Raw genomic sequence first — 57,671 nt, forward strand, 5'->3', positions numbered from 1 at the left:
GTTAAGGATCATACAAAGGTAACTTTTTATGAAGGAAAACGGCTGGAGACCGGTAAAGAAATTACCATCCGGCAGGGCTCAGGGGATTTTACCGGCAGCAGTGTGCCCGGAGCACTTGGCACCGTATCTTCCGGAGAAGGGGAATATCCCTACCAGATATATGATATACAGGCCGATGGCAATCCAAGCGACATCCTTCAGGTAAAACTAAATGCCTCTGCCGATTATAACAAACCCTTACAGCTATATGTATATAATATTAAGACGGACAGCTGGGAAATACTGAATACCAATGAAGAGGACGGTATGTTAAAGACTGAATTTATTTTGGAAAACCATACTCAGAACGGCCTTGCAAAAGTAATGGTTCAGGCAAGGGGAAAGGAAACAGCTCCTTCGGTAAAAGCAGCCGGGCCGGGAACCATTAAAAATACTTATCAATGGGATGGTCAGGGAATTCCGGAGCAGTATGATTTTTCCTTTGCCTGGATTACGGATACCCAGTATTATACGGAAACCTGGCCGGAAACCTTCACTACCATGAACCAATGGATCGTAAGCCAAATAAACAACCAGAAAATTAAATATGCCATTCATACCGGTGATCTGGTAGATGAATTTGAACAAACCTACCAGTGGGAATGTGTCGATAAAAATATGAAATATTTTGAAGAGGCCAATCTCCCTTACGGCGTTCTGGCCGGCAATCATGATGTGGCTGCCGGAAATGAGCTGTACGAAAATTATCTGAAATATTTTGGAGAAAAACGGTTCAAGGATAGCCCGGTTTATGGCGGCTCCTATAAAAATAATCTGGGACATTACGATTTGCTTACTATTAACGGGGAAGAATTTATCGTATTATACATGGGCTGGGATGTTTATAAAAATGAAGTTGAATGGATGAATAAGGTATTGCAGCAGTATAGTGACCGAAAAGCCATCATATGCCTCCACCGCTATATTACGGAAAAGGGTGCTCTGGATTATACCGGTGAGCTGGTACAAAAAGAGGTGGTAGCCAAAAATGCAAATGTTTTTGCCGTATTAAACGGCCATTATCACGGAGCAGCCATTAATATTACTGCCTTTGACGATAATCATGATGGAGTGAAGGAACGCAGGGTATATCAGATTTGCACCGATTACCAGTCGGCTGAAAGAGGAGGCACAGGTTATGTAAAAATGCTCTATTTTGACCTGGCTAACAATAAGATATATATGAATTCCTATTCCAGTGAACTTAAGGATTTTAATTATTTTAACGCTCCCAAATTAAGTTCCTACCAGGCCGGGGTAATTGCAGCGAATCAGGATATCTATGAACTGGATGTGGATTTCAGCAGAAACCCCCGCTCCCTGACTGTTACCTCCCTGGAGGCGTCCTTATTCACCGGTAAAGCAATCGGTGTGGTTGAGAGCGTGAACGGCGGGGCTGAAATGGAATGGAAGGGACTTGTCAAGGATAAGGAATATGGCTGGTATACGGCTGTTAAGAATAATTCCGGTTTACTTACCCGCAGTGAAGTCAATGAATTTGTCTACCTGCCGTCAGCAGAACCGGAACCGCCCAAGAAGCCGGAGCCTTCAAATCCGGAGCCTGTAACCCCCTCACCTTCAAATAACACTCCCCTGATCACTGGGGAAGCAGCAAAAGAAAATCCGGAATACCGGATACCGGAAGGCTTAACTGCCGTTTATGGAGATAATCTGGCACAAATAACACTGCCGGAAGGCTTTGCTTTTGAGGAGCCAGGAGATACCTTAGTCGGAAATGCCGGGCTTCAGACCTTTAAAGTAACCTATACACCGAAAGATACGAAAAAGTATAAAATTGTTACCGGGATTGAAGTTCAGATAACGGTAAAAAAGGCAAAAGCAAAATTTATAGCTTCTGAGGCATCCGGCTACATGAAGGTTAATGGCGGGTCTTCCTTTTCCATAAAAGCCAGGACGACCGGTAATGGCAGAATTACTTACCTCTCCGATAATCCTAAGGTAGCAGCAGTTGACGGAAATGGCACCGTAGCGATTAAGGGCCCCGGAAAGGCGGTAATAACCTTAATAGCTGCAGAAACCGGGAATTACAAGGCAATAACAAAAGCCATAACCCTTGTGGTAAAGCCGAAAAAAGTAATCATCCAAAAGCTTGAGCAGAAAGCTTCCAATACCCTTACATTATCCTGGAAAAGGGATACCGGTGCAACAGGTTATGAAATAACCTATGGTTTAAATAAAGGATTTACTAAAGGAAAAAAGGTTATTTCTGTTAAGAGCAATAAAGTTACGGTAATGGATTTGCATACTCTAAAAATAGGAACTGCCCATTATGTCAAAATACGAGCTTATAAAACAGTCGACGGTAATAAGCTTTACGGCTCTTACAGCACTGTGAGGAAAATTTCAAAAGCAAAATAAACAGGAATGATAAAAGACCTGCCCATAAGGTAAAATCTTATGGGCAGGTCTTTGTAACATGGGATATTTTGTTTATCCTGCATATGGGTAACACAGGTATACTTGCGAAACAAACAATGTACTCCAATTTAGCACCGGGCATAGGCATTAAAAAACTAACAACTAATATTACAGTTGGTAGCCCGACTTAAATTAGCGTTATTAAAAGAATAATAACCACCAAAATGGAAATCTTGAATCAAAATCATGTCTTCTGTCGAATTCTCCTCTTCTGTCAAATTCATGTCTTCTGTCAAAATCCATTCTTCTATCGAATTCTTCGCGCATTTCTCTTCTGTCGAAACCTCTTCCGTCGAAGCCCCTTCCTTCAAAACCTCTACCATCAAAGCCCATTCTAGGGTCAGTTTGAGAATAATCCATATAAATATTCCTATTTTCATGATTTTATAAGATTAATATATGCAAAGCAACAATTCATTGACACTCTCTGCCAGCTATAAATATTCCGTTTTCAATGTACATTTAATTCTCTTCTATTGCGTAAAGAGAGCGGTAGCAAGTCCGCTCTCTTTGTTATCCTATCTTCTTTTCCAGTGCATCTGTACGTCTAATTAATAATTCATGTACACTTTGACCTCATCAATAATCATTCAACCCATTGCTTTAAGTTTTGCAGTGTCTTTCATCTGTTGTCGTTTTAAATATTTTAATGACTTCATAAGGCCAGTTACTTTTTCAAGTATCAAATCAAGTTTTTCCGCATTAGTCATATCATTACCCCTACAATTCTTACTTGTTAAAAACTTACCTTTCTTAACTATCATTACTATAAACCACAATTGGTTTATTATCAATATAAATAATTTAATAAAGGTTTAAAAAGTAGACTGGATAGGGTAATGCAGTATGAATTAAAGTGCAAGATATTATACTAAATTTATTGTTTTATTATATGATACTATAGGCTTAAAACCCAGAACCTTCCAGAATCAGCTGCTTTTTGGATTGAAACAATGGAACGCCCAGTTTAGGGGATTTACAAGCCATTTGTGGATTGTAATGGTCTTGAGTAAAACATTCCCAACCGTACTACGACTCAGGAAATCCCCCAAGATAAAGCATTTTAATAGAATTTACCAACGTCAGCTGCTTCCTGGATCGAAACAGTATGTTTTATATTTATGCTATTTTGATACATTTTGTTCCTTACGTGTTCCTTGCGCATGCTGGTTTATTTGTAATTGTGTTATTTTCTATTCCCCTGGTGCAATCTCCAGGGGTTTTTATTGTTGCTCTCTTGCTATTTTCTCTCCTATTGCATCCAGTATAAATTTATTCCTGAAATCATATTCGGCCTTTCCTGCTGCCGTGCTGTACTCTTCTTTCCTTTTTCCTCGCTTATTCTTATAATTTCTATAGTGTATTTTATCATTTCGCTATTTTTGTTAAAATGCTTCAATGATTCTAACAATTCTTCTTTTGTACTTGCTGTGGTTGACGCGCTATTATAACCATCTTCTATGGCATTGTATTTCTTTATATAAAAGGATTCTCTTTCAAACATATAAAAGATTGACTCCATACGGGATTCTCTCTAAAATCTCAATATCAAATTTATGTTCCTGTTCAACTGCTACAAGTAATTTGTTTGAGCATTTCTTGTTCTCAAAAGATTTTATATGCTGGTATATCCTCTTTTTAACGTTCTTGTATGAGCCAATATATCTTTTTCCGTTTTCTTTATCAATAAGTGCATATACTCCGATTCCATCGTATTCAGGGATATTCATTATGGCTTCTCCTTTATATCTCCTATTATATCTCCAGGCTGGCAATCTAAATATTCGCAAACATTTTGTATCGTCCTAGTGTCTATATGTCCTTTTCCATAACGCATCTTTTCCACAATTCCTGGGCTTATTCCGGCTGATTGTGCTATCAGAAATATCAATTCAGTAAAACTCTTGCATATGGCTTTCAATATCACCAGTAGTCATCCCTTTGGCATACATGGAAAGAATTTTTTCCTCCATACCTTGGTTCAAAGTGTTTTAATATTTCTTTACCATCTTAGGTTCAAAATCTCCGTTACGATCATGTGGAACATCCTGTTCCATGTCCCCATAGCTGATATGCATCGTCTTGGTATTATAACCGTTTCTGCTGTTATCAGTATCTTTATTTCGGTAATCATACTTGGAGTAACCTAATTCTTCATCCATTTCTCCATCCAGGCTGCCTTCCAGGATAACCGACATCATTTCTCTCATGAGAGCATTGACATCTGTTCCATTCTTAACCGGATTTTCCTTCAGGTATCCACTAACCATCTCACGTAGAGCTCGTCTTTCGGAAGACTCGTCCCTTCTTCTTTTCGCTATAAAATAAACCTCCAAACTGAGCAATTTTATTTTACATCAGTTTGAAGGTTTACACAAACTTTAGGATACGCCCAAATTAAGCCCTAGTAGCTTCATTAATTATGTAGTTTAGCTAAAGCAAGCTTTATATTATTAATTATATTTTCTTTACTTTTCTGAGATAATACCCTGTTTTGATTTACTAATATAGTTATTGATGCTAAACTTGATCCTTGATATGCTTTAAGAATGGCTTCTTTCCCAATTAATACTGCTTCTAACCTTGAATCGCCTACATCAAGTTTAGCGATTTCATTTTTTAACCTAATGTATGTCTCATTCATACCTTTAACATCGTCAAATATATTATAAATATCAAACAAATCCTTCAATAAATAGCTAATTAAATCACTTTTATTATTAATTATACCTTCATTAATACATTTAATAGCAGCTTTTTTATTCTTATTTATTGCAGCTTCATAATTGCCCATAATCTGATAATACATCCCATTATTATCCATCTTTCTATACAATTTTTTAACCAATTCAACAATTTGATCTATTTCGTTTTTAATATCATCAGTTCTATTTTTTTTATGTAATAAACATTCAAAATAAGCTTGCATAGAATAAATATTATTTTTATCTTTATAAAAATTTAATTTTGCCAAATCAAATGCCATATCATATTGTTGAGAAGAAACGTATATTGATACTAATTCCCTTCTTGTTTTCATGTCGTTTGAATTTTTTGCTAAAACTCTGTTATAACTATTCTCTGCAAACTCAAAATTACCCGCTAATCTATAATTAAAACCTTTCAAAAAATTATATGTATTATATCTATTATCTGTTTTAAAGTATTCTACACGTGCATCGAATTCATATAATCTTTTTCTGGCTAAAGCCAAACAAAAATAATACATTATTTTATCACTAATTTCATCATCATATGTCTCAATTTTATTATTTTCAATTAATGTATTAACAATGGAAATTACTTTGGAATATTGTCTTTTATTATATAATTCAATAACCGACTGCAAAAAAACAGTTGAGTATAGAAATTTTTCCGGAATTTTCTTACCTTTCTTAATATTTGCTTTAATATAATAACTCAATTCTGAAAAATCAAATGCATCTGTATATACTTCACTATTACATTTTTTCTCAAATTCTTCAGCATTATTAATTAGCATTTGTTTTATATCATCAAGAATTAAGTAATTATTTCTTTGAATAAAATTTTGTAAAAAAGAATTTATTTTTATATACTCATTTGATGATCCAATAGCATAGCAAATAGAAAAAGATTTAAATTTATAAAATGCTTCTCTATATATTTCATCATTTTTTATTATATTATTTATTATTGTAATTGGTGTTGTTTCAAAGTCTGCAAGTAGAGCCAATAATGACTTGTACTTATCTTCATTGCTTTCATCAATTGCTAAAAGCAAAATTTCAGATGATATTTGTTCAGGCATTTGATCTATAATGTATGAATGTTCCTTGACGTAATCAATGTTTTCTTTTTTCGCTAAATCTACACAATATTTTACTTGAGGGGGATAACCAGATAAACAATTTTGCATAAATTCAATATCTTCTCGTGAAAATTCAATATCTTCAATTTTTGAATATGTACGTAATAGTCCAGCTGTATCTGTTTTAGATAATTCAGATAATGGAATATAATAAATATCAGTTCTTTTTTTTATTCTAAATTCATCTAATCTTATTGTACTAATAATGTATACAGATAACTGTGGTTTAATTTTTTGCAAAGACTTTTCAAACCAGAATTTTACGTTCCCGTCCAAATTAACAAGACACATATTGTCTTCAATAATAATATGTTCTTTGTATTCTTGTGCTTTAATTAATAATTCACTCAATATATCTATCTTGTCTTCAATATTATTAAATTGTATTATATCTTCTAATTTCAATTCTCCTAACCCTAAATCAGATAACTTTAAAATTAAATCATTAATAGATTCATTTCTATTTAGTGTTATTATCATTGGGTAATAATATGACTCTATTATTTTAGCATCTTGCAAAGCAGCTCTTACAAAACTTTTTCTTCCTACTCCACTTATTCCTGAAATAACTACACATTTTAATGGACCTTCTAATAAATCATCTATTCTACTTTTAAAAGCCAACTTATCTTTATCTCTACCATAAAAAAAATTATATTTATTTTCATATTTTGTATCAGACTCCATTAAAATATTTATTAATCTAGATTTTATCTTTCTAAATGCAATTTTGGGATTATCTATATGTCTTAAATTATAACTTAAAAAACCTTTTCTCAAGAAATATGCAATACGTTCATCATCATACCTAATATTGGTATCAATTATCAAAGGATATATTTGGAATATCCTATTGGAATATATTCCTAGTTTTTCTATAGCATTATTCAACTCTATTTTTACCCATTCAGAATTTAATGAATCATTGGAAATAAAATATACAAAAATATCTGTTTTATCTAAACTTTTAAATACTTCATTAATAGTTTTTGTACCAATTTCAAATTCATACTCATCACATATACAATTGTCATATCCTAATAATTCAGCGACTTTTCTCACATAAGTCTTATCAGTGCTACTGTGTGATAAAAAAACTCTCGCCATATATACCTCCCCTAGTACTTTTTTACCATTATATACCTTTATCCAATAAATAACAACATAAAAAGACACCCCAAACACTCCGATTAACAAAAGATGGAATGTCTATTAAACCAGGTGCTCCATGCAGCATAAAGGTATAAAAATAGTGATAGTTCAATTGAAACTATGCCAAAAAAAGTTAATATCCAAGAATATACAGACATTTTAAAACTTGGTACCCCTGCTTCCCTTCAAAGTCCTAAATCCGGTAGATTTTTCACTAACGTTAACGCAAAAGAATGGATATTAATATACGAATTTGGAAGAGTGCATCATGTAATGAATTTACTTGAATGGGCCATAAACAATTGTGAAAAGTTCAAAAAAAATCAAGCGACAAATCATCTCAACAAATTACACATGGTTTTAGCACTGTAAAGCGCACTCTTTTAGGAAAATGCAACCAATCCGTAACATACAAGGGATGGACCTTAAAATTACAATAAATTGATTCTCCGCATTGTACCAAGCATACATTTATAACCAAGGCAAAGGAGGTTCGTATTAACAAATATGATATGATGTCGGGGTCAAAAGGTCATTTCAGAAATGACACGTTGTGAAACTGCACAATAAAAGTATTTCAGAAACTGTTTTTAGAGCATTTGAATGCTATTATTTTGTGCATATTCAACATAGAATTTTTGATTTTTACCTTTTGACCCCGGCATCATGATATTAAGTTAATGGCTGGTAACGAACTATCAGATGTTACCGTAAAGGTTTATACTCACCGTAATACTGTGAAATTTCTGAAAAAGGAAATAATTAAAATAAAATAAGCAGGCACATCATTACTCGTTGATATGCCTGCTTATTAATTAATTATTTTTGTTCCTTACCTATACTATTTAATATCGTTTCACATTATCTCATGTGTAGTATTTAAGCCACTTTTTAGAACTTTCCAGCGTCTGCTGCTTCCTGAATAGCTACTGCTACAGCTACTGTAGCGCCGACCATAGGATTATTTCCCATTCCAATCAAGCCCATCATCTCTACGTGAGCGGGAACGGAAGAAGAACCTGCGAACTGAGCGTCGGAGTGCATTCTTCCCATAGTATCTGTCATACCGTAGGAAGCAGGACCTGCTGCCATGTTATCGGGATGAAGAGTTCTTCCTGTACCGCCGCCGGAAGCTACGGAGAAGTACTTCTTGCCCTGCTCAACACATTCCTTCTTGTAGGTACCTGCAACGGGATGCTGGAATCTGGTAGGATTGGTGGAGTTACCGGTAATGGAAACGTCTACGCCTTCCTTATGCATGATAGCAACACCTTCTGTTACATCGTTGGCACCATAGCAGTTAACCTTTGCTCTGTCTCCTGTGGAGTAGGATTTACGGAATACTTCCTTTACTTCACCTGTGTAGTAATCCATCTGGGTTTCTACGAAGGTAAAGCCGTTGATTCTGGAAATAACCTGAGCGGCATCTTTTCCAAGACCGTTTAAGATTACTCTTAAGGGCTCTTTTCTTACCTTGTTAGCGGAAAGAGCGATACCGATAGCACCTTCTGCTGCTGCAAAGGATTCATGTCCTGCAAGGAAAGCAAAGCACTTAGTCTCTTCTTCCAATAACATCTTTCCTAAATTTCCGTGTCCTAAACCAACCTTTCTCTGGTCAGCAACAGAACCGGGGATACAAAAAGCCTGAAGTCCTTCACCGATTGCAGCTGCTGCATCTGCTGCTCTTCTGCAATCCTTCTTGATGGCAATGGCAGCGCCTATAAGGTATGACCAACAGGCATTCTCAAAGCAGATAGGCTGGATGTTTTTTACCTGGTTGTATACATCAAGACCGGCTGCTTTTGTAATCTTTTCTGCTTCTTCAATAGAAGCTATTCCATAGCTGTTTAATACAGCATTGATTTTATCTATTCTTCTTTCATATGATTCAAATAAAGCCATTTTATGTATCCTCCTTCGGTTATTATTCTTTTCTGGGGTCGATAATCTTCACTGCATCCGCAACACGTCCATACTGTCCTTTGGACTTCTCGTAAGCGGTAGTAGGGTCATCACCCTTTTTAATGAAGTCAGTCATTTTGCCCAGATTTACGAACTGATAACCGATGATCTGGTCTTCGTCGTCAAGAGCAATACCGGTAACATAGCCTTCTGCCATTTCAAGGTAACGGGGACCTTTCTTTAAGGTTCCGTACATTGTACCAACCTGGCTTCTTAAGCCTTTACCTAAATCTTCAAGACCTGCTCCGATAGGAAGTCCGTCTTCAGAGAACGCACTCTGAGTTCTACCGTAAGCAATCTGTAAGAAAAGCTCTCTCATAGCAGTATTGATAGCATCACATACAAGGTCTGTGTTCAGTGCTTCCAGAACAGTTCTTCCGGGAAGAATTTCTGCTGCCATAGCTGCGGAATGTGTCATACCGGAACATCCGATAGTCTCAATCAAAGCCTCCTGGATAATACCATCCTTTACGTTTAAGGTCAATTTACAGGCTCCCTGCTGAGGTGCACACCAGCCAACACCATGTGTTAAACCGGAGATATCCTTCACTTCCTTGGCTTGTACCCATTTTGCTTCTTCCGGGATAGGTGCTGCCCCGTGGTTAACGCCTTGCGCAACCGGACACATCATTTCTACTTCATGTGAATAAATCATGTCAAGACTCCTTTCAATGTACATCAATAATTGCAGTATAAATCGTTATTATTTTAACACCGCACTTATTTTCTCATAAAATATCAAATTAGTCCATAGTTTTTGATAAAATTTATTAACTGGGTGTCTTCATTTTTACCGATACATAAGGATTGTCTTTTATTGTAAACCTCCATAGATAGTCCCTGGCTTCTCCCGCATAATCGATGTTTATCCGCTTGGAGACTTCTATTTCAAAATCTATTGCTTCCGCTAAATCCTCCACATACAGTTTGTCTTCACACAAATCTGTACCATAATTGTCTTTTCCAATTCCCATAGCCTGACAAAGCTTACCGGGACCGCTGAGAAGCGCCTTTCGTTTAGAGGTTTTTCTCCTTTGCTCCATTAAGGAAAGTCCCTCCAGAGGTTCAAGAGCCCGTAGCAGAACCACTTCCGGCACATCTTTTTCATTTGCCACAATATTCATGCAGTAATACATCCCATAAATCATATAGATATAGGCATAGCCGCCTTCATTGTACTGGATATTGCAGCGGCCGTCCTTCTTTCCCTTATAGGAATGGGCAGCGGCATCTATCACACCCATATAGCTTTCCGTTTCCACAATAATTCCCTTCGTAACCCCCTCTGCCGTATGATGGACCAGCACCTTCCCAAGAAGTGCCTTTGCCAGGGATATTCCGTCCTGTCTGTAAAATTCTCTTGGTAATTTCATGTTGCTTCTATCTCCTTTGATATCCCTTTAAGAACTAGCTTTCCTTGCCGTTTCTCCCAAATATATTTATTTTTAAAAGCTGAATGCCCCCAAGTGTGCATGCGTTGCCACAGAAACCAGGCCTTGTGAAATATTAATTTAATTTATAGTATACTATACAAAAAACAACAAATAAACAACGGAATATAAAAAGCTGCGCCTCCATAAGCTTTCTTCACAACAATTAGGATGAAGAAACAACTTATGGAACCGCAGCTACTCTTAGCATAACCGAAAGCTCTTTTAATTATTATCGGTCTCTTGACCTATCTTTGATTCTTATACATCACCTTTAAATTTCATATCCCGAAACAGTAACTGGCTTAGGATAATCAATCGTGTTTAGGACCATTCACTGTAAACATAATGTACAATAGTATTTCCCCAATTCTTACAAAATACCAAGAATTATATTGACGTACCATGAACCTGGATGATAGGATAAAAAGGGTTAAAATTTGAGGAAAGGAGATGATGTTTATGTTCATAAAAATAATTGAGGTGATTAAAGTTTAAAGATTTATATGCCGATTAACCTAATGTTGATAATATCTTCTCTTTAAAGCCTCTGATATGAGGTGAAAATTATGAAGTTATCAGAACCATTCATAACGGAACGAATGAAATTCCGCTTGTTAAACCGAAAGGACATCGAGGTTGTTTACAGGCAATTTTCCGACGCAGATATGTGTAAATACTTTAGTGAGCCCCCTTGCGATATGGAGGAAGCAAAAGATATTATTGAGCATTATCAAAATCCAGAAGGTAAAGGCTACCTTCGTTATGGAATGTTCGATAAAAATACGGATGCATTTATTGGTACATGTGGTTATCATTATTTGGATAATGATCTTAAACAAGTTGAAATCGGTTATGATATTTGGAAAGACTATTGGAGACAGGGATATATTTCGGAAGCACTGCCAATACTTATCAATATTTGTTTTGAGTATCTTGGTGTTGATTGTATTTATATCCTTGCACATCCACAAAACAAAGCATCAATAGCAAGTGTCAGCAAGCTTGGTTTTAAAGAATGCGCGCCTTGCAGAAAGGCTGATACAGAACCACAAATATGTATGAATTTACTTCGAGCCGAATGGTATAAAAGAATATAATGATAAGTCACTTATCTCTCTGAAAGGGATAAGTGACTTTTTTAAAAGTTTTTTACTAAACTGCTTTTTGAATAATCTTTAAATTTCAAGTAACTGCTCTAATTCTTCTATCCGATAGACCGGTTTTAAGCACATTTTATTTTCACACAGATAGTAAGCAGTTCTTTCCTCTATGGGATAATCCTTTGTAAAAGGAATAAGCTTACTTAGCTCCTCCTGATTTTCCGTGTTTTTCAGGATAACGGTCAGGTTCGGAAGAAAATGCTCTTTTAAAAGCTTTTCCAATCCCCGGTCCTCTTTCCCCGCTGTGACGCATACCAGCTCTTTTGCCGAATTTATATCAGACAGCATGACCTTCAGGGTAAAGCAGTGGGACATGGGATAGCGGATAACCTCCGATAAATATTGAAGCTGCAGGGCGGAGGCTTCCATTAGCTTCGCATCTCCGGTAAGTGCGGAAAGCCGTTTGAGTACATAGGCTGCCGCCGAATTGCCGGAGGGCAGGGCATTGTCCTCCGCTTCCTTGGGGCGGTAAATCAGGCTTTCCCCATCCTTTGCATACAGATAGAAGCCTCCCTCCTCCTTATCAAAGAAGAATTCCAGCATGGTCTGTGTGACTTTCAGTGCCCTGCTTAAATATACCGTTTCAAAGCTGCTGTCATACAGGGCCAGAAGAGCCATGGCATAAAAGGCATAATCCTCAAGGTGTCCTTCTCCTTTGCTGACCCCCTCTCTGTAATGAACCTTCAGCCTGTCCTTCTCCATCAGACGGCTTTCAATAAATTTGGCTCCTCTGACTGCCCTTTGCAGGTACTTATCCTTTCCCACGATGCGAAAAGCCTTGGCATAAGCCATAATCATGAGGCTGTTCCAGGAGGTGAGCATCTTATCGTCTTTATGAAGCTTTGCCCTGTGAAGGCGGTATTCCCGCATCTTTCCGCAAAGCCTGTCAATCCTTTCATTACCGGTTTCCAAAAAGTTTCCCAGTTCAACAGCCTTAATCCGGTTGGGAATGCTCTTACCCTCAAAATTTCCCTTTTCTGAAATATCAAAGTATCCGTTAAAATAATTTCCTTCTTTCTCTCCCAGCACCTCCAGCACTTCCTCAGGGGTAAAAACATAGTATTTTCCTTCTTCTCCCTGGCTGTCCGCGTCCTGGGCACAGAAAAAGCCTCCTTCCCCGGCGGTAAGCTCTCTGTCGACGTACTCTATAATCCTTTCCGCTACTTCCAGATAGGGCGCCTTTCCGGTAATCTGACCGCATTCCAGATAAGCGGTTACCAGCATGGCATTATCATAAAGCATCTTCTCAAAATGAGGAACCAGATAGACAGGGTCCGTGGAATATCTGGAAAACCCATATCCGATATGGTCAAAGATTCCTCCCCGGTACAGGGCAGTAAGGGTATATTCTGCCATTTGCAGGGCCTCCCGGTCCTTATAATAGGTATAATACTCCAAAAGGAACATAAGATTATGAGGCGTGGGGAACTTCGGCGCTCTGCCAAACCCTCCGTTAACCTTATCAAAATATTTCTTTAAATAATCCATTCCTCTTTCCGTCAGTTCCTTTAAGGATACCTTATTATTTCTCTTTTCCTCTGCCAGCGCTTTTATAATATCTTCACCCGTCTGTATAAGCTCTTCCCTGGAATCCTCCCAGGCTTTCTTTACAGCCCGTATCAAGTCCAAAAAGCCAGTCATCTGGTAATTGGAGTTCTTCGGGAAATAGGTTCCTGCATAAAAGGGCTTCTGGTCCGGCGACATAAAAATACTTAAAGGCCAGCCTCCCTCCCCTGTAAAGCTTATACAGGCGGACATATATATACTGTCGATATCGGGACGTTCTTCCCTGTCAACCTTAATGGAAATAAAGTTGGCATTCAGATACTCCGCTATCTCTTTATCTTCAAAGGATTCGTGTGCCATTACATGGCACCAATGACAAACAGTTTACTGCACCCACGTCAGGAGTACCCAATAGATAAGAAAATCGGCTTATTCTCAGCCTTTGCTTTCGTAAATGCTTGTTCACACCAAGGCCACCAGTCAACTGGATTATAAGCGTGTTGAAGTAGATAAGGACTTTTTTCATGTATTAATCTATTGGGTATCTTGCTAGTTGTCATAGGGCATCACCTCCTTAAATAAAAATATATCCTTATTATACCCAAACAAAAAGTGACTATGTAAGCCACATAGCCACTAATTTTTATTTGAACCTAATCTCAATCGTCAAACTATTTTCAACATACCTATAGTCTATATGCTCAATTATCGTCTTGTATAGTTCATTTTGTTCTTCCCAAGTCAATAGAGGATTACTCATTAAAGTTTGAAACTCATTAAGCATACATCCCCGTGACACTTGACTTAAAACGGTTTTCAAAAGAGTTATCTATCATTTTACGCCACGAAAGTCTTACCAATTGTTCTTCTTTATTTAAATGGTTTTCACTTATATAAGCTAATAATATCCTTCACAAATATTTCTTCATTTTTAAATTGAATTTTATTATTGCTTAAAAATCCATCCAATGATTGGATTGTTTTTTCGATAATAGAAATTTTCCATTTTTTGCTTGAATCTTTTTTAAAACTAATATAAATTTCATTTTTTAATGGTTCATATACTATTGAACACCGAGTATCCTCCCGACTAGTTTTACTTAAAACTTCAAAGGCTTCATTTATTCCAAAGCTATGAATATTATTATGAATATATTCATGAGCACAAATATATCTATCAGCACCTATACCATATACTTTATTATAGTTTGCATCCTTAAAATCCCCATTTGGAAAATTAGTCATAATAATAAAATCATTATGAATAGGACTTACTATATTTGTATCATTTCCTTCTTCCAGAATAAATGCATCACCAGTTTTATCAGCGATAATAGTATGCAGCCCTAAATCTGGGAATAATGGATTTTTAGGATACGAGATTACTCTTTTATTAAGCATTGCAAAAAATTCAGATGTTTTTCTTGTTTTCTTTAGCGCCTCATCAAAAATATCAAAAGCAAACCAATCATTTTCGTTACAGCTTGATTTAAAACCTGGACTATATTCTACTGCTTGAGTACAGATAAAAAGACCCTCACTATTAAAACCAGCGATATCCCTGTATTTGTTATCTGCTAAGCCTGAAAAGTAAAATAAGTTCATATCATTATAACTATTGACTTTTAGTTTTAAATCAATATCATCAGCATCGAAATTCATACCATAAATAGCTTTTTCTTGACTGTATACTGCAAAACTTGTACACATTTTGGAACCTCCTTTTATATATAATTTTGTCATATAATATGCTTAGAGTATTTAGAGAACCATTTAGCTATTTTACTATTGGCTTCACCACTTTCTTAAACTTCCATCCATATGATATCACCAGGCATCTTGATAGTTCAACCTTAAACATTTTTAAGAATCAAAAATGCACCACGTTTATTAGTTCATATAATTTTTCATCAGCCATATCAGCGATTGTTAAGAAATCAGGGACTTGATATAACTCGCTGGTTAGGGATTTCATAGGCCGCTCAAGAAAACAAATAGAACAGGAAAAATATAATTTTGAATTTGGCAGAAGGAAGCTTACTACTTCACCATAAGAGGATGGTTTATTCCCGCAGGGTTCGCCAATTACTTTAGCTAACCGATTATCCTGCAGTATAAATGATTATATAGATATTTTAAATCAGCTTTGGCTTCTTCTATGGTAAAGAATTGATTTAGAGTTACATCTTGCTTTTCCCATCTAAGTATACTTCCCCGGTAGGGATTAATTAATATATGTATTAAAACAGCAGATAAAATTAAAAATAATAAAACAATCAATATCTTTACTACGCAGCCAGTTGGTTTCTTGTTTTTCATTTATAAAAACCCCACAGAATTGAGTGAGGTTTAGGATTTAGAATTTATTTACCTTCAATATGTAGAAAATGCTTATTTTGTAATCCAAGGAATTGGATTCCCTTGCTCCAATATACCTGGCCCGAAAGGTGTTGTTTCTCCTGTTTCCGGATTGGTTGGTTGGTCAATTTGAAACAAAAAACCGCTCTTTCCGTATCTGCCGAGTTTGCTTTGGTCGTAGCGTTCGCTATCCATGCAAATGTTGACGGCTTTCAATGCAACCGCCACTTCCTGGCTTCCCTCGAAAAGCTCATGTTCCCATAAAAATTCACATTCGATATTCAAAAAACATTCTTTGATTCGCGGTGCGTTGACCTTTGAGGCTTTCTCCGCCGTTAAGCCGGAGGCGGTGATTTCATCAGTTTCAAACTGATTATTGCCAATCGTTTTAATACAGCGGTCATAAATGTCGTTTGAAGGGAAATTTAATACACACACCTTCGTTTCTTTCAATGATTGATACATATGCCCGCCTTTATCGACTTTTCCCATGATACAGATGAAGTTGTCAGCTCCGCTTCCCGCAAAGGTAGACCAAGATTGTAGACAGGCGTTTTCCTTACCGTTCGATTTCCAACCTGTGACGACGAATACCAACGACGGCATGGCTGTCACAAAATCATACCATGACATATTGCCGCAGGCTGCCAAGTATTGCTCCGTAAATCTCTCTGGCCTTTCAATAATAGAAATTTCCTTTTTCATAATGAATCTCCCTTTTATTTCAATCATAACACAGCAAACACGACAGCAGTGTGTCCTGTTTGATAATATAAATACTCTTCAAATATTATATGATTTAAAACAATAATTTCCAGAAAATAATAACCTGGAATTATTTACAGTATTTTGTAATGAATCAAGTGCATATGCATATGATAGAATTAATAAAACGAATAAAGAGTATGCATGACAATACATGTTGTCCAACCCGGTGAAACCATTAATTCAATATCAGCTTATTATAATATTCCTGCCGAAAGATTAATACTGGAAAATGGTATAATGAATCCTGACAATCTGGCAGTTGGCCAAACTATCGTTATTGTCCAGCCTGAAACCGTCTATACTGTGCAGGCCGGAGATACTTTGATGAGCATCGCTGAACAACAGGGCGTTTCTGTTATGGAATTATTACGAAATAATCCCTATCTTTCCGGCAGAGAATTTTTATATCCCGGCGAAACCCTGGTCATAACTTATCAAACAAATAAAACCGTAACACTCGCTACCAGCGGTTATATATTTCCCTATATAGACAGGAATGTTTTAATAAAGACCCTTCCCTTTTTATCCTATCTGACTATCTTCAATTACAGAGCTACAAGTGATGGAGATATCATTATGGGAGATGATGACACAGACCTTGTACAATTGGCTAAAATCTATGGTGTGGCACCCATGATGTTTGTCTCTACTTTTACGGAAGAGGGTATAAGCAGCAGTGAAGTGGCTTACAATATTTTAAGCAGCATGGCAGTACAGGATCATCTTATTGAAAATGCCCTTCAGCTTGTGGAATCGAAAGGTTACTATGGTATAAACATATATGCTGAATACGTTACCTTTAATAACATAGATTTAGTTGCTGATTATCTGAAAAGAGCAGCGGATATCTTCCACGCAGCAGGATACAGGATAGTGGTAACCGTAACACCAAATATGAATATTGAAAGCCAGGGGGTTAGCTTTGAAAGAATTGATTATTCAAAATTATCCGTCTATGTAGATGGTATTATCTTTGCTTCGTATAACTGGGGGAGGTCCTACAGCTTTCCAAGTCCGATTTCTCCTGTAAATGTATTAACAGAATTGATAAATTATGCAGTCAGTATCCTACCTTCTGAAAAAATTTTTTTAGGTATCACCACTATAGGCTACGATTGGCAGATTCCCTATGTTCCCGGTGTCACCGGAGCAAATGCCATAACTTATGACAGTGCCATACAAATCGCGGCTGAAAATGGCATAGCAATACAATTTAACGAGCCGGCCCAGGCGCCTTATTTCTACTATGCTGACAGCAATGGGGTATTACATGTAGTATGGTTTATAGATGCCAGAGGTTTTGATACCAGAGCCCAGCTGGCAGCAGAATATGAACTTCAGGGCCTATCTCTTTGGACAATTATGTATTTCAATACTCAAATGTGGTTTATTATTAATACACAATATAATATAGTAAAAGTCATGAACATTGTTCTCTAACACGGGGACCAACTGCTGTGTGAAGGAATTTTCCAACCTTTTTGCTTGTATTTTTTCAGTTTTGAATTTATAATTGAACGGGGCAAACGTCCTATATCAAATCCTTCCCACCCCCAACTAATTTAATTGAACACACGGAGGCCGACAAATGAAAAAAAGTATTAAGAAAAACATGATGTTAAAAGATAAACTCCTTAAAAACGTAAGAGCTATTCTGATCAGCACGATTATTGCTTTGTTCCTGTTAGCAGGAATTGCTTTGCAATTATCCTATGATACGGCAATCACGGAGAAAAAGCAAAGCTTTGATATCGAAATAAAAACGGCAACAGACAGTCTTATCAGTGCCCTTACAGCTAATTATCAGCGTTACGAAGCGGGAGATATCACAAAGGAAGAAGCCTTGTCCTCCTCCGAGAAAATAGTCCGGGACAGCCGTTATAATAACGGAAACGGATATTTCTGGGCCGATATGGCTGACGGCTTATGCGTTGTACATATGAATCCTGAATATGAAGGAACCAACCGTCTGGATGCTGTTGATAAGAAAGGGAATTATTATATCCGCAACCTTATGAAAGCTGCCGATAAGGGCACTAACTTTACGGAATTCTATTTTACCAAGCCAAATACCAGCGGTATTTTTCAAAAAAGAGCCTATACAGCTAAATTTGAACCTTATAACTGGTACATCAGTACCGGAAATTATTATGATGATATCAATAAATCAATTCTCACCTTACGTGCAAAACAGACAACCTCCGATATTATCTTAATATTGGCCAGCTTATTATGCTTATTAATCGGTACCCGCCAATTAAAGAAAGTAATTGATAAGATAACGCAGCCCCTTACTACTGTTACCAGCCGGCTGCATCTGCTGTCACAGGGTGACGTACATACGCCGGGTTCCGAAAATATCACGGAAACCGATGAAACAGGAATTTTGGCAGAGGCTGAAAACAGCCTGATAAAGCAGCTGCAAATGATTGTAGAGGATATCTCCGTTAACCTGCAAAAAATTTCCTCCGGTGATTTAAGAATCCATACTGCCAAAGATTATTCCGGTGATTTTGTTCCCATTCAAAAATCCATAAAAAATATTACCGCCTATTTAAATACGGTTCTCCTATCCATAAACCAGGCCTCCAATCAAGTAAAAAGCGGTGCGGAGCAGGTAGCCGACACGTCCAGAACCCTTGCCGAGGGAGCTACGGAGCAGGCAGGCGTTATCGAGGAGCTGTCCGCGTCCCTGGATGAAATCTCCTCCCATGTAGAGAAGAATACAACAAGTGTGGACAAGGCATCCGATTATACCCGCCTGATTATAGACAAAGCCAACGAAGGTAATGAAAAAATGCGGAACTTACTGACAGCAATGGAAAATATCGACCGTACTTCCCAGGAAATCAGCGGTATTAACAAAGCTATCGGAGCAATTGCCGCAAGGACAAACCTTCTTGCTTTAAATGCGGCAATCGAATCTGCCCGTTTAGGGAACGAAGGCAAGGGCTTTGCCGTGGTAGCCGAGGAAATGCGTGAGCTGGCGGCTCAATCCGCAAGTGCTGTAAGTGAGACCGAAAATCTGATCAACACCTCCCTTGAGGCAGTTGCAAATGGTTCCAAAAATACTGCCGAAACGGCAAATGAGCTGAAAGACATAACAGATATGATTAAACGATTTACAGATATCATGAAAGAAATCGACTCCGAAAGCAGGCAGCAGAATAATGAATTAAAGCAGATTACCCAGGGTATTGGCCAGATATCTGCCATTATTCAAAACAATGTTTCAGCTGCCGAAGAGTGCTCTGCTTTCAGTGAGGATTTAAATACACAGGCTGTATTGCTGTTTGAAAATGTTGATAAATTCAAGTTATCCGGCAGTAAGTAATACCGGCTGCAACAGGTAATACTAGCTACAGCAAATAATACTAATTGCCTTAGGAGATGACACTGCAAAACGGAAGCTCTCACCCTTTTCTTCCTATTGTATAAAAGTTATATTACTTACTTTTATACTTATAATGAAAAAAGCCGAGAGCTTCCGTTTTATATCATATTATTATATAATATCTGCCGTTTTTTAATGTTGTCTCTTTCAATATTCAGTTGTAGGTGAATTACCCTTAATATCCATATCACAGGCAAGTGTCCGCACTGTTCTTACTCCTTTACCGCCCTTGTTGCCATAAATTGCGGTATGTATTCTCCAATAGTTCCCTCTTCCCTATCCCTGTCTTCATAAATATCCGTCAGCCTAAAGCCTGCTTTTAGCTGTCCACCCAGCTGTTCCTCCATGCTGTGGCTAAATTGTATTCCTTCAAGATCATTCGCCATCTTCTCAACCCGCTCCTTTTCCATCTTAAGCGGGTTAAAAGGCAGTTTATTTACCACTGTGAAGGGTGCTCCTTCTTCAAAAAGGAAGTTGATACCGTTATCAAAGCCTGCCAGTAAAATACCGCCTTTCTTTAAGATGCGGAAGCACTCTTTCCAGACATGACAAACATCTTCTATGTAGCAATTGGAAACCGGATGAAATATCAGGTCAAAGCTTTCATCTGCAAAAGGAAGAGGTTGTGTCATATCTCCCTTGATGATAGCAATATCATAGCCCTCTCTTTGGGCTACTTCTCTTTCTGCCGCCAGCTGGCGGTCAGAATAATCAAATACCGTACATTCTGCCCCAAGTGCCGTGAATATCGGCATCTGCTGGCCGCCGCCGCTTGCAAGGCCCAAAAGCTTCTTATCTTTTAATTCACCAAACCATTCATGGGGGACAGTCATACAGGGTGTAAGGTATACTCCCCATTCTCCTTCTCTGGCCTTGGCATATTCCTCCCCTGATATGGGAACAGACCATATGGAGCCATTCTCTGCCCAGTTATCCCAGGTCTTAGCATTAATTTCAGTATACTTATCTTTCATCATAACAGCCATTCCTTCCCATCCTGCTGCAAGATTGAGCCGGGGATTTCACAGGCACAATCTGCACAATCTAACTTATATTTACAGCCTAACATAATGTTAAACAATTTTCTTTGTAATAAAATAGTTTAAAAATGTTTTACACAAAAAAGGAGCTGCCGTAAAATTCATAGTTTTACAGCAGCTCCAGTATCAGTTTTTCTGATATATAATTCTTTTAATACTATCATAAGAAAGATGGAACTCTTCCATCAGCTCCTTTATCGTACAGCCTTCTTCTTTTCTCTGTCTGATTTTTTCATTCCTTTGCCGTAATTCTTCTCTGATGGCAGTCCTGCTGCCCCACTTACAGCGTTCATTCTTTGGCAGGGGAATATAAATCAAGCCTCCTCCAAAGTATTTTTGTATCTCTTCCAGGATATTATCCGGTAATATCTCTTTTCCATTTACATATGACATGCCTCTCGCTCCTTCTGATAAATTCCATCAGAGTGCAGCACATTTCATATTCATTGCGATTCGTTATCGCTCTATACAGGGAATCGCCAGTCTACATGTCCTGCGCTGCATAGAGCTTTTTGGGTGACTGGTTGGATTTTCTGATAAATAACAGATATTCTAGCATTTTGACCCCTTTCATAAAAATCAGATCTATGGTTTTTCTGTAGTATTAACACTGCCCGGGATTGTCTATGGAGCAGACATTGAGAGCATGAACAAAATCCCCCTTTGTCTTAGGCAATTCCACATATTCATCAATATCAAAGGTTTTTTCTCCGTTTTCCAGGATGAAAAAGGGAATTCCGATTCTTCCTTCCTGCTTCACTTCCAAAAACATCTCTTCCTTATCTCGGAAAGCAAGGAATTCTTTTAAAGTAGCCGTATCCCCTGTAATATTTTTATATTCCAGCTGAACATCCTTGCAGGCAGTCAGTTCCTTCTTGGCCTGCACACAATCGTGGCAGATTTCTGTTCCATACATGGTTACCTTCATGTCTGTTCCTCCTTTCAAACTTATCATGTTACCATTTTAACCTTATTCCCTCATCATGTCAATCTGCCCTTCTTCGGGTCCGGGGCAAAACCCAATACTTTCATATAAATGGATGGCATGGACATTACATTCATCCGCCGCCAGAAAGGCTCTTGTGGCACCATAGAATTTACAATAGCAGAGTGCCTTCTCTATAAGTCTTCTGGCAATTCCCCTGTTCTGATACTCAGGTCTTACCGCAACCTCTTTTATCCATGCTATAGGCCCCTTCCTGCTGTCACAGCCGTAAATACCGGTGCACACAATGCCTGTTACCTTCTTATCTTCCCTCTCAACAAGAATTACTTTATGTACCGGCTCTTCGTTACCGGAATTATCAAGCCATTCCCGTACCCATTCTACTGTCTGTCCCGTAAAGCCGCGGCTTTGTCCTTTGCAGGAAATGGTTACTTCTGAGACTTCCCTAATCTGACCTTCTTTCAGAAGGTCACCTTCTTTTAGAAGATCACATTTATTTAAAAGATCACCTTCATTTAAGAGGTTAAATTCATTGATTTCCTCTGCTTTTATCACCGGGACATCTGCCAGAGAATCCTTAAAGTAATCCTTCCAATGGGCCCTGATTGCAAACCCCTCTTGTTCAAAAGCCTCCACCCATTCTTTCGGTATGAATTCCATCAGACAGTTATCTGCCTTGCCGACAGCCGCCAATAATTCTCTGTGTTCATTGGCTGCCCAGTGATAATGCCTGCACCCGGCTTCCCTATGAAAGCCCTCTATCAGAATGACACTGTCCGTTTCCTTTCGTATTTCATACCCTGCGATATCCTCATAATCCGTGTATTCCAAAGAGTTACAGGCATAAATCGTCATCTTTTCCTTTATTCTTATAAAATCAGCCTTTTTCATATTTCCCATTGCGCCACAAATATCAAAGATTGAAAGAACCTGCATGCGCATCCTTTCTTACTTAATCAGTTTCATTCATTCCAACATGATGCCGCTTTCAGGCGTCACAAACAATGCTGGAAGAAGTCTGGAATGGGCACCCTCTGTGCTCAATTCAGACTTCTTCATTGTGAATATCTTAGACCTATTATAGCAAGGAATTTTCCGAAAAATAAGTTCAAAATCAATTATAATCATTCTGGAATATCAAGGTACTTTCTTTAGCTTTTTTCCCTGTACTCCCCAGGTGTGCATCCGCATTGCATTTTAAAAAGCCTGTTAAAATGGCAGATATTATTAAAGCCGGAATCATAGGCAGCCTGGTTAATGGTCACCGCATCATTTTTCATAAGGTATTTTGCCTTTTGCAGTCTTGCCTGAACCAGCTCCTTCTTTGGGGTGCTGTGGAAGAAAAGCTCATAATACTTATACAGCTGGCTTTTCCCGATATTTAATATTTTGCACATCTTTTCCACGCTCCAGGGCTGCTCGCAGCTCCCCAATACCTGCTGTCTGAGACTCAGTAATTCAGAATAGATGCCCTGCCTCTGTTCATCCGGGATTTCTTCCTGCAGCTGTCCCCTGTGAAGCAGTATAAGAAGCTGATGTATGTAAAAAGCGGTCATTTCCTCCGACTTCGATAATCCGTTGATGAACTCCTGATAAATCTTCTTAAGCAGCCAGTTAAGCTCCTCCGTATTGTCGGGATAAAATATCCTGTTCTTTTTAATCTCATAATCCTTTATATCTTCCTGACTGCAGAAAAAATGCACATAACTGTTAAAAAACTCATGATCGGCCTGATAATGCTGGTACTTTCCGGGCGTATACAGGATACAGGCTCCTGGTTTTGCCTTGACCGCATTATGGTTCGAAAAATAAAAGGTCATGGGCGACAGAACAAGCAGGAACAGATAGCTGTCTGTGCCGGAGGGACGCAGAATAACATCCCTGTCAGGATTATGGGTATGGTATCCGCAGTAATCAATTGTTATCACTTTTTCCATCTCCTTCTAACCGGATAAAATTATCGGATTGCTTTTAATCAGCATATCTATTATCGGAAGAAAAGTCAATACTATAAGAAATAATGTAATTTTTATTTTCAATGGAAATGTTATAATTTAAGCATATTTAAGACATAAGCAGTTATATGTAAGGAGAAGGTTGAAGGAAAATATAAAAAGCGAAAGGATGCCATACTGTGATTCTTTCAACCGGTTTTTTATGGCACATTGGGTGTAAGTATGAAAAAGTCAACAATAAGTATTGATAAGCATTTTGTGGTAGGAGAGGTCGATAAACGTATTTACGGTTCCTTCATCGAGCATCTGGGACGTGCCGTATATGAAGGTATCTATCAGCCCGGAAGTCCTTTTGCCGATGAGCAGGGCCTTCGGAAGGATGTAATGGAACTGATACAGAAATTAAATGTTCCCATTGTCCGGTATCCCGGCGGAAATTTTGTATCAGGCTACCACTGGGAAGACGGTGTAGGTCCTAAAAATGAACGTCCTGAGAAAATAGACCTTGCCTGGAATGTCATTGAAACAAATCAATTTGGTTTGAATGAGTTCATGGACTGGTCCAAAAAAGCCGATACTTCCGCCATGATGGCTGTTAATCTGGGAACCCGCGGTGTGGAGGACGCAAAGAATATCGTGGAATACTGCAACTTAAAAGGCGGCAGTTATTACAGTGATTTAAGAAGGAAGCACGGCTATGAAAATCCCCATGATATAAAGCTGTGGTGCCTCGGCAACGAGATGGACGGACCCTGGCAGATGGGACACAAGACAGCCGGGGAATACGGCAGACTGGCTGCAGAAGCCGGACGTATCATGAAGATGGTGGACCCTTCCATCGAGCTTGTAGCCTGCGGCAGCTCCTCCCTTTACATGGATACCTTTGGCAGCTGGGAGGATACGGTGCTCTCCGAATGCTATGACCAGGTGGATTATCTTTCCCTGCATCAGTATTATGGAAATGCGGAAAATAACACCCCTGAATTTCTTGCCAGCACCGTAGCTATGGATAAGTTCATCAGCTCGGTAATCTCCATTTGTGACTCAGTGAAAGCAAAGAAACGCAAGAACAAATCCATTCATTTATCCTTTGACGAATGGAATGTATGGTATCATTCCCATGAACAGGACCAGAAACTGGAGCGTTGGTGCAAGGCCCCCCATCAGCTGGAGGATATTTATAATTTTGAAGATTCCCTATTAGTGGCAGGTATGATGATTACCATGCTGCGCCATGCAGACCGCGTAAAGGTAGCGTGTCTGGCACAGCTTGTCAATGTTATTGCCCCCATTATGACATCCGATACCGGCGCATGGATGCAGACAATCTTCTACCCCTTTGCCCTTATCAGCAATCACGGCAGAGGAACCGTATTAAATACGATTGTAGACACTCCTGTCTATGAAACCAAGCATGGAGATGCTCCTTACCTGGACTGTGTCTGCATGATGAACGAAGAAGAGGATACTCTGACCATATTTGCCGTGAATAAAGACCTTGAGTCCTCCATGGAAGTGACCTGTGATTTAAGGCAATTTGCAGATTACCGCGTAAAAGAGCATATCGTATTGACCCATTCCGATTTAAAGGCAATCAATACCGAAGAGCAGCCTGAGAACGTTGCTCCTGTCAAAGTAGAAAATGCCAGAATGGATAACGGTATTCTATCAGCTGTATTATGCGATAAGAGCTTCCATGTGATTACTCTTGGCAAATAAATAATAGAACAGGCATTAATTATTGGAATCGACAGCATAAAAGGAAGAAGCTCTCCGGAGCTTCTTCCTTTATAATGTACGCCCGGCGGACGCACGTTCCAACCTTTCCGTCTACTACCGGAAATACGCAATGATTTCCACAGATAAGACTTTTTATATGTCCTGTAGAGTTATTTCCTGTGGCACCATAGCTGGGAAGGAAATGGGCATGGGCATAATCTGCCTCCAAAGGAACAATATGAAAAATCTCAAAGCATTCTTATAATAGATACTCTCTCTTGCATATTTCCTCATAGGTACTTTATCCAAGGTCCGAAGTAATTTAAACTGCCGTAACCGGGGTCCGTTTGAACCGAACATGATCTGGCTGTGCAGTGCCCTTTCCGTATCTCCCGTACAAAGGGCCAGGCGAAATGGACTCAATACATCTCCAAAAAGGATTAATCATATTTTTTTCCATAACCAAACGCTCCATCGATACAACATATCTTTGCTGCAAACCTGGCAGCTTCTGATATACTTTCCCTGAGTGCCGAATCACCGTTACAGCCTTTTTTCAGGCGGTCAAGGTAGCTAACCAGAAATGAAGTGATTAAGGAATCACCTGCACCCATGGTATCTACTACCTTTTCGATAGGTTCCGCCGGCTGTAGATAGAACTGCTTCCCATCAAATAACATACAACCCTCAGCACCTCTGGAAGCACAGGCGAGCTTTGGTCCAAGAGAAACGATCCATTTTAAGCGTTCCCGGGTTTCCTCTTCGGTTCCGTCAAAGGAGCAAAAAGCAAAATCTATATCAGGAGCAACCTCCTTGTAATACTCATCCGTAGAATCATCGGAAAAATCATAAGAAATAGAAATACCTGCTTCCTTAATTTTATACAGCTCTTTTTCCATAAAACAATAATTACCGGAATGCACCAGGTCGAATTGTCTGATATACTCTAAATCAAACTGATTCAGAATAAAAGGTGTCTCTCCGCGGATACCGCCTTCATTGGACCCTAAGAATACCCTGTCCCCATCAATTAAAGTTGCTCTCGCACATCCGTTTTCTCCATCCAGCCGCTGACATTTTATCATTTCGATGCCAATCTCCTGAAGCGTATTCATTACATGTTCTGCTTCCTTATCGTTTCCAAAGTACCCCATATAAGCGCTTCTGGCTGCTCCGAACATATTTGCATAAACAGCAAAATTCACACAATTTCCACCTGGATACATGGTTTTTATATGTTCATATTTATCTACGACATTATCACCGAAACCTAATACATTCACATTATATTTACCCATATTCATACCTCTTTCTATTAATATTCCACTACACCCATATAACGTCTCATATCCAAAGGATGGCGGCGTTTATCCTGCAGTCCAGTACGATAAGCAACACTCATCGCATAAAAGAGGATAGGGTTAAAATATTCCACGCAGGAATCATCTATTGCGCCGATACCCAATTCTTCCGCATCTATAACTTCATATTTCTTAGCATATTTCTTTAAGAAGGTAAGTGCTCTTTCATCCATGACGCGGTTCGGACCTTTACTCATCAGAAGGATATATAAATGATCTTCATCTGTTACTTCAAAGGGTCCATGGAAGTATTCTCCGGAATGCAGGTAACAGCAATCCATCCACTGCATTTCCTGGAGGGAGCAGATAGAAAATCCGTAAGCCTGGGAATAAGAAGCACCGGAACCCATAATATAAAGGAAAGATTCGTCCGCATATTTTTCTGCGAATACCCAGGTGCGGTTCTTTACCTTATTTACTGCTGCACGTACAATTCCGTCAATTTTTTCAATGCCGTCCGCAATCCCATCATACAATTTATAATTCGATTCCTGTACTTTCATGATTTCATTCAGGACGCGAAGTACGATTCCCTGGGGTTTATCCTTTTCCTTCACCGTATCTGCCCAATCATAGACTACAGGTATCATGGAATCATCATTGCAGGCTGAATCCGGATTGTGTGTCATGGTGATGACAGCTGCCCCCCTGTTTTTACCCAGATGAGCTGCTTCCACCGTTTCTTTTGTATTACCGCCGTGGGAACAGATAAATACAAGACTGTTTTTACCCAGATGTTTCGGCGGAGCAATAACAAACTCTTTACTGGTATACCAAGCTCCATGCATGGTTTCCGATTCTGTCTGTATAAAATAGAAACCCGGATATAAATCGACCAAAGAGCCGCCGCAGGCAACAAAGTAAACATCCTTGATTTCCTCATGTTCTTTTATAATTTTTTGTACTAATTCTTTTGCATTCATTTTTTATCCTCCATAAAATTTAATTCTATTGTTTATGTTAAAGCTGTGCGGAAATTGCACAGAATACCATAGCTAAAATTGTGATAACAATAAAGAATTTCCAGATTGTTTTCCACCATTGTCCAAAGGAAATCTTACAAACTGCAAGTCCGGCTACGGTCATACCTGCGGTGGGGCTGATCATATTCGTCAGCTGATTTGCAAATTGCATAACAGTAACACTCGCTTCCGGATTAACTCCCTGTAAGTCACATAACGGAGCCATAATAGGCATGGTAAGGGAAGCTAAGGCGGAGGAAGAAGGTACCAGAATGGAAAGCAGGGACTGTACCAGATACATAACCGTTGTAAATGCTACGCTGCCGATATTGGCAAGGCTGTTGGATAAACTATTTAATATGGTATCAATAATCATCCCGCTTTCTGCAACGACTAAAATACCACGGCAGACACCAACTACTACTGCAGCAAATGCCAGATCCTTAACTCCGGTTACAAATTCTTCTGCTATTTCTTTTTCTTTCAGACCGCCGGCTATACCCATTAAGATACCCATAACCAGGAATATGGCAGATATTTCATCCATATACCAGTGATATTTTAAGATACCGAATACAATCGTACCCATACCCAGAGCAAAAATACCAAGTACTAATTTATGGCGGAGGGTAAATTCTGTGTTCTCTTCATCCATTGCAAATTCATGTTTTTTTAGCTGATCATCCTGGTAGGTAATAGAGCAAGCCGGATTCTTGTGCACTTTTGCCGCATAGCGCATGACAAAGATAATGGAGATAGCCATCATGATAATCCACCAAATAAAACGGTAGATTAACTGAGGATTTCCCTGAATCCCTGCAACACCCTGTGCTATAAGCACATTAAAAGGATTTGTAGTGGAGGCTGCATAGCCAATCTGAGGTCCTAAGAATACGACCATAAAGGTGGTCATGGAATCATACCCCATTGCAAAAAATATTGGGATGAGCATAATGTAAAACGGAATTACTTCTTCCGACATACCAAATGTGGTTCCGCCGATACCAAGCAACAGCATCACAATCGGTATCAGCAATACTTCTTTTCCCTGAAGCTTTCTGATTACTCTGCGGATTCCCATATTCATGGCATTGGTTTTTGTCAGGATCTGAAACGTTCCACCAATCAAAAGAATAAAGGCTACCACATCGGCAGCTGCCTGAATTCCCCTGGTAGGCGCCATCAGAATTTCTAACAACCCCTGACGCAGATCAGTTCCGTCGTTACTAATTTTTTCAATTACTTTATAGGTTCCGGAAATTGCTACTTCCCTTTCACCGGCCGGTGTATCGATTAATTCTCTTTGAAACTGTCCGCTTGGTAAAATCCAAGTCATTATGGCAAATACAATGATTAATACAAATGCTAATGTATAAACATGGGGCAAAGCGAATTTAAACTTTTTCTTTTCATTCATAATCGTACCTCTCTCCAATACAGTATTTATCTAATAAATGGTCATTAGCTGCCATATTTCGCATATCGTGGGAATCCGGCTTTTCAAAATAACTGAAATCCGTGATTTCCTGCCCTAAGTAACCTTTATACCCTCTCCGATCTAGTATTTTTAACCAGCTCTCTAAATCATGATTTCCATCTCCCCAGATAAGATGTCCAAGTGGGGAGCCCCAGGCCATAATTCAATGGTCTTTACCCCTAATGCCGCCTGGGTTTCTCCTTCATTTTTAATTAGCAGACTCTTTCTTGTATACGATACGCCCGTCGACGATTGTCATTGATACCTTGACATCGCGCATTTGTTCCATAGGAACTTGAAATACATTATTATCCAGTACGGTAATATCTGCGATTTTTCCTTCTTCCAGGGTTCCATATTTCTCTTCCATTCCAAGATTTTTCTGACCGCCTAAAGTCCAGGCTTTCAATATTTCAGCAATGGCTATGGTATTATGTTTGTTAAATGGTTCCCCTCCCTCTGGAAAATATCCGCCGCATCCATGATAGATGGATTCCGGAATATCGGTTATCATAAGGGGAAGGTCCGTGGCTCCGGAAAGTACGACTCCGCTGTCTATCATTTTTCTCCGGTTCCAGTAATACTGTCCTCGTTCCTTACCAATGGTTTCCAGGATTGCCGCTTTGACTTCATCACCGGAATCTAATGACATAATCTGAAAATAGATTTCTCCTATTACCCCCAGTTCTCCCATACGCTCTAAATCTTCCGGAGCCGTAAACTCCATGTCTGTAATCGCATGCCTGTTTAATACTTTATTATTTTCCTTTTTACACTTATCAAAAATATCCAGTACCTTATGAACCGCACCATCCCCCTGTGCATGGAGTGAATAACGGAAGCCATTTTGATCTGCCAGTAGAACTTCCTTCTCAATTCCTTCATAATCAATATGGATTGAGCAGCAGGAATCAGTTCCTTCATAGAGTTTTAACAGGTCTCCCTTTTTACTTGCTACGGTTCCGTCCGTCATCCGGTTATAGCCTGAAAATCGAACAAAGTCGCCGGTAAACTTTTCTCTCATTTGTTTTCCGTGTTCAATATTAATTCCTTCCCCAACGGGCTGGGACATGAAAAATATTCGCAGGGTTAATTCTTTGCTTTCTTCTTTTTCTTTTAAGAATGTATCAAATCCATAGAAATCATCAAATCCCATTTCCTTGACGGCGGTAACACCTCTGCTGTTTAATAATTTCATATAATCCCTGAACTCTTTTTCAATATAAGTTCTGTCATTTAAATACTCCCGCATGATTTTGTAATATGCCTCCGGATAACAAGTAGAAGGTGTAAAGCCGTAAGCATCCTTTGCGGCTTTGTTCATGATACAGGTGCTTCTGTTAGCCGAAAATAATATAACGGGTCTCTCCGGATATTTCTGATTTAATAGCTCCTCTATGCCTTTAGCCGGAAACCGGTTTACATCCCATCCATGGCCATAAATAGTCTGCCCTTCCTTAAGTGTTCTTGCATATTCCTTAATTTTTCCAAAGCACATCTCTTCTGAATCGACCTCTGAAAGATCCATTCCAATATGGTAGATAGCATATCCGGTAAAAAAGGTATGTACATCTACAAAACCCGGTGTTATAAGCTGGTCCTTCAAATCCAAAACCTTAGTATTTTCTCCAATTAATTCTTTGTAAGAATCATCCATTCCTACTTTGATGATTGTGTTACCGGAAACAGCGATATAGCCTTTTTCTGGTTTTTCATTTAAACCTGTGAAAATATAATTGGAGCGCAAGATTAAATCAATATTAATTTTGCACATTTTTCAATACCCTCCCATTTCATTTTTGCGTGTTTTTACTATATCATAATATAACGTTATATACAATAATAATTTCTAAATTTCTTATCCTTTGTCATTTGTTATAATTATTGGTTCTGTTTTTGTGCACAATGTACATTCAACAACCAAATTTATACAATTTATAGGTCTTTATCAGAATAAGCTTGTTATTCCACGTCAACTATAGTATAGTGGAACTTAGATAAATCTTTACAAAGGAGTTACAATTATGAAATTAAATCCTGATAATGCGATTCCTTTATACCTGCAGCTAAAGGAAGAAATTAAAAACTCTATTAAAACAGGTGAATTGCATTATGGAGAAAAAATTCCTACCGAGACAGAAATCAGCGAACAATATAACGTAAGCCGTATTACTGTGCGCCGTGCTATAGAAGAACTTTCAAGAGAAGGCTTTTTAACAAAAAAACAGGGTAAAGGTACTTTTGTACAGGAACACAAAATACAACGCAAAATTGAACATTTGCTTAGCTTTAGTGAAGCTTGTGAAGCAAACGGTATGAACCCTACCAGTATGGTTACAAAAAAAGAAATCATCCATTTGACACAGGAAGATGCTAAAGCTATGAATGAAGAACCTGGCAGCTCTGCCATCTTTCTACAGCGTATCCGTCTGGCAGATGGCTCTCCTGTCATGTGTGAGAATAATCTATTTCCATATTCGCGTTTTTCATTTCTTTTAAACGAATCCTTAGACGGTTCCCTATACCGCTTATTGGAAGAAAAGCACGGAATACGTGTCTCCATTTCCACCAATTCTTATATCGATGTGGTCAGAGCAAATGGAGATATTGCTAAAAAATTGCAGGTATCCGGCGGAGAACCTCTTTTTTATCTGTATTGCCAGATGTATGATTCCAGAAAGGAACTTGTACATATCGGTAAGCAATATATTATCAGCGAGCGTTACCGGTTCTATCTGGAAGATTATACGAAAACATGATTACCTTCTGACCGCTTAGTTGAAAATTGAAAAAACTTGAGGAATAAAGAAAGCTTATATAACGTTGCTTTCTTTATTCCTCAAGTTTTTTCAGTTCTGACATCATATGTATTTATAGATACTTTCTCCTAGCAGCCTCTCATATTTCTTTGTTTGTCATTCTGCATTCTTCCATTATCAGAAGTTTAATGATTATGCCAGTCATAAAACGAATTATCCGGCAGAATTTCTGCATAAGCACTGCAAATGATTCCATTATCACATACTCTGCTGTTGCATTGAAACGATATATTTACTCCATCAAAATTTAAATACTCTGCCTCTATCTCTGAAACAAATTTTTTCATATCTATCATAGGAAAATACATTTTAATCAGTTCTGCGTCATATTTATACCTGTGCCTTTCCCTGTTGGTTACTTACAATAACATTTTTTGTTACAGGTATACGGATACACATAATATTATTAACAACGGAAACAGGAATCCTAGTTTTTTCTTCATGATAAATCTCTTTTAAATTAACAATTTTAAGTAATTACTTCTTTCATAGTCTCTAATTATATCACTGATAGAATCTGAATTCTACTAATAAACTGGTAAAAACTGAATCATGTATGGTAAATGTGGCAGATGGATGGAGAGAAGGAACGTGTGAGTACCCGGGGAGGTCTGTATGGAACGCCTTGAAAGAGGTAACTATTATCACAAGGTAATACTGAACATACAGAAGTCGGCAGAGGTCATATTAGCCGAGAGGTGAAGGATGAAAGGCTGATACAGTGGATTAAGAGGTACCTAAAGAGTGGGGTCATGGAAAATGGCATAGTCATGGACGCAGAAGGAGGTTCTCCACAGGGTGGAAATCTGTCGCCATTATTGGCAAATGTTTATCTCAATGAGTTTAACAAAGAATTCCAAAAGAGAGGTGTTCCGTTTGTACGTTATTCAGATGATTTCGTTCTGCTGGCAACGAGCGAAAGAGCCGCTAAGAGACTCCTGGAAACAAGCACAAACATTTTCCTTACATCTCCTTACATTCTAATTTCCATGCATATCGTAAGCTTGCCTGCAATGCTGCCACAACAAACCCATGAGGCCCAATAATGGCTGTGTACACAGATGACCAAGGAGGTTGTTTTGGAGTTTTGTCTCAAGAGGTTCCTTATGACACTTAGGCGGCAGGAAACGTGACTAGGTAAACCAGCGCCACTGTTTGATCTTGATACCTAACACAGCCAAATATGTCACAGCGAGTTTGGCGCTGGTTTACCTGCCTGTCACGTTTTCTGCCGCATTAGTGGAATAAGGGTTCTCGCGTAACAAAACTCCAAAACAACCTCCTTGGTCATCGTCCGTCCCCATAACCCTCATACATCTGCCATGTCGATGCTGCCCTTACCCCTTGACAGCACCTGCCGCTATCCCATTAATAAACTGCTTCTGCAGAAACGTAAACATAACAATCAAAGGCAATGCACACAGCACACAAGCTGCAAACAAAACATTCCACTGGGCCGGATTCTCACGGTCCCCCAGGAACTGTATCATCCCCACGGGCAGGGAGTACTGGGAGGACTTGGAGATAAATACCATGGGAAAGAAATAGTCATTCCATATCCACAGGGACTGGGTTATGATTACGGATACTGTTGCCGGCTTTAAAAGGGGAAATACAATCTGCCGGTACCTCTGCCAGAGATTGGCCCCATCCAGAAAGGCGGATTCCTCCACCTCCGCCGGAACGCCTTTTAAAAAGCCCGTAAAGAGGAAGGTGGAAAAAGGAAGGCTGCAGGTTATAAACATAATCATAGGTGTAAACCTTGTATTGGGTATATTCAGGCCGCCGAATATCTGAGCAATAGGGACGATAACCATCTGTGCCGGAATCACCAGCCCTGCGATAAAGAAATAATAAAGGCCCTTGCTGAGCCCTTTCTTAATCCTTGCAACAGGATAGGCAGCCATAGATGAAATCAGGACTATCACCACAACGGAGCCTCCGGTGGTCATGATACTGTTTAACAGCTGCATGGGATAGTTCATTTTAGCGTAAGCTGTACGATAACTCTTAAGTGAGAACTGGACAAAGAGGTTTAAGGGCGACTGCATATTGCCGGGCTCTCTTAAAGAACTGGAAAGTACAATAAGGAGGGGTGATATTACAATAAGGCAGAACAATATCAGCAGTATGTATATTACCAGCACGGAAAGCGAAAACTTTTCTGTCTTTTCAACCTCTTTCAAGGCTTTTCCTTTCACCATTATAATTCCACCTCTCTTTTATTCAGAATAATAAGCATACAGATTGTGATCAATATGATAACCAGGAAGGATACCACGGAAAAGGCACTGGCTTTTCCCATCATCTGGTCCGTAAATGCAATCTTATATATGGTAAACATTAACGTATTGGTAGATTTGCCCGGCCCGCCGTTTGTCATAATAAAGGAGTAATCAAATGCTTTCAGTCCGGCAATTACATTTAATATAACGTTAATTGTTATAGTCGCTGAAATAAGGGGTAACTTTATTCTGCGGATCAGCTGCCATTCGGTGCAGCCGTCTATCTTACCGGCTTCAATAAGGCTTTCGTCAACGGTCTGAAGCCCCGCCAGGTAAATAATCATAGTGGTACCAAAGCCCTTCCAGATTTCCACCAGCGCAATACCGTACAAGGCTGTCTTATAATTGCCCAGAATATTAAAGGATGCTCCATCCAAACCAATTAGATTCATAAGGGAGGCTATCATACCGGAATCCGGCATATATACATAGGACCAGATAAAACCTACCACAATAGCACTGAAAAGTGCCGGAATATAAGCTGCCGTACGAAAGAATCCCTTGCCTCTTAATTTCATGTTAAGAAGCATTGCCATTACAAGCCCGAGCAGATTGCTTCCGATCACGATTGTTAACGCATATATCAGGGTATTTTTAATAGAATTTACCAGGGTGCCTTCCTTAAGCAGTGTTGCATAGTTTTTTAAGCCCACAAAGTCATAATTGTAATTTATGCCGTTAAAATTAGTTACACTGTAGAAAAAAAGCTGGAAAACCGGCAGAACCCAGAATACCAGGAACAGCACCAGGGCAGGTATCACAAATAGGTACATTCTGTCCGGGAATACAAGCGCATGACTGCCGGAGGATCTTTTTTTCTTTTCCATAGCCGCTCCTTTCAAGGGGGACAGGGGCCGGCAGTCCCCTGCGGGGCAGTCCTGCCGGCGAAGCGGATTTCCCGCACCTTCCATCCTCCGATAATACAATTATTTTTCGGTATTCAGCTCTTCAAATTTAGACTGCATACCCTTTACAATATCTTCTACGGTAGTTTTCTGTCCGCCGATGCTTTCACTGAACAGAGTTTCCATTTCATTTTCCGTACCGGCAGGCCAGCCCTGGTTGCACCAGTAGAAGGAATTTCCTTTGTTATACAGGTCCAGGAAATCCTTAAACAAAGGATTTACCTTATCAGAGCCGTAGCCATAGGTAACGATGACCTTGCCGGAATCCGCATAGGCCTTGTAAATATCGGATTCACCGTCAAACCACTTCTCCAGTATTGCCTTACACTCGTCAATATGCTTGGAGCCGGAATAAATTGCCGGGCCTGCTCCCATGGCCATGGAGGCATAGACCTGTTTTCCTGTTTCATTGCCAGGAAGAGGGAAATAGCCTCTCTCAAAGGATACCGCTCCCTCTGCCTGGATAGCCGCCGCATTGAAAGAACCGTCAAAGGTCATGGCTGCTTCTCCGTCTACAAATTTCTGGATAGCCTGCTGGGCACCCAGTCCAAGGGAATTGGATGCAATATATCCCTTGTCATATAAGGTTTTATACATCTCAATCGTCTTATCCCAGATTCCCTTATCTGTAAATTTGGTTTCGCCGGTTCGCAGCTGGTCGTCAAAGGAAGGATTGGATGGATATACGACATTTGCGGCAAGCTGATAAAGGCCAAACTGCATGACATACATATCCTTATCTCCCATGACTATCGGCTGGATGCCTGCTTTTTTAAGAGTCTCGCAAACATTTAGGAATTCCTCCCAGTTTGTAGGAACGGACAGGCCATTGGCTTTAAAGACATCTTTGTTATAATAGGTTCCAAGTATCGTAACTCCGCCTGGAACTCCATAGACTTCCCCATTATAGTTAAAGGATTCCAGCCCTGCGCCGCCTACCTTCTCCATAATCTTAAGGTCTGTGAGGGGCGCCAGGTAGCCTGCCTTTGCAAGCCCTATTACCGAATTGGCTCCTGCGTATTTCGGCTGTACGAGAATCATATCGGGGCATTCTCCTGAGGCAAGCTTTGTCTTCAGGGATGTATAATACTGATCGTCCGGAAGCTTTGTCACCTCCAGGGTAATATTGGGAAATGCCTCATGTACGAGCTTTGGAAGAACCTCTGTTTCAAAATCATTTTCCGCCGTTGTACCGGAGTACATCATGGTTATTGTTATATTGTCCTTTGCTGCATTTTCGTTTCCTTTTGAATCCGTTTTTGTCTCCGTTCCGGATGAAGAGCTCTTGCAGCCGGTCAGAGCGGATAATACCAATACCCCAGTTAAAGCCAATGCCAATACCTTTTTGTGTTTCATAACATACCTCCTCTTAATTGATAACCAAAACAGCTATTTTGTATCTGTAGTAATAATACCATAGTGAGAGTGTACTTTTGTTGGGAAGTGTAGTATACTATTGTTAGTTGGAGGTTACCCATATGAGTCTTCGCAAACGTTTTTTCTTTATTTTCATGCTTCTTTCCATTATTCCCATCCTCATTATATCCATTTATACCTACGACAGATATATGAGCCTGATTAACAGCCAGACAAACCAGGTTGCGGAAAATATCACGGAAAATGCCGCCTCCACCGCCAATATTACCCTGTCCAATATCAAGCATATAGCCGAGCTGTTCAATTTCGATGCCGGCAGCCAGAAGTCCATTGTGCAGGAGCTCCACAAATATACCAAGCGCAGCGAAGGCTATACTACCTATGATGTTTTTGAAACCAATAACAATTTAAAGTTCATCTGTCAAAACCTGATTTTTAATTCTTCTTATATAAATGGTATCTTTGTCTTTACCCCCAGTGGTGAAATACTGGGCTACGGCTACGGCGGCAATATCGACATCCGCTCCGGCTACAGCCCCGTAAAGGATAAATGGTACAAGAAAACCCTTGCCTTACAGGGAGGAATGTACATAGACGGAATTTCCTCCAAGGATTATATCATCCACTCCAAACCATCCATCACCTTTTCCTCCGCTCTTTATGATGTATATACCAAGGAATTTTTAGGAGTCCTGGTAATTGACTGCACGCCGGAAGTTTTTGACCTGTCCAAGGTAAATACCATGCCGGATACAGCCCTTTTATCCATAGAGCAGGGTGCCCAGGTGCTCTACAGCAATATTGATACAGTGCCTGCCAATTTCAGTTACACCAAGTCCCTTAAATTCCACAGGGACCTGGATTTAAAAGGCCTGTCCCTGACAACTGTGTTCAACACGGAAGGTCTTTACCGGGAATTCGGCTCCACAAGAGTGACCTTAATCGCTATATCCCTTATCTGTGCCGTTATTTTTGTTATTATTTCCATTATTCTTTCCTCCTATTTAACCAAGCCCATAATCAGCTTAAGCAGGCAGATGTCCTTTCGGGGCACCGGCAAGCCGGCCAATGACAGGCACTACTTAAACAGGACGGATGAAATCGGTGTGCTGTACAACGAATACCACCGCATGATTGAGGAATTGGAGCATTATATTAAGAACGAACTGGAAAATAAGCTCATTACCCTGGATTCCCAGATGAAATCCCTGGAAGCACAGATAAACTCCCATTTTCTCTACAATACCCTGGAATCTATTAACAGCATTGCTGAAATTGAGGGAATCGAAAGCATCAGTACCATGTCTCTGGCTCTGGGCGATATGTTCCGGTACAGCATCAAAACCACCAGTGAACTGGTCACCATAGCAGATGAAATAAAGCATGTAAAGGATTACGTATCCATTCAGCAGATACGGTTTGATAACCGCTTTGAATTAAGGCTTCAGATAGCCCCGGAAATGTATTCCTATAAAATATTAAAGCTGGTGCTCCAGCCCATTGTGGAAAATGCCCTTTACCATGGATTGAAATATTGCAGCGCAGGCAGCTATATCGAAATAAGCGGCTGTCTTGAAAGGGATTCCATTCTTCTGACCGTAAGGGACGACGGAACAGGTATGACGGAGGAACGCCTTATGGAGCTTCGCAGAAGCCTGAAGGAAAAGGCTGAATTTACAGAACTGGGTCATCGAAACAAACAGAGCATCGGACTTAAAAATATCCATACCCGTATTCAGCTCTATTACGGGGAGGGCTACGGGATGCATATTGAGAGCACGGAAAACCAGGGAACTTCTATCACCTTAAGAGTGCCCTATTTAAACTAAAAGAATTGAGGCGGCATATATGTATACGTATATTGTAGTGGACGACGAATCCCTTATCCGGAAAGGAACCATAAAAAAGCTGAGTGCTCTGGAAGGCCGGGCAGAATGTATCGGAGAGGCCTCCAACGGCATGGAGGCTTTGAAATTAATGGAGGAGAAGAACCCGGATATCATTATTACCGATATGAATATGCCAGTGATGGACGGAGGGCAGTTCCTGCCGGAAGTGACAAAGCGCTATCCGGATAAGCATATCATCGTAATCAGCGGCTATAAGGATTTTGAGTACACCAAGCATGCCATTAAGGCCAATGCGGTGGATTACCTTTTAAAGCCCTTTCGCAGAGAGGATATCATAGATGCCGTGGAAAATGCAATCCGCAGATTTGAGGATTCCTCCACCATTCACAATGAACTGGCTTCCAGCAAGACAGAAAAAGAAGCCGCCCGCTATGAATATGATATCTCAACGCTGAAAAACAGCATACTGGGCTATCATACCACAGAAGTGCGGCTTACCTCGGAAAAGCTTAACTTTATCAATGACACCCATAATCTGGTGCTGGTTACCCTTCATTCGGAAGTCCCTCTGAAAGAAGAAGCCCTCCAGAACTTTCTCAGTGAAAATGGATTCGGAGACCTTGCCCTGTATCTGCAGCATATCCATAACCATAATCTTGGCTTTATGATTTTATTCATGCCCCAGCGTTCAGCTCTCGGAACAAAAGACTTGTGCACCCAGGTAATACGAAGCCTTTCAACTCTGTTCCTGCATACCAGTCAGAAGGTGTCCTATGGCATCAGCCTCAGCCACAGCTCCCTGACAGAGCTGAATACTGCCTTTATGGAAACGGTGAAGGCTCTGAACCATATGGGAGTAAATGACCAGGGGAAAAGCTTTTTTTATCAGGAAATGGATTATGAGTACAGTATTCCGGTGGAATGGAAGCGTTCGGAGGAATTGCTATTCCGCATTGAAGCCGGCATGGCAGATAAACTGCCGGAACTGCTGGAGGACCTTTTTTCCTATCTGGCAATCCTGCCCGGCTGTACCCTCTATGATGCCAAGAACTATTGCTTCTCCCTGGCAGACAGAGCAAAGTGGATCATGACCCAGTATTTCGAACAGGTCGATCCGGGTTCCGTTAACTCCAGCGTTCAAAGCATTTTAAATACCATGTTCAGTTTGCAGGAAATTAAGCAGTATTACCTTCAATTTTTCACCAACCTGTCCCATATCCTGGCGGACAAAAGTATCTATGCCTCCGATAATACGATTGAAAAAATAAAAGCCTATATCGAGCGTAATTATCAGAAAAACCTGACCATTGAATTCGTTTCCTCCCTGTTCTATATGAACAGGAGCTATTTAAGCCACTTATTCAAGGAAAAGACCGGTGATAACTTTGTCAACTATCTGAATACCGTCCGTCTGACAAAAGCAAAGGAACAGCTTAAGAATACGGACAAAAAGCTTTACTCCATTGCAAAGGCCGTAGGCTATGACAATGTAAAGTACTTTTTCAGAGTATTCAAGAAATACGAGGGTCTGACTCCCGAACAATACCGCAGCAAATACCAGTAAATAAACTGAAAATTTTCTACAGGCTTCCCACTATAAAATACGTTCTGTTCTTAGGGAGGGTAAAAGAAATTTCATATCCTCCCTTTCTGCCTGGTATAGCGGAGGGTCTGTAAATATCCCCGGTTTCCGGCACCCATATTTCCGGTTCGGAGGCAGAGTCTATCCATACCTTTAAATCTTCGTCTTTGTCGTTGTAATTGGTAAAGTTGAAGATTCTTTTCCCTTCCTTTCTATAGCGGGACACTCCGACACCGTAGACCCTTTCCCCATCATGGATATAAGGGTCTATCAGCCTTGCCGGATAGCTTGACAAGCTGTGTGCCATTTCCTCCACCCCGCAAAGTATCTCAAAGGGGAGGTTGATTTGTTCTCTGCAATACCGGAGCACCTCGGATATTTTATTCATCTTTATATGGTTTTCAGTGGTAAGCTCCACTCTTATTTTTTCCCTGAAATGGGAGCCGTCCTTTGCCACCACATCCTTTATCTGTGAATCCAGACTGATAATACATCCGCCGTTTTCTGCAAACTGATTTAAAAGCTCTGTCATTTCTGCTGTCAGAAGTTCTGTAAAAGGCAATATAAATATCCTGAACCTTTCACCGGACAGAACATTGACCAGTTCTCTGCCCTCCACTCTGAAATTCCTGGCGGCATCACTGTGGAATATATCATAATCCAGATTTTTATCTGTCAGCCCGTTGCATAAGAGCTGGAACTGATTGTCAATGAATCTGGCCCTTTCATCCGTAATCCATGGCCCCTCCCGCCAGAACCCCGTCTTTACCTGAAGATCCGGCTGGAAATAATTCCAAAAGGTTTCTATCGGCGTATAAACCAGAATTTCCGCTTCATGCCTACCATCGCTCAGCACCTTCATCATGCGGTTTGCCATCTTCACATACAGGGGCATGCTGTCCCAGTATTTCCACTGGTAAAAATAAGAGGGCGGAAAATCCTCACTCCTTTCATCCCTGATAGAGTAATAAAACCCGTGCATTATGATGAGATTAATTCCCTGCTGAAACAGCCAGTTGGATATGCGCACCATATCCTCAAAGGTAATGTCCCAGCCGGAGGCTCCAAATGCTTCACAGGCTATTCGGCTCTTTCCGTAGCTGTGGCAGGCACTGACCGCAAATTTGGCATCCAGGCTCCCGATACCGTTTCCCAAATGATCAATGGCAGGAACATGAAAATACTGGTACCCTCTTAGCATATCTCCGCCAAAATAGGATTGGGCCGCTATGGTTTCTTCTCCTAAAAAATGCCCCATGGCCTTCATTCCATGCTGATTGCACCACTCATAAATTTGCCCGAAGGTCGCTTCCCCATACATATCGGATATGACATCGTAATAATCAAACCGGAGCTGATTGGAGCGGCTGTCACGGCGAATCAGCAAGGGCAGGTAAGGCGCCAGGTCATAGCCCTTTCTTCGGATAAACTCCTCCTGTAAGGTGCCTGTCCAGGGCATGGCATTACAGAACCTGGTCTCATCCATGAAGATACCGGATATAATTTTGCCAAATTCCTCTCCCATCTGCTCCCGGTACTGCTCATGGGTCTTTTCGATAAACAATCGGATAGCTTCTTTGTTAAGGTAATCCACGCATAGCTTTCCAACGGGCTCATAGCTGTCCACCGCCACATATACAGCTACCAGCTCTCCGTCTTTTTTCGGCAGATAGGTTGCCACATCTCCTTCTATCGTAAGGTTTTCATCACAGTCTTTGCAGAAAATATAACCGCTGCCTTCCTGTCCCATCTCCTTATAGAGCAGGGGTTTCCACTCCTCCTCATATACCGACAGGCTGATATACTGCTTTTCGGAAAGCTTCAGAACGGCTTTCTCCCCCTTTTTCAGCCTGGTGGTATCAAACTGCAGAAAATGCTCCCGGTATTTTTCCTCCCTTGTGATGGTCCAGGCGCAATTACCGCTGGGCCAGTTATTTTCATCATAAAGCCAGATTTTCTGGCCGTTTTCCTTGCAGTTCCCAATAACGCTTTTAATCCGTTCAAACCAATCCTGGCTTAAATACTCATTCTGCAGCCCAAACCTTGAATGCACCACCGGCTGATTAGCATGGATGCGTTTCATCATATTCATTTGCTCGGTGGTCTTTTCGTCGGTTATCTCATCATTCCAGAACCAGAAGCCCGATATGCTGTAATCAGGGTCCGTAACCGGATTTCTAAAGAATTCTCTGTCCATTTTCAATATACCTCCTGCACCTTTCTGTACTCTATTATACTAAGACAGGAGTCTCTTTTTGTTATGTGTTTCAGTATACTTTTGTTGGGTGTTCTTTAAGTAAAAAAAGGGCTGCCGCAAAATATGCAGCAGTCCCTGATTCCTTGAAATTTTCTATACCTGTCAATTTCGCTAGGAAATCTGATTGGAATATTACCAGCCCACTCTTATAATAAGCCCCTTCGGATCTCCTACCTCCAGATATGACGCCTGTCCGTTAACATCGTCATAGCAGAAGCCATAAGCCAGCTTAACTGTATAGAAATTTGTTGATTTTTGTTTTTTCTCCCCCTCCCTTTCCTTTTTTATAAAAATGATACAAAATACTCCCTACAACTACTTTTTCGGAAAATTTACATTGTTTTCCAATACTTAAAGTTGTTATTTTTTGTATATTTTTGGCATTTTTATAAGTATAAAAAAGCTCCATAGCATCCTCACACGCTGAACTAAAGTATTTAACAGCTTTATAAATTTTCCATTAAAAGAGTTATTCAGCGTATTTAAGATAGCCATGAAGCAGCTATATTCCGGAAAAATGGAACATTTTTATTTTATCTGATACGTTCAAAAGATTTTACCAGGGCTTTTAATAAAACAATTATCAGGAAACATACAACTCCTGTCAGAACAATGGTACCACCGGGCTTTAATTTCCAGTAATAAGAAAGGGTCAGACCGGTTACCGTAAAGAATACGGCAAGGACAACGGAGCTGAGCAGAGTCATCTTATAGCTTCTTCCCAGCTGCATACCGCAGGCTACGGGTATTACAAGAAGGGAGGATACGACCAAGGCTCCGACAGTCCTGGACGCAATGGATATGGTAAGAGCTGTCAGCATGGTAAAGATAAAGTTCACCAGCCTGACCGGAACACCTGCCAGCCTTGCTGCCCTCTCATCAAATCCGATATAGAAAAGCTCCTTATATAAAAGAAGAAAAGCTGCCAGTACACAGATGCTTACCAATACCACCATGCGAAGTTCCATATCACTTATTGCTACGATACTTCCGAAAAGGAAGCTGTTAAAATTTCCGCTGCTTTTGGTAAAACCGGAAAGGACACCTGCCAGGCCTATTCCTGTTGACATTATAATGGCAATTGCCATTTCCGAATATCTCGGTATCTTTTTTTGAATGAATTCGATGCTTAAAGCGGCAACAATGCAGGCACCGGTTGCTCCAAGTATGGGGTTTATCCCAAGCAGGATACCGATTGCCACACCGGCAAGGGAGGTATGGGACAGTGCGTCCCCAATCATGGATTTCCGCTGCAGCACAATAGTCATACCTATACAGGGTGCAATGACTGCCAGAAGTATTCCCACGAGAAATGCCCTTTGCATAAAAGGATATTGTAAGATACTCATGCCTCCACCCCATTTCTCAAAAGCTCTTCTATTTTACCGTCTTCCAGCCGCAATATTTTATTAATCCCTGCACATTCCTCCAGGCTGCCATGGGTAACCATAAGTATGGTAAGCCTTTCGCTTTCGTGCAGCTCGCTTAATATCTGGTACAGCTGCTTTATCGATTTCATATCAATGCCTGTTGTAGGCTCATCCAGCAGTAAGAGCTCAGGCTTGATTACCAATGCCCTTGCAAGCATGACACGCTGCTGCTGGCCTCCTGAGAGCTCCCCTATCATGGACTTTGCAAATTCCGACATCTTAAGCTTTTCCAGGGCTTCATAGACCTGAAGCTTGTGGCTCTTATTGGGAAAACGGAATCTGCCGATTTGCTTATACAGATTTGCCGTCACGATTTCCTCCACCGTGGCAGGAAAATTCTGATTGCCGTAAGTACCGTTCTGGGCTACATATCCGATTTTACCGCTTCTGACTATTTTTTCATTTTCCTCACCGAGCAGTCTGACTTTCCCGTGAAGGGGCTTTAATTCAGCTAATATAAGCTTTAAAAGGGTACTTTTTCCCGTGCCGTTCTCACCAGTCAGGGCAACAAAGTCCCCCTTCCTGATACTAGCAGAAGCCCCTCTTAAAATAAGCTCTTTTCCATATGCAAAATCTACATTTTGAATTTCAATTGCCTGCATCCTATACCTTCATTCTCAAAAAGAATAGGAGATAGATACGACTATCTATTTCCTATTCTGCTTATCTCTATTTACTGTAATGCCTTTAACAGGCTGTTTAAATTTGTTTCCATCACGGAAATATAATCCGCTCCGTTCTTAATATCCTCATCCGATAAGCCTTCCAAAGGATTCAGGACATCGGTCCGTACTCCCACCTCATTTGCAATGGTTTCCGCAACCTTGGGGCTTACCAGCTCTTCAAAGAAAATAACCTTAACCTTATTATCCTTTGCGAATTTAATAATTTCCTCCATCTTGGCCGGGTCCGGTTCTGAGTCCGGAGACAAGCCTTCGATTGCTACCTGGTTCAGACCATAAGCCTTGCAAAGATAGCCAAAGGCCTCATGTGCTACTATAATATCCTTATTTTGAAGCCCTGTCAAGGATTCCTTGTATTTCTTATCCAATTCGTCGAATTTGGCCGCATAGGTATCATAGTTGCTGTTATAATAGGCTTCATTATCCGGGTCCGCTTTTACAAAGGCATCCCTGATGCTCTTCATCTCTTCCTTGGCATACTCCGGATTCAACCACACATGGGGGTCATAGGTTTCCTCTTTCCCATCCCCTTCCAACAGGCTGATACCGGAGGATGCTTCCACCTTAATCAGCTTTTTATTACCAAGACTGTCAAGAACCGTATCGACCCAATGCTCCATACCCGCTCCGTTGTAAATAAATACATCCGCTTCCTCCAGATTGGCAAGATCCGAAGCAGCCGGCTCCCAATCGTGGGGTTCAATACCTGCCGGAACCATATCCGTTACAATTACCTTATCTCCTCCCACCTTTTCAGCCAAATCATACATGGCGTAAAAGCTGGCAGCTACCTTTAACTTTCCGTCCCCTTGCTCCGTACCGGAGGTCTTTCCGGTATCCTGCTTATCCTGAGTATCCTTTGCCGTATCGGAATTATCTGCCGCCGGAGATACCTGTGAGTCATTTGCATTTGTATTCTTATTGCTGCATCCTGCTATAAAGACAACCGCCAGCATTACTGCGGCAATCAGGCTGATATATTTTCTCATAGAATGGCCTTCCTTTCTCGGCAGTATTATTTCGTTTCCCTGTGGAGGGTGTACTTTTTCAGGCGCGGACAGTATTTCATGACCTCCATCCTCTCAGGGTGCTTCTGTTTATTTTTTGTAGTTACGTAATTACGTTCATGGCACTCAGTGCATTCCAGTATAATTTTCATCCTCATATCTGTTCCTTTCCAAAAGCAAATTATTTGCATTTGCGTTTACTGAACTTATCATAACACATTATTTGCATTTGTCAATACATCTTTCCATAAAAATATCTGCCCTTTCCGGATGTTTGCCATCAATCAAAGGCAGATACAGGGAATTCAGCAAAGCAGAAGGAAAGACTGAGAAGAATTATCAATAATAATAGTAATAAACATATTCTTCCTTGGGAGCCTTGGTCTTTTTGATCACAACATCCTTCAGGCACGGAACTTTGCTGCCCTTATACTCATATTCTCCGATGGTTCCGGTAACGGTAATCCATTCATTCTCCTTTAGGCTGCTGCTTTTATCACTTTCCGTAATGACACCATATCCCATTAAATCCAGTGCACAGCAAGTCATCACATACCTTCCCGCCAGGAACTGGTTCGCCTTTAAGTCCTCCATGTGGAATACCTGGGCCGTGTACTGGTAGCGCTTACCCTTAAAATCCTTCAGGAAATCAAAAAGTTCAAAATACCAGCAGCCAAAATCCTCGTCACTAATTAAAATCGCGCCATCCCCGGTCTTATTCTTATATTTCAGGGATCTGTCCTTTTCATCCGCATTAGCAGCTTCCCCTGACGACTCATCCGTACTGTCCCCGGCTATTTCTTCCGAATCCTGTACATCTGCTGCAGAATCCCCATTAGAATCCCGTATATCTGCCGCTGAATCCCCATTGGAACCCTGCACATCCCCGTCTGTGGATGCCCCATCCGTATTCCAGGCAGAATCCTCCGCCTTACTGTCCGCCGTATCAGCGACATTCTTACTACCATACAGGCTCTCCGCTCCCTTGCTGCTTTGGGCAATTGCAATATTCCCATTGCCTCCCTCTACAGCAGGAAAGAGAATAGCCAGTACAACCGGCAGCAAATAGAGAAAATATGGCTTTAAGTTGGAATTATGCCTTCCTCTTCTCAGCTCTCCCATCATGCTGCAGGCAAAAACCAGCAAAGCAACAATCGCTCCCCAGATTCCATAGAGATATCTGGGATGTACATAATAAGTAATCTTGCCTGAAATCAATTCATATGCCAGGAACAAAGCAAGAGCAAGAACAGTAAACAACTTAATATAGATTTCCAGATTTTTATTTCCTCTCATATAACCTCCTTCCTGAATATCCAATTTTCAATCGGATATTTGTTTATCCGTAGTTGAAAAAACAGCTTTTAGTTTTTCCAACCTATCACCTTACGCAAGATAAATTTTCTAATTCCATATCCATGACATCCATGGCTATAATGTTAGGTATTGTTAGATTTCATTATATCCTGGCTTCCGCAGCCCCCATGACCTTTTCCATGTATCTTTGATAAAAATAAATAGAAGTAAATAATTAATTCTCCCTGCAAATGCCCCATTTCAATACATATGCAGGCAGTTTGCACAAAATAGACAGCATGAATGCGCCTATGGAAATGTATTAGAAGTCCTTTTCTCTGAAGCTTTTGTGCTATATCATCAAACAGATTGTCTGAGCTTGCGAGTTATCTGTTTGATGATATGTCCAGCATAAAAGCTTCAGAGAATTAGGACTTCTTATACATTGTAATCGAAGCCTTCATGCTGTCTATTTTGTGCAAACTGCCGTCCCCTTGTGAAAACCAGCCCTTTTGCCAGTCAAAAATCATCGTCATATCCATACTTCCGTCCAATCCGTTTAGCTTATGCCCATGCCTACAGGATAATCCTAACAAAAGTAAAGGTCAGAAACCCCACCGCCGCCGTTAACAGGCATAGCTGCAAAATAAATTTCTTTGTCAGTACCTCAGACAGAATAATAAGATTTTTAAAGTCTAGCATAGGCCCCATCACCATAAAGGAAAGTATAGCCGGAAATGCAAACTGCCCATAAAAGCTTCTCCCGATAAAGGCATTGGAAGTGGAGCAGGTGGACATAAAAACAGCTGCCACAAGCATAATAAAAAACTGTATCAAAACATTTCCGCTGATAAACATCTTGATTGTCTGGGGTAAAAAGGTCAGGCAGACCGAGGACACAAAGGCCCCGATAATCACATATTTGAACACCCGAAAAAATTCCATCTGTGCTCCCTTGATCACCGCTGCCACTTTTCCAGTCCTGCTATTCTCATAGACCATATCAACGCTCATTTGGCCTAGTCCCGCATCGGAACGTATCACATCTTTCGTTTTGACTCTTAAGAGCATCAGGATGAATCCCACTCCAATACCGATGATGACACCGGAAAGGATTCTTGCAAGGATAGCTGTTCTGTTTTCAGGAAAAGCATAATATACGGACAGGATTACCACCGGATTGACCGCTGCGGAAGCCAGCCAGAAGGTGATTACCTGGGGCAGGGGCAGATTCTTCTTTAACAATCCGGAAACAAGCGGTGCCAGCCCGCAGTCGCATACCGGAAAGAAAAAACCTGCCAGACTGGCTGCCGCAAAGGATTTCCAGCTGTTTTTGGACAACTGCCTGATGAGAAAGCTCATAGGTACAATCAGCTGCAGGATGGAAGACAGAAATGCCCCCAAAAGGATAAAGGGTATCGCCTGTATCAAAATACTTAAAAAGGACACGGAAATCTTCTTGATATAATCATAAAAGGCCGATAGATAAGCCGTTGGCAAAAAGCACAGTAATAACAGCACAAGCATCAGCAAGACCATGCCCGGCGTCACCATTTTCTTCCTGTCCTCAAAGGGAGTAAAGATGCCAAGGAACCGTCTATCCTCTGCCGGACTGTCCAGAAATACCGTCTTTGTCACAGGATTTATTTTCTTTACCTTATTTATTATGTCCTTTTTATCCGCTTTTTTCAGTTCCTGATAACGGTTCACCGCCACATAATCACTATTTTCCATCTGGGGCCTTAAGAGTCCGGCCATATTACAGTAATAGCTGTTAAAAGTACCGGCCTCACTGACAAACACGATATTTCTTATACGGCATTCTCCCGTAAGCTTTGTATTAAGAAGGTTCTGGATATTCCAGGTTCCGTTATACTCTATCAATATGTAGTCCAGATTCCGTCTTTCACTGATAAAGTTGATATAATCCCCGGTGATGATATCCTCCTCTTCCACGGGAATAAGATTAATCTTATATTGCTCCAGAAAGTCCTCCCCGTATTCCTCTTCTCCCTCTTCGCACAGGAGCAAGGCCTTCCCTTCATAATCTGCTGTTATTCCGCTTTCTATCATTTGTTTTATAAAGGTCGTCTTTCCGCTTTCTAAAAAACCTGTAACCACATCAATATCAACTGCCATAAATACTCCTGTTTTCAGATTTCAAATAGTTTCTTTAATTTATTCTTATCAAGCAGGCTTCCAATAATACAGATTCTTCCGGTATAATCCGGTACCCATTCTCTGACGGTAATTTCACCAGGGACATAGTCGAATTGCAGCCATTGGTGGTTTTCACTTTCCAGAATCCCCTTCCCGCGAAGTATCTGCATATCCGAATTATCCAGCTTATAAAGTATATCCTCCAGTTTTCCCCTGCCAAATATCTTGGCAGTCTCTATACCCCACACTGAAAAAACTTCCTCCGCACTATGTCCTTCCTTTTGGCTGCCAATGCGGATACCCGACACCTTCTGGTTACTTATTCTGAAAGCAGGCTTTTCCCTTTTAATGAATTCTTCCATACTGCTCTTGCATTTCTCCTCTGCGGTATGGAGGATAGCTTTGCCGTCAAGGCTGTCCCAGCTTGTTGTAATAATCGCCGCTTCACTGTTATACTGCCTGATACCTTCTATTATGGCATCCAGTTTTTCTCTGTCCATACCGGCTGTCCGGCTTAATATAATTGTTTTAGCGTTTTTTAGCTGATCCTTATAAAACTCGGCAAAATTTTTCAGATACATTTTATATTTCCCGGCATCGATAACGGTAATGCACAGGTTCAAGGACACCAGTCCCTCCCGAAGAAAAGGGGTACAGCCCTTTATCACATCGGACAGCTTGCTTACCCCCGAGGGCTCAATCAATACCCTGTCAGGCTTATAAAGCTTTAATACCTCTCTTAACCCCTGGGTAAAGTCCCCTGCGATACTGCAGCAGATACAGCCGGCGTTTAACTCGGTAATCTGAAGGTCATAATCCTTCATAATTCTCCCGTCAATGCCCACCGTACCAAATTCATTCTCAATTAATGCTATCTTTTCCCCTGTGAAGGCTTCTTCCAACAGCTTTTTTATAAGCGTTGTCTTACCGGCTCCTAAAAAACCGGAAAATATATCTATCTTTACTGGCATATGTACTCCTTTAATTACAGCATTTGCAAATGCAACACATTTGCTTTTAATATACAGCTATTCTATTACTCTGTCAATGAATTAATGCCATTTATTATGCTTGACATTTCATGGCAGATTAAAGAAGCGCAATTTCTTATATTCTCAAGAACATTTGAAAAAATCTGAACTTATACCTTCTACTATATATATGATAAATTCAACTGGGCCTTCTGTTAGATATTATCTCCCCCATTAATAATTCTTGAATAAAAAATGCTACCAACTATCAAATCAGCTGGTAGCACTTTATACTGTTCTACTAAAAACTCATCCACCAAAAGGGAAATCTTCCGTCAAATTCATTTCTGCGGTCGAATTCTTCTCTTCTTTCAAATTCATGCCTTCTGTCAAAATCCATTCTTCTATCGAATTCTTCGTGCATTTCTCTTCTGTCGAAATCTCTTCCACCGAAGCCTCTCCCATCAAAACCTCTTCCGTCAAATCCCATTCTAGGGTCAACTTGTGAATATTCCATATATTTAATCCTTATTTCCATTATTTCGTAATTTAGTATATGCAAAATTGTAACATCTTGACACCTACAATCAACTATCAATATTAAGTTTTCAATATTCTCATCCTCCCACAGCTGGTCCGTGCTGACAGAAAACCTAGTATTTATGCGTATCTTGTAATTAATAATTGTGCTTGACATTTCATGACAGGTAAACTATGATTTTACTTAGGAATTCGAAGAACTCGTATTGATAAAAGGGAGAGGTGCATTGTGAATAACAATATACTAAAATCCGCCGATTTAAAACAGACGAAAAAAAGAAATCTGATTCTTTCCGTGTTGGAAGCTGCTCCGACCGCTCTTACGGTGGAGGAGATTGCAGAGATAGCTTCCAAGGAAATGAAGATGAATTTATCAACCATATACCGTGCTTTAAATGCCCTGGCCGATAAAAATGTTGTGATAAAGACTTTGTATCAGGACGGGAAGACCTATTTTGAAATCAATAACCATAAGCATAGGCATTCCCTTATCTGTTCCATGTGTAATAAGAAGGTAAATCTTGATGTCTGCCCTCTGGAGCCTATAGAAGAAAATCTGGCACAGAAAACCGGATATACCATTACCGGCCATAACCTGGAGATATATGGAATATGCCCGGAATGCATGAAGCATATGCCATCGGAAGATAATGATAACTAACAAAAAGCCCTCATTTCAAAGCAGCGAAATGAGGGTCCTTTTTTTGACGTAATGTTTGACAGGCAATTTCACCGGGATTATAATGAAAAAATGTGTAATAATCTAAAAAGGAGTATTAATAATGTCATTTCACACTATTTTGTATCATGAAATCAGGGAGGCTGCTGTATTTGACCCTTCCCATCCTTCTCCCATTAATGTGAAGCAGGATTATAAAGATGTTCTTCCCTCACCCTTATTTATTACTTTAGAAGCCTTTCAGGAGCAGATGAAATATCTGAAGGAGCTGGGCTGCCATACTCTGACCTTAAAAGAAGTCCGGGATTTTTATTATGAGGATAAGAGTCTGCCGGATAAAAGTATACTCCTTACCTTTGACGACTGTTATCAGGCCTTAAAGCACTATGCTTACCCTATCTTAAAGGAATACGGCTTCCATGCCGTGGCATTTGCAGTCACAGGCTGGCTAAACTCTGAGCCTCAGGCATTTCAGCCGGATAAGTCAATATGCCTGACGAAGGAGGAGTTGATTGCTATGGAGGATGTATTTGAATATGCCAACCATACCCATCATTTCCATACCAGAACCGATGGTAAGACAGGCCGTATCATGACAGAACCGGAGGAAGCCTTTGCCGCCGATCTTGCTGTCTGCAACAGCCACTCCTTCCTTTCAGCCAAGGATACCTTTGCTTATCCATTTGGTCTATTCGAAGAAAGGAATGTTGAGCTTCTTCGCAGGGAACACTTTAAACTGGCCTTTACCTGCATAAGCGGAAGCAATGAAAAGGATACCGATCCCCTGCTGCTTAGAAGGAATGTCATTCCTTACACTGCGGATATGGGCACCTTCAAAGCTCTTGCAGGTATTGCCTGAGCTTATTGCAAGTTTAATTTTTGACTCGGTTACCATAAGTTAATGAAATGTTTAAGATTAAGCTGAGAATAACTTATTACATCCGAATCAAATTATATCAATTTCTATTAACAAGACAGATATCAAAACAGAAAGAGGTCACAATGAAAAAAAGAACAAAGCAAACCTTCATACTGGTATTAATACTCTCCCTGCTGCTGTTAACTGCCTGCCAAAGTGCAAAGAATGAGTCTGCAAAGGATAACACTTTAAAGGACCTTACCTTTGGCATATTGCCGGCAGAGTCCGCTATTCCTATTATTTTGGCAAAAGAAAAGGGATTTTTCAAAGAAGAAGGCTTAAATGTGACTATCCAGTCCTTTTCTTCTCCCAACGACCGTAATGTAGCAGTACAGGCAGGGAAACTGGACGGTGTCATCGGAGATGTCATGACGGAGGCTGCCTTTTATGAAAATGGATTAAAGCTTAAGATTACTTCCGATATCAATGAGGATTTTAAAATACTCTCTTCCCCGGATTCCGGTATCACGGATATGAAAGGACTTGCTGGCAAGAAAGTCAGCCTGGTCCCTAATTTTATTCTGGAATACATTATGGACAAGTTTGCAGCGGAGAATGACTTTACCTATAAGATAGTTGAGATTCCGTCCTTCTCCGGCCGTTCAGAGGCCTTGATCTCCAACCAGATTGACGGTGTTGTATTTACGGAGCCCCAGGCCGGCATGCTGGTATCCCAGGGTGCCCATTTGCTCGGAAGCTCCAGAGAGGCAGGAATAAAGGGCGGCGCCCTTCTCTTTACCGAAGCTGCCCTTTCAGACAAATCCGACAGCATCAAAGCCTTCTACCGGGCTTACAATAAAGCGGTAGAATATATGAATACTACCAAGGTTTCCGAATTTGTATCCATTCTGACAGATTATCAGTTCCCCGAGGCAATCGGCACCTATCTCAGCAATCTGAAAAAAGCCTATGAACCGGCCGGAACCATCGATAAGTCCCAGTTTGATGATATTATCAAATGGACCAAAGATAAGGGACAGATAACAAAGGATTATACCTATGAGGAATTGACAGATTTCTCTTTTCTTCCTCAATGATTTCCTGTATTAGACCAGGGCACCAGGGCTTCCTCCAGGATATCCAAAAGGATGAACAGGAGGATTCCTAACAGGCCCAGAGCCAGAATTCCACAGAACATCTCCTGATAATTCATTTTTGTCCAGGCACTTAGAATAAAGTAGCCAATTCCATATTCAGTAGCATAATTTTCTGCAAAGAACAGAGAGGCTAAAGAAATACCAAGGCTGATACGGAGGCTTGAAAATATATATGGCAGAATGGCAGGCATTATCAGATAACGGAGCTTTTCAAAGGTCGTTGCCTGGTAGCTTGCCATGGCTTTATAATAAATCTTTGGTATCTGGTCTGCCCCGTCTCTAATTGCAAGAATAATCTGAAACACAATAATCCAGATAACAAGCAGTATCTTCGAAAGGTTCCCCAGCCCAAACAGCAGCATAAATACCGGCAGAAACGCTACCTTTGGAATCGGATAGACAAAATATACAAAGGGTGAAAACACCTTCCTTAAACGCCTGGAAGTACTTAAGGCAATGCCTGCCGGAATTCCTATAAGCAGGGAAAGTAACACTGCCGCTCCCACCCTTGCCAGGCTGGCCAAGAGATGGTAACCCAATTTATCACCTATCTTTGGCAGGTATAAAAATGTCAGGTAAGGAGATGGAATTGTATGGCTTTTCACCGTGAGATATAAAACCTCCCATAACAGTAAAAAGCTAAGCAATCCCCATATGAAATCAACTATTCTACGCTTCCACTGCCTATGTCTCTTATTTTTCATCTCCTTTTCCATAAACACACTTCCTTTTATCGCTTCTTTCTATTAATTACCTTGTTTCACTTTCTTCCAACAGCTCTTTAAAATGGATACACTGCTCATAAAATTCAATGCTCTTCCTCTGCTCTTTTCTGAAATAGCAGGGATTCTCAAGCTCAGTCACTGTCCCGTCCCCATTCAATAAAAGGATTCTTTCCCCTAATATCAAAGCCTCCTCCATATCATGAGTAACAAAAAGAAGAGTTGCTTTCAGCTTTTGCTGCTGCTTTATAATAAGCTCCTGGATAGCTTCTTTCGTAATGGAATCCAGGGAGGAGGTAGGCTCGTCCATTAACAGCAAGTCCGGCTGTCCGATTAATCCTCTGGCAAGGGCTGCCCTCTGCCTTTCACCTCCGCTCAATTGATGGGGATACTTGTTTTGAAGTCCGCTTAGCCCAAGCTCTTCTAAAAGCTCTGCCACTCTCCTGTCTATCTCCTGCTTTTCCTTCTTACCGGACAGCTTTAAGGGCATGGAAGCTGCCTGATATACGGTCTGCCAGGGAAACAGCGCCAGCTCCTGGAACATGATTGCCGTTTCTTTTCTTGTGCCCTTTAACGGTGCAGAGAGAATTTCAATGCTTCCTTCTTTGGGGCTTAATAGTCCTGCGGCTAGGTTTAACAGGGTACTCTTACCGGTTCCGGATTTTCCAATAAGACTGTAGGACGCCCCTTTCTTTAACGCAAGATTTATATTCCATAATATCCTTTTCTCTTCATAGTCAAAGGATACATCCCGCATTCTGACCAGTATATCCTCTTCCCTGCCGGTCAAATAATCACTGTTCGTTTTTTCTTTCATACTTGCTCCCATTGCATACCGCAGACAGGTCTGCGGTACTGCCTTAAATAATGGAGTGTGAAAGCGCTTCCTTTCACACTTGCTCCCATTGCATACCGCAGATAATTCTGCGGTACTGCCTTAAATAATGGAGTGTGAAAGCGCCTTCCTTTCACACTTGCTCCCATTGCATACCGCAGACAGGTCTGCGGTACTGCCTTAAATAATGGATTGTGAAAGTTCTTTTCTTTCACATTTTACACAATTCCCTATAATAAACTCTTTTCAAACTTTTCTGACAGAAACATTTCATTATCTGTAACCCTTAACTGCCTTGTGAATACTATAAAAAAGACCTGAATAATTATAGCAGAAGAAAGGTTTACAAAATGCCCATGTTTTTTGTATTTATGTTAAAAATACTGCATATTGCGGTATTAAATATCATCTTAAGCTTTGATAATATCAGTGTTATTGCATTTGTTGCAGGAAATTTAAACGAACACAACAGAAAAAAGGCTTATTTGTCGGGCTTTACCCTATCCCTTGTGTTCTCTATCCTGTTTACTTCCATTATCAGTATCCTTATGGAAATCAAATGGCTTCCCATCCAGCCCTTAGGAGGTTTCCTGCTGATGAAAATAACCTATGATATGTTAAAGGCCAATACCGCCGAATCGGAACAAAAGGATGGGGAATATAAGGTGAGCTACAATATGAAGCTTTCAACAGCCATTATAAAGCTTACCTTTATCAGTCTCTCCTTAAGCTTTGATAACATACTCTCCATTGCAGGTGCTGCAGATGGAAATATTAAGATTATTTCTCTTGGTCTTCTCCTTAGTTTACCTGTTCTTTTAATCAGCTGCCGCTTTTTTATGAACCTGATGAAACGGTTTATTATAATCCTCTATCTATGCGGAGCTGTATTAGTCCATACCTCTCTGGAAATGATTTTCTCCTATCCGCCGCTTTTCTCTCTTCTTCCGGCCCATCTTCACACCATATTTTCTATGACAGCTTCTATTTCTCTTTTGGCTTACGGAATGCATAAAGTTAAAAAAAATAAAAACAGAGCGATAGAAGATATCGCATAAAAATAGAAGAATCCCGGAAATACTAATATGGCAGCTTGCAAAGATTGGGTTTTAAACCCTACTGTTTAGAATATTTGAGTGGAATATTAAAATATTCAGCTTCAATATTCAGAAAAGAGGTTACGATGGATAGAAATTTTGCCGACGGTCCTGAAATTCCTTTAGGTCTTGGAATAGCTCTGGCACAGAACCTGAATGCCATGAATTACTTTGCTTCTCTCGATGATACCAGTAAGCAGCAGGTTATCGACGGAACTCACAGTGTGCGTTCCAAATCAGAAATGAAGCAATATGTATCCAATCTGGCAGAAGATAATAGTTTTCGTTAGGATGCCCCTATCAGTTGAAACTCTTCTTAAATTGGGATATACTTTTAAAGGATATCCCAATTTGCTGTAATTAGGCCCTTTTTAATACCAACTGATAGCCCTTTTCCAGAAAATAAAAAACATTTTTCAACTACATATTCAGGAATAACAAATCAAAGCTTTGCTATTCACGAAAGGAGTTAATATGCAAGAAGTATCCAATCTATATCCTGATGATAAAAATGAATTCTATACTCTTTTAAATTCCCAGTTAAAGGCCCTTCTTGACAATGAACCTGATGTCATACCCGGGCTTGCCAACGCTTCTGCCTTGCTGATGGGTGCCCTGCAGAACATTAACTGGGCAGGCTTTTACCTCATGAAAAGAGGCGAACTGCTGCTGGGTCCCTTTCAAGGTAAGACCGCATGCGTACATATTGCTGTTGGCAGAGGTGTCTGCGGCAGCGCCGTACAAAAGGATGAAGTCCAGCTGATACCTGACGTCCATGAATTTCCTGGACATATTGCCTGTGACAGTGCCTCCCGGTCTGAGCTTGTAATTCCGCTCCACCATAAGGGCAGCATTGCAGGGGTATTGGATATTGACAGCCCCCTGACCGGCCGCTTCGATCTGACAGACAAAGCAGGTCTTATGGAATTTGCCGCTATACTGGAAGAACTCCTTGACTGGAATACTATTTAAGCCTTACTACCTCTCCCTGCTTTTTATAAATGGAATCCGCAGGAACAAAGCCTCTTACCATGGACAGAGGATATACATGGGCTCCCTTGCCGATAACCGTACCCGGATTCAGCACACTGTTACAGCCTACTTCCACGTTATCTCCCAGCATGGCTCCCATTTTCTTCAGTCCCGTGGTAATTTTCTCTCCCTGATAATTTATTGTTACAGGGGTTTTATCAGATTTTACATTAGAGGTAATGGAACCGGCTCCCATATGCGCTTTGAAACCAAGGACAGAATCCCCTACATAATTGTAGTGGGGTACCTGTACCTTGTTGAACAGGACAACATTCTTAAGCTCTGTGGAATTGCCCACTACCGCTCCTTCTCCAACAATGGCACTTCCTCTGATAAAGGCGCAGTGCCTTATTTCTGCATCCTTCCCGATAATAGCCGGGCCTCCGATAAAGGCAGTGGGTGCTATCCTTGCAGATTTAGCGACCCATACATCTTCCCCTCTTTTTTCATATTCCTCTTTATCAAGCTCTTCCCCTAATTTACGGATAAAATCCCCGATACCGGACAGTACCTCCCAGGGGTATTCCGCTCCTTCGAAAAGCCTGGCAGCAATTGTCTGGCTCAGGTCATAATTATTTTTTATTTTCAGTTCTTCATACATATTAGT

The 57,671-nt window shown here is 40.4% G+C and carries 55 protein-coding genes and 2 pseudogenes (1 of these 57 only partly in view); 15 read left to right on the forward strand and 42 right to left on the reverse strand.

The window, feature by feature from the left end:
• Positions 1-2,418, forward strand: partial view of a metallophosphoesterase gene (locus tag BUB77_RS19090; RefSeq protein WP_073278443.1) — the end only. Its footprint begins 2,457 nt before the window's first position; 2,418 of the gene's 4,875 nt are visible here — the last part of the coding sequence; its start codon lies off the left edge, out of view; it ends in the stop codon at positions 2,416-2,418.
• Positions 2,419-2,619: 201 nt separating this feature from the next.
• Here the strand turns inward: BUB77_RS19090 and BUB77_RS19095 are convergent, their stop codons facing one another.
• The 9 genes and pseudogenes from BUB77_RS19095 to BUB77_RS19140 all read right to left on the reverse strand — a co-directional run bounded on the left by BUB77_RS19095 (position 2,620) and on the right by BUB77_RS19140 (position 10,815).
• Positions 2,620-2,838 (reverse strand): hypothetical protein, encoded by a 219-nt coding sequence (locus BUB77_RS19095; RefSeq protein ID WP_139241245.1) that lies wholly within the window; start codon positions 2,836-2,838, stop codon positions 2,620-2,622.
• Positions 2,839-3,730: 892 nt separating this feature from the next.
• Complete coding sequence (locus BUB77_RS19100; protein WP_073278445.1) at positions 3,731-3,982, reverse strand: hypothetical protein; 252 nt, start codon at positions 3,980-3,982, stop codon at positions 3,731-3,733.
• Entirely contained in the window at positions 3,975-4,208 is a 234-nt protein-coding gene (locus BUB77_RS19105; RefSeq protein ID WP_073278446.1) for a GIY-YIG nuclease family protein, read from the reverse strand. The genes BUB77_RS19100 and BUB77_RS19105 overlap by 8 nt, the downstream gene beginning before the upstream one ends.
• Positions 4,208-4,405, reverse strand: coding sequence for a helix-turn-helix domain-containing protein (locus BUB77_RS19110; protein ID WP_242962548.1), 198 nt, complete (start codon positions 4,403-4,405; stop codon positions 4,208-4,210). Before BUB77_RS19110 ends, BUB77_RS19105 begins: the two co-directional genes overlap by 1 nt.
• Positions 4,374-4,748, reverse strand: a pseudogene (locus tag BUB77_RS19115) (transposase); the annotation flags it as partial. The pseudogene BUB77_RS19115 and the gene BUB77_RS19110, both read right to left, overlap by 32 nt.
• A 146-nt stretch (positions 4,749-4,894) precedes the next feature.
• The gene (locus tag BUB77_RS19120) at positions 4,895-7,435 is read right to left on the reverse strand and encodes a toll/interleukin-1 receptor domain-containing protein (protein WP_073278448.1); all 2,541 of its coding nucleotides are present in this window, start codon (positions 7,433-7,435) and stop codon (positions 4,895-4,897) included.
• Positions 7,436-8,371: 936 nt separating this feature from the next.
• Positions 8,372-9,382 carry a GGGtGRT protein gene (locus BUB77_RS19130; protein WP_073278450.1) on the reverse strand — a complete coding sequence of 337 codons (1,011 nt, stop codon included), beginning with the start codon at positions 9,380-9,382 and terminating at the stop codon, positions 8,372-8,374.
• A gap of 22 nt (positions 9,383-9,404) precedes the next feature.
• Positions 9,405-10,097: an iron-sulfur cluster assembly scaffold protein gene (locus BUB77_RS19135; protein ID WP_073278451.1), complete on the reverse strand. Its 693-nt coding sequence runs from the start codon at positions 10,095-10,097 to the stop codon at positions 9,405-9,407.
• Positions 10,098-10,212: 115 nt separating this feature from the next.
• Entirely contained in the window at positions 10,213-10,815 is a 603-nt protein-coding gene (locus BUB77_RS19140) for a DNA-3-methyladenine glycosylase (RefSeq protein ID WP_073278452.1), read from the reverse strand.
• A 626-nt stretch (positions 10,816-11,441) separates the two neighbouring features.
• Between BUB77_RS19140 and BUB77_RS19145 the strand changes: the two genes are divergently transcribed.
• Positions 11,442-11,972: a GNAT family N-acetyltransferase gene (locus BUB77_RS19145; RefSeq protein ID WP_073278453.1), complete on the forward strand. Its 531-nt coding sequence runs from the start codon at positions 11,442-11,444 to the stop codon at positions 11,970-11,972.
• Positions 11,973-12,050: 78 nt separating this feature from the next.
• Here BUB77_RS19145 and BUB77_RS19150 read toward each other — a convergent pair whose 3' ends face one another.
• From BUB77_RS19150 to BUB77_RS19170, 5 genes are all read right to left on the reverse strand, one after another.
• Positions 12,051-13,901, reverse strand: a complete 1,851-nt coding sequence (locus tag BUB77_RS19150) for a thioredoxin domain-containing protein (RefSeq protein WP_073278454.1) — start codon at positions 13,899-13,901, stop codon at positions 12,051-12,053.
• Between the two features lie 38 nt (positions 13,902-13,939).
• Complete coding sequence (locus BUB77_RS30905) at positions 13,940-14,101, reverse strand: DUF255 domain-containing protein (RefSeq protein ID WP_073278455.1); 162 nt, start codon at positions 14,099-14,101, stop codon at positions 13,940-13,942.
• Positions 14,102-14,426: 325 nt separating this feature from the next.
• On the reverse strand, positions 14,427-15,251 hold the full coding sequence (locus BUB77_RS19160; protein ID WP_073278456.1) for a linear amide C-N hydrolase: 825 nt from the start codon (positions 15,249-15,251) through the stop codon (positions 14,427-14,429).
• A gap of 384 nt (positions 15,252-15,635) precedes the next feature.
• Positions 15,636-15,860, reverse strand: coding sequence for a hypothetical protein (locus BUB77_RS19165; protein WP_073278457.1), 225 nt, complete (start codon positions 15,858-15,860; stop codon positions 15,636-15,638).
• A 72-nt stretch (positions 15,861-15,932) separates the two neighbouring features.
• Positions 15,933-16,604, reverse strand: a complete 672-nt coding sequence (locus BUB77_RS19170; RefSeq protein ID WP_084124474.1) for a flavin reductase family protein — start codon at positions 16,602-16,604, stop codon at positions 15,933-15,935.
• A 204-nt stretch (positions 16,605-16,808) separates the two neighbouring features.
• Here BUB77_RS19170 and BUB77_RS19175 point away from each other — a divergent pair, with 204 nt between their 5' ends.
• Together BUB77_RS19175 and BUB77_RS19180 are read left to right on the forward strand one after the other, a co-directional pair.
• A complete protein-coding gene (locus BUB77_RS19175) occupies positions 16,809-18,107 on the forward strand; it encodes a LysM peptidoglycan-binding domain-containing protein (RefSeq protein ID WP_073278458.1) in 1,299 nt (432 codons plus the stop codon).
• Between the two features lie 148 nt (positions 18,108-18,255).
• Positions 18,256-20,001 (forward strand): methyl-accepting chemotaxis protein, encoded by a 1,746-nt coding sequence (locus BUB77_RS19180; protein WP_073278459.1) that lies wholly within the window; start codon positions 18,256-18,258, stop codon positions 19,999-20,001.
• Positions 20,002-20,273: 272 nt separating this feature from the next.
• Here the strand turns inward: BUB77_RS19180 and BUB77_RS19185 are convergent, their stop codons facing one another.
• The 5 genes from BUB77_RS19185 to BUB77_RS19205 form a co-directional block, all read right to left on the reverse strand.
• Entirely contained in the window at positions 20,274-21,047 is a 774-nt protein-coding gene (locus tag BUB77_RS19185) for a class I SAM-dependent methyltransferase (RefSeq protein WP_330392636.1), read from the reverse strand.
• Positions 21,048-21,227: 180 nt separating this feature from the next.
• Positions 21,228-21,494 carry a CD3324 family protein gene (locus BUB77_RS19190; RefSeq protein ID WP_073278460.1) on the reverse strand — a complete coding sequence of 89 codons (267 nt, stop codon included), beginning with the start codon at positions 21,492-21,494 and terminating at the stop codon, positions 21,228-21,230.
• Positions 21,495-21,705: 211 nt separating this feature from the next.
• The gene (locus tag BUB77_RS19195) at positions 21,706-22,029 is read right to left on the reverse strand and encodes a glutaredoxin family protein (protein ID WP_073278461.1); all 324 of its coding nucleotides are present in this window, start codon (positions 22,027-22,029) and stop codon (positions 21,706-21,708) included.
• A gap of 42 nt (positions 22,030-22,071) precedes the next feature.
• Positions 22,072-22,983, reverse strand: coding sequence for a GNAT family N-acetyltransferase (locus BUB77_RS19200; RefSeq protein ID WP_073278462.1), 912 nt, complete (start codon positions 22,981-22,983; stop codon positions 22,072-22,074).
• 215 nt (positions 22,984-23,198) lie between these two features.
• A complete protein-coding gene (locus BUB77_RS19205; RefSeq protein WP_170866694.1) occupies positions 23,199-23,975 on the reverse strand; it encodes a helix-turn-helix domain-containing protein in 777 nt (258 codons plus the stop codon).
• A 249-nt stretch (positions 23,976-24,224) separates the two neighbouring features.
• On the opposite strand from BUB77_RS19205, the gene arfA reads away from it, so the two are divergent.
• A complete protein-coding gene (gene arfA, locus BUB77_RS19210; protein WP_073278463.1) occupies positions 24,225-25,721 on the forward strand; it encodes an arabinosylfuranosidase ArfA in 1,497 nt (498 codons plus the stop codon).
• A gap of 153 nt (positions 25,722-25,874) precedes the next feature.
• Here the strand turns inward: arfA and BUB77_RS30290 are convergent, their stop codons facing one another.
• Genes BUB77_RS30290 through BUB77_RS19245 form a run of 6 tightly spaced genes read right to left on the reverse strand, consistent with a single transcriptional unit; the run spans position 25,875 to position 31,295 of the window.
• On the reverse strand, positions 25,875-26,144 hold the full coding sequence (locus BUB77_RS30290) for a hypothetical protein (RefSeq protein WP_073278464.1): 270 nt from the start codon (positions 26,142-26,144) through the stop codon (positions 25,875-25,877).
• A gap of 17 nt (positions 26,145-26,161) precedes the next feature.
• On the reverse strand, positions 26,162-27,019 hold the full coding sequence (locus BUB77_RS19225; RefSeq protein WP_073278465.1) for a PfkB family carbohydrate kinase: 858 nt from the start codon (positions 27,017-27,019) through the stop codon (positions 26,162-26,164).
• A 17-nt stretch (positions 27,020-27,036) separates the two neighbouring features.
• The gene (locus BUB77_RS19230; RefSeq protein ID WP_073278466.1) at positions 27,037-28,005 is read right to left on the reverse strand and encodes an SIS domain-containing protein; all 969 of its coding nucleotides are present in this window, start codon (positions 28,003-28,005) and stop codon (positions 27,037-27,039) included.
• A 37-nt stretch (positions 28,006-28,042) separates the two neighbouring features.
• A complete protein-coding gene (locus BUB77_RS19235) occupies positions 28,043-29,461 on the reverse strand; it encodes a YfcC family protein (protein WP_073278467.1) in 1,419 nt (472 codons plus the stop codon).
• A complete protein-coding gene (locus BUB77_RS19240; protein WP_073278468.1) occupies positions 29,454-29,681 on the reverse strand; it encodes a hypothetical protein in 228 nt (75 codons plus the stop codon). The genes BUB77_RS19235 and BUB77_RS19240 overlap by 8 nt, the downstream gene beginning before the upstream one ends.
• A gap of 48 nt (positions 29,682-29,729) precedes the next feature.
• Positions 29,730-31,295, reverse strand: a complete 1,566-nt coding sequence (locus tag BUB77_RS19245; protein ID WP_073278469.1) for an amidohydrolase — start codon at positions 31,293-31,295, stop codon at positions 29,730-29,732.
• Between the two features lie 250 nt (positions 31,296-31,545).
• Between BUB77_RS19245 and BUB77_RS19250 the strand changes: the two genes are divergently transcribed.
• A complete protein-coding gene (locus BUB77_RS19250; RefSeq protein WP_073278470.1) occupies positions 31,546-32,280 on the forward strand; it encodes a GntR family transcriptional regulator in 735 nt (244 codons plus the stop codon).
• Between the two features lie 746 nt (positions 32,281-33,026).
• A pseudogene (locus BUB77_RS29535) lies at positions 33,027-33,293 on the forward strand (reverse transcriptase domain-containing protein); the annotation flags it as partial.
• A gap of 384 nt (positions 33,294-33,677) precedes the next feature.
• On the opposite strand, the gene BUB77_RS19265 reads toward BUB77_RS29535, so the two are convergent.
• The 3 genes from BUB77_RS19265 to BUB77_RS19275 are packed head-to-tail and all read right to left on the reverse strand — an operon-like array spanning position 33,678 to position 36,886.
• Positions 33,678-34,544: a carbohydrate ABC transporter permease gene (locus BUB77_RS19265; RefSeq protein WP_073278472.1), complete on the reverse strand. Its 867-nt coding sequence runs from the start codon at positions 34,542-34,544 to the stop codon at positions 33,678-33,680.
• Positions 34,544-35,536, reverse strand: coding sequence for a carbohydrate ABC transporter permease (locus tag BUB77_RS19270; RefSeq protein WP_242962550.1), 993 nt, complete (start codon positions 35,534-35,536; stop codon positions 34,544-34,546). Before BUB77_RS19270 ends, BUB77_RS19265 begins: the two co-directional genes overlap by 1 nt.
• Before the next feature lie 15 nt (positions 35,537-35,551).
• A complete protein-coding gene (locus tag BUB77_RS19275; RefSeq protein ID WP_073278473.1) occupies positions 35,552-36,886 on the reverse strand; it encodes an ABC transporter substrate-binding protein in 1,335 nt (444 codons plus the stop codon).
• A gap of 122 nt (positions 36,887-37,008) precedes the next feature.
• On the opposite strand from BUB77_RS19275, the gene BUB77_RS19280 reads away from it, so the two are divergent.
• Both BUB77_RS19280 and BUB77_RS19285 read left to right on the forward strand, forming a co-directional pair.
• Positions 37,009-38,736 (forward strand): cache domain-containing sensor histidine kinase, encoded by a 1,728-nt coding sequence (locus BUB77_RS19280; protein WP_073278474.1) that lies wholly within the window; start codon positions 37,009-37,011, stop codon positions 38,734-38,736.
• 19 nt (positions 38,737-38,755) lie between these two features.
• On the forward strand, positions 38,756-40,321 hold the full coding sequence (locus tag BUB77_RS19285; RefSeq protein WP_073278475.1) for a response regulator transcription factor: 1,566 nt from the start codon (positions 38,756-38,758) through the stop codon (positions 40,319-40,321).
• A gap of 16 nt (positions 40,322-40,337) precedes the next feature.
• Here the strand turns inward: BUB77_RS19285 and BUB77_RS19290 are convergent, their stop codons facing one another.
• The 10 genes from BUB77_RS19290 to BUB77_RS29540 form a co-directional block, all read right to left on the reverse strand.
• A complete protein-coding gene (locus BUB77_RS19290) occupies positions 40,338-42,536 on the reverse strand; it encodes a glycosyl hydrolase (RefSeq protein ID WP_073278476.1) in 2,199 nt (732 codons plus the stop codon).
• Between the two features lie 289 nt (positions 42,537-42,825).
• On the reverse strand, positions 42,826-43,005 hold the full coding sequence (locus tag BUB77_RS19295) for a hypothetical protein (RefSeq protein ID WP_073278477.1): 180 nt from the start codon (positions 43,003-43,005) through the stop codon (positions 42,826-42,828).
• 124 nt (positions 43,006-43,129) lie between these two features.
• Positions 43,130-43,945, reverse strand: coding sequence for a metal ABC transporter permease (locus BUB77_RS19300; protein ID WP_073278478.1), 816 nt, complete (start codon positions 43,943-43,945; stop codon positions 43,130-43,132).
• Positions 43,942-44,628 carry a metal ABC transporter ATP-binding protein gene (locus BUB77_RS19305; RefSeq protein ID WP_073278479.1) on the reverse strand — a complete coding sequence of 229 codons (687 nt, stop codon included), beginning with the start codon at positions 44,626-44,628 and terminating at the stop codon, positions 43,942-43,944. The genes BUB77_RS19300 and BUB77_RS19305 overlap by 4 nt, the downstream gene beginning before the upstream one ends.
• Positions 44,629-44,699: 71 nt before the next feature.
• Positions 44,700-45,698 (reverse strand): metal ABC transporter substrate-binding protein, encoded by a 999-nt coding sequence (locus tag BUB77_RS19310; protein ID WP_073278480.1) that lies wholly within the window; start codon positions 45,696-45,698, stop codon positions 44,700-44,702.
• A 26-nt stretch (positions 45,699-45,724) separates the two neighbouring features.
• The gene (rpmG, locus tag BUB77_RS19315) at positions 45,725-45,907 is read right to left on the reverse strand and encodes a 50S ribosomal protein L33 (RefSeq protein ID WP_456297829.1); all 183 of its coding nucleotides are present in this window, start codon (positions 45,905-45,907) and stop codon (positions 45,725-45,727) included.
• A gap of 148 nt (positions 45,908-46,055) precedes the next feature.
• A complete protein-coding gene (locus BUB77_RS19320) occupies positions 46,056-47,012 on the reverse strand; it encodes a TIGR03943 family putative permease subunit (RefSeq protein WP_073278482.1) in 957 nt (318 codons plus the stop codon).
• Between the two features lie 576 nt (positions 47,013-47,588).
• The gene (locus BUB77_RS19325) at positions 47,589-49,151 is read right to left on the reverse strand and encodes a permease (protein ID WP_073278483.1); all 1,563 of its coding nucleotides are present in this window, start codon (positions 49,149-49,151) and stop codon (positions 47,589-47,591) included.
• Positions 49,152-49,165: 14 nt separating this feature from the next.
• A complete protein-coding gene (locus BUB77_RS19330) occupies positions 49,166-50,143 on the reverse strand; it encodes a GTP-binding protein (protein WP_073278484.1) in 978 nt (325 codons plus the stop codon).
• A 301-nt stretch (positions 50,144-50,444) separates the two neighbouring features.
• Positions 50,445-50,660, reverse strand: coding sequence for a hypothetical protein (locus BUB77_RS29540; protein WP_139241247.1), 216 nt, complete (start codon positions 50,658-50,660; stop codon positions 50,445-50,447).
• A gap of 252 nt (positions 50,661-50,912) precedes the next feature.
• Between BUB77_RS29540 and BUB77_RS19335 the strand changes: the two genes are divergently transcribed.
• The 3 genes from BUB77_RS19335 to BUB77_RS19345 all read left to right on the forward strand — a co-directional run bounded on the left by BUB77_RS19335 (position 50,913) and on the right by BUB77_RS19345 (position 53,318).
• On the forward strand, positions 50,913-51,344 hold the full coding sequence (locus BUB77_RS19335) for a Fur family transcriptional regulator (RefSeq protein WP_073278485.1): 432 nt from the start codon (positions 50,913-50,915) through the stop codon (positions 51,342-51,344).
• 121 nt (positions 51,345-51,465) lie between these two features.
• Complete coding sequence (locus tag BUB77_RS19340) at positions 51,466-52,221, forward strand: polysaccharide deacetylase family protein (protein WP_073278486.1); 756 nt, start codon at positions 51,466-51,468, stop codon at positions 52,219-52,221.
• A 143-nt stretch (positions 52,222-52,364) separates the two neighbouring features.
• On the forward strand, positions 52,365-53,318 hold the full coding sequence (locus BUB77_RS19345; RefSeq protein WP_073278487.1) for an ABC transporter substrate-binding protein: 954 nt from the start codon (positions 52,365-52,367) through the stop codon (positions 53,316-53,318).
• On the opposite strand, the gene BUB77_RS19350 is transcribed toward BUB77_RS19345, so the two are convergent.
• Genes BUB77_RS19350 through BUB77_RS19360 form a run of 3 tightly spaced genes read right to left on the reverse strand, consistent with a single transcriptional unit; the run spans position 53,312 to position 55,150 of the window.
• Complete coding sequence (locus tag BUB77_RS19350) at positions 53,312-54,094, reverse strand: ABC transporter permease (protein ID WP_242962551.1); 783 nt, start codon at positions 54,092-54,094, stop codon at positions 53,312-53,314. The two genes, BUB77_RS19345 and BUB77_RS19350, sit on opposite strands and share 7 nt — an antisense overlap.
• Before the next feature lie 34 nt (positions 54,095-54,128).
• A complete protein-coding gene (locus BUB77_RS19355; protein ID WP_084124479.1) occupies positions 54,129-54,917 on the reverse strand; it encodes an ABC transporter ATP-binding protein in 789 nt (262 codons plus the stop codon).
• A complete protein-coding gene (locus BUB77_RS19360; protein ID WP_073278488.1) occupies positions 54,914-55,150 on the reverse strand; it encodes a hypothetical protein in 237 nt (78 codons plus the stop codon). Before BUB77_RS19360 ends, BUB77_RS19355 begins: the two co-directional genes overlap by 4 nt.
• A gap of 135 nt (positions 55,151-55,285) precedes the next feature.
• Between BUB77_RS19360 and BUB77_RS19365 the strand changes: the two genes are divergently transcribed.
• The 3 genes from BUB77_RS19365 to BUB77_RS19375 all read left to right on the forward strand — a co-directional run bounded on the left by BUB77_RS19365 (position 55,286) and on the right by BUB77_RS19375 (position 57,004).
• Positions 55,286-55,993, forward strand: coding sequence for a TerC family protein (locus BUB77_RS19365; RefSeq protein WP_073278489.1), 708 nt, complete (start codon positions 55,286-55,288; stop codon positions 55,991-55,993).
• Between the two features lie 125 nt (positions 55,994-56,118).
• Positions 56,119-56,322, forward strand: a complete 204-nt coding sequence (locus tag BUB77_RS19370) for a hypothetical protein (RefSeq protein ID WP_073278490.1) — start codon at positions 56,119-56,121, stop codon at positions 56,320-56,322.
• A gap of 184 nt (positions 56,323-56,506) precedes the next feature.
• Positions 56,507-57,004 (forward strand): GAF domain-containing protein, encoded by a 498-nt coding sequence (locus BUB77_RS19375; RefSeq protein WP_073278491.1) that lies wholly within the window; start codon positions 56,507-56,509, stop codon positions 57,002-57,004.
• Here BUB77_RS19375 and BUB77_RS19380 read toward each other — a convergent pair.
• Positions 56,997-57,665, reverse strand: a complete 669-nt coding sequence (locus BUB77_RS19380; protein WP_073278492.1) for an acyltransferase — start codon at positions 57,663-57,665, stop codon at positions 56,997-56,999. The two genes, BUB77_RS19375 and BUB77_RS19380, sit on opposite strands and share 8 nt — an antisense overlap.
• Positions 57,666-57,671 lie beyond the last annotated feature (6 nt).

The organism is Anaerocolumna jejuensis DSM 15929 (assembly GCF_900142215.1).
GTDB lineage: Bacteria > Bacillota > Clostridia > Lachnospirales > Lachnospiraceae > Anaerocolumna > Anaerocolumna jejuensis.

What these genes read in the sequence shown, in the direction of transcription:
- BUB77_RS19095 (WP_139241245.1), bottom strand. Translation starts at nt 2,838, where the DNA reads ATGGATTATTCTCAAACTGACCCTAGAATGGGCTTTGATGGTAGAGGT.
- BUB77_RS19100 (WP_073278445.1), bottom strand. Translation starts at nt 3,982, where the DNA reads ATGTTTGAAAGAGAATCCTTTTATATAAAGAAATACAATGCCATAGAA.
- BUB77_RS19105 (WP_073278446.1), bottom strand. Translation starts at nt 4,208, where the DNA reads ATGAATATCCCTGAATACGATGGAATCGGAGTATATGCACTTATTGAT.
- BUB77_RS19120 (WP_073278448.1), bottom strand. Translation starts at nt 7,435, where the DNA reads ATGGCGAGAGTTTTTTTATCACACAGTAGCACTGATAAGACTTATGTG.
- BUB77_RS19130 (WP_073278450.1), bottom strand. Translation starts at nt 9,382, where the DNA reads ATGGCTTTATTTGAATCATATGAAAGAAGAATAGATAAAATCAATGCT.
- BUB77_RS19135 (WP_073278451.1), bottom strand. Translation starts at nt 10,097, where the DNA reads ATGATTTATTCACATGAAGTAGAAATGATGTGTCCGGTTGCGCAAGGC.
- BUB77_RS19140 (WP_073278452.1), bottom strand. Translation starts at nt 10,815, where the DNA reads ATGAAATTACCAAGAGAATTTTACAGACAGGACGGAATATCCCTGGCA.
- BUB77_RS19145 (WP_073278453.1), top strand. Translation starts at nt 11,442, where the DNA reads ATGAAGTTATCAGAACCATTCATAACGGAACGAATGAAATTCCGCTTG.
- BUB77_RS19150 (WP_073278454.1), bottom strand. Translation starts at nt 13,901, where the DNA reads ATGGCACACGAATCCTTTGAAGATAAAGAGATAGCGGAGTATCTGAAT.
- BUB77_RS30905 (WP_073278455.1), bottom strand. Translation starts at nt 14,101, where the DNA reads ATGACAACTAGCAAGATACCCAATAGATTAATACATGAAAAAAGTCCT.
- BUB77_RS19160 (WP_073278456.1), bottom strand. Translation starts at nt 15,251, where the DNA reads ATGTGTACAAGTTTTGCAGTATACAGTCAAGAAAAAGCTATTTATGGT.
- BUB77_RS19165 (WP_073278457.1), bottom strand. Translation starts at nt 15,860, where the DNA reads ATGAAAAACAAGAAACCAACTGGCTGCGTAGTAAAGATATTGATTGTT.
- BUB77_RS19170 (WP_084124474.1), bottom strand. Translation starts at nt 16,604, where the DNA reads ATGAAAAAGGAAATTTCTATTATTGAAAGGCCAGAGAGATTTACGGAG.
- BUB77_RS19175 (WP_073278458.1), top strand. Translation starts at nt 16,809, where the DNA reads ATGACAATACATGTTGTCCAACCCGGTGAAACCATTAATTCAATATCA.
- BUB77_RS19180 (WP_073278459.1), top strand. Translation starts at nt 18,256, where the DNA reads ATGAAAAAAAGTATTAAGAAAAACATGATGTTAAAAGATAAACTCCTT.
- BUB77_RS19185 (WP_330392636.1), bottom strand. Translation starts at nt 21,047, where the DNA reads ATGGCTGTTATGATGAAAGATAAGTATACTGAAATTAATGCTAAGACC.
- BUB77_RS19190 (WP_073278460.1), bottom strand. Translation starts at nt 21,494, where the DNA reads ATGTCATATGTAAATGGAAAAGAGATATTACCGGATAATATCCTGGAA.
- BUB77_RS19195 (WP_073278461.1), bottom strand. Translation starts at nt 22,029, where the DNA reads ATGAAGGTAACCATGTATGGAACAGAAATCTGCCACGATTGTGTGCAG.
- BUB77_RS19200 (WP_073278462.1), bottom strand. Translation starts at nt 22,983, where the DNA reads ATGCAGGTTCTTTCAATCTTTGATATTTGTGGCGCAATGGGAAATATG.
- arfA (WP_073278463.1), top strand. Translation starts at nt 24,225, where the DNA reads ATGAAAAAGTCAACAATAAGTATTGATAAGCATTTTGTGGTAGGAGAG.
- BUB77_RS19225 (WP_073278465.1), bottom strand. Translation starts at nt 27,019, where the DNA reads ATGGGTAAATATAATGTGAATGTATTAGGTTTCGGTGATAATGTCGTA.
- BUB77_RS19230 (WP_073278466.1), bottom strand. Translation starts at nt 28,005, where the DNA reads ATGAATGCAAAAGAATTAGTACAAAAAATTATAAAAGAACATGAGGAA.
- BUB77_RS19235 (WP_073278467.1), bottom strand. Translation starts at nt 29,461, where the DNA reads ATGAATGAAAAGAAAAAGTTTAAATTCGCTTTGCCCCATGTTTATACA.
- BUB77_RS19240 (WP_073278468.1), bottom strand. Translation starts at nt 29,681, where the DNA reads ATGGCCTGGGGCTCCCCACTTGGACATCTTATCTGGGGAGATGGAAAT.
- BUB77_RS19245 (WP_073278469.1), bottom strand. Translation starts at nt 31,295, where the DNA reads ATGTGCAAAATTAATATTGATTTAATCTTGCGCTCCAATTATATTTTC.
- BUB77_RS19250 (WP_073278470.1), top strand. Translation starts at nt 31,546, where the DNA reads ATGAAATTAAATCCTGATAATGCGATTCCTTTATACCTGCAGCTAAAG.
- BUB77_RS19265 (WP_073278472.1), bottom strand. Translation starts at nt 34,544, where the DNA reads ATGGTGAAAGGAAAAGCCTTGAAAGAGGTTGAAAAGACAGAAAAGTTT.
- BUB77_RS19270 (WP_242962550.1), bottom strand. Translation starts at nt 35,536, where the DNA reads ATGGAAGGTGCGGGAAATCCGCTTCGCCGGCAGGACTGCCCCGCAGGG.
- BUB77_RS19275 (WP_073278473.1), bottom strand. Translation starts at nt 36,886, where the DNA reads ATGAAACACAAAAAGGTATTGGCATTGGCTTTAACTGGGGTATTGGTA.
- BUB77_RS19280 (WP_073278474.1), top strand. Translation starts at nt 37,009, where the DNA reads ATGAGTCTTCGCAAACGTTTTTTCTTTATTTTCATGCTTCTTTCCATT.
- BUB77_RS19285 (WP_073278475.1), top strand. Translation starts at nt 38,756, where the DNA reads ATGTATACGTATATTGTAGTGGACGACGAATCCCTTATCCGGAAAGGA.
- BUB77_RS19290 (WP_073278476.1), bottom strand. Translation starts at nt 42,536, where the DNA reads ATGGACAGAGAATTCTTTAGAAATCCGGTTACGGACCCTGATTACAGC.
- BUB77_RS19295 (WP_073278477.1), bottom strand. Translation starts at nt 43,005, where the DNA reads ATGGAGCTTTTTTATACTTATAAAAATGCCAAAAATATACAAAAAATA.
- BUB77_RS19300 (WP_073278478.1), bottom strand. Translation starts at nt 43,945, where the DNA reads ATGAGTATCTTACAATATCCTTTTATGCAAAGGGCATTTCTCGTGGGA.
- BUB77_RS19305 (WP_073278479.1), bottom strand. Translation starts at nt 44,628, where the DNA reads ATGCAGGCAATTGAAATTCAAAATGTAGATTTTGCATATGGAAAAGAG.
- BUB77_RS19310 (WP_073278480.1), bottom strand. Translation starts at nt 45,698, where the DNA reads ATGAGAAAATATATCAGCCTGATTGCCGCAGTAATGCTGGCGGTTGTC.
- rpmG (WP_456297829.1), bottom strand. Translation starts at nt 45,907, where the DNA reads ATGCAAATAATTTGCTTTTGGAAAGGAACAGATATGAGGATGAAAATT.
- BUB77_RS19320 (WP_073278482.1), bottom strand. Translation starts at nt 47,012, where the DNA reads ATGAGAGGAAATAAAAATCTGGAAATCTATATTAAGTTGTTTACTGTT.
- BUB77_RS19325 (WP_073278483.1), bottom strand. Translation starts at nt 49,151, where the DNA reads ATGGCAGTTGATATTGATGTGGTTACAGGTTTTTTAGAAAGCGGAAAG.
- BUB77_RS19330 (WP_073278484.1), bottom strand. Translation starts at nt 50,143, where the DNA reads ATGCCAGTAAAGATAGATATATTTTCCGGTTTTTTAGGAGCCGGTAAG.
- BUB77_RS29540 (WP_139241247.1), bottom strand. Translation starts at nt 50,660, where the DNA reads ATGGAATATTCACAAGTTGACCCTAGAATGGGATTTGACGGAAGAGGT.
- BUB77_RS19340 (WP_073278486.1), top strand. Translation starts at nt 51,466, where the DNA reads ATGTCATTTCACACTATTTTGTATCATGAAATCAGGGAGGCTGCTGTA.
- BUB77_RS19345 (WP_073278487.1), top strand. Translation starts at nt 52,365, where the DNA reads ATGAAAAAAAGAACAAAGCAAACCTTCATACTGGTATTAATACTCTCC.
- BUB77_RS19350 (WP_242962551.1), bottom strand. Translation starts at nt 54,094, where the DNA reads ATGGAAAAGGAGATGAAAAATAAGAGACATAGGCAGTGGAAGCGTAGA.
- BUB77_RS19355 (WP_084124479.1), bottom strand. Translation starts at nt 54,917, where the DNA reads ATGAAAGAAAAAACGAACAGTGATTATTTGACCGGCAGGGAAGAGGAT.
- BUB77_RS19365 (WP_073278489.1), top strand. Translation starts at nt 55,286, where the DNA reads ATGCCCATGTTTTTTGTATTTATGTTAAAAATACTGCATATTGCGGTA.
- BUB77_RS19370 (WP_073278490.1), top strand. Translation starts at nt 56,119, where the DNA reads ATGGATAGAAATTTTGCCGACGGTCCTGAAATTCCTTTAGGTCTTGGA.
- BUB77_RS19375 (WP_073278491.1), top strand. Translation starts at nt 56,507, where the DNA reads ATGCAAGAAGTATCCAATCTATATCCTGATGATAAAAATGAATTCTAT.
- BUB77_RS19380 (WP_073278492.1), bottom strand. Translation starts at nt 57,665, where the DNA reads ATGTATGAAGAACTGAAAATAAAAAATAATTATGACCTGAGCCAGACA.